A 45,807-nucleotide genomic window follows, 5' to 3' on the forward strand; every position below is an offset into this window, starting at 1 on the left:
CACCGGCTCGCCGTCACGGGTCACCTGACCCTGGATGGTGGTCTCACCGGGCTTGATCGTCGAGGCGTCGGGGCCGCCGGCCTTCGCTCCGCACATGTCGTACTCCTGAGGGGTTGGGAAAGGTCGGTCGGGTGGCTTACTTGGCGGGGCCGAGCTCGATCGGCACGCCGACGAGGGAGCCGTACTCGGTCCAGGAGCCGTCGTAGTTCTTGACGTTCTCCACGCCCAGCAGCTCGTGCAGCACGAACCAGGTCAGGGCGGAGCGCTCACCGATGCGGCAGTAGGCGATGGTGTCCTTGGACAGGTCGACCTGCTCGTCGGTGTAGAGCTGCTTCAGCTCCTCGTCCGACTTGAAGGTGCCGTCGTCGTTGGCGTTCTTCGACCACGGGATGTTGCGCGCGGACGGGACGTGGCCCGGACGCTGCGACTGCTCCTGCGGCAGGTGGGCCGGGGCGAGCAGCTTGCCGGAGAACTCGTCGGGCGAGCGGACGTCGACGAGGTTCTGCGCACCGATCGCGGCGACGACGTCGTCGCGGAAGGCACGGATCGAGGTGTCCTGCGGCTTGGCCTTGTACTGGGTCGCCGGGCGCTCGGGCACGTCGGTGCCGTCGACCAGCTCGCGGGCGTCCAGCTCCCACTTCTTGCGGCCGCCGTCGAGGAGCTTGACGTTGTCGTGGCCGTACAGCTTGAAGTACCAGTAGGCGTAGGACGCGAACCAGTTGTTGTTGCCGCCGTAGAGGACGACGGTGTGGTCGTTGGAGATGCCCTTCTCCGACAGGAGCTTCTCGAAGCCCTCCTGGTCGATGAAGTCGCGGCGGACCGGGTCCTGGAGGTCCTGCGTCCAGTCGATCCGGATCGCGTTCTTGATGTGGTTCTTGTCGTACGCGGACGTGTCCTCGTCCACCTCGACGATCGCGATGGTCGGGTCGTCCAGGTGGTCCTGCAGCCAGTCGGCGTCGACCAGGACGTCGCTGCGGCTCATGCTTTCTCCTCCGGGGCAGTTGCGGCGGGGCGTGCGGTGAGACGGTGTGCGCGCATGCCGGGGCGGCGCGCGGGTGCCCTGGGCAGCAGGGCGGTGAGGGGAAGGGAACGGCGGCGGCGCCGTCCGCTCAGAAGGTGCGACAGAGCATGGCGGCAACGCGGCAGAGGTCCACTGCCCGCCGCTTCGTGAGGTCCGCCTGTCGCTTCATAAGGCCCGATCGTAGGGACGGAAGGCGGGCCATGTCACCGGCATGTCGCATGATGAGACGGGATCGTCCGTCATTCGGGATAAGCGTGCTTCGCGGGGCTGCGCCGAGCGGTCCCCGGGCCGTCGCGCACCGCGTCCCATCTGCGGTACGGACGTCACCGTCTCGCCTGTCGGACTTTCGCGTCCTGTCCGGGTGATTCGGGGGTCGGCCCCCGTCTACCCGGCCAGCCTGACGTCCGAACCCTTCACCGAGATCTCGACGCCGTCCTTCGCCGCCTCCACCTTGTCCAGCTCGATGTCGCCGGGCAGCTTCTCGATGGTCTGCTGGAAGTCGGTTATGGCCCGCAGCCGGGACTCGGCGAACTGCCGCCCCGCTATCTTCGGCAGCCCGTCGGCGACGACCTCGACCTTGTCGTCCTTGACCGCGACCGAACTGAGGACGTCGACCGGCCGGGGCAGCTCGATGCCGAAGACCGTGGCCTGGAGCGCCACCTTGATCTTTCCGTTGCCGCCGTCGGAGAGGCCCACGACCTGCGCGGTGACGCCCGGCGCGATGTCCGTGGGCTCGGACTTGGCGGCCTTCATCAGTTCGTCGTAGCCGATCGTCGCGGTGCCGGTGGCCGTGGCCGCGGTGGCGGAGGAGAAGTCGCCGGAGAACTCGACACCCTTCAGGTGGGCCCGCAGGTCGGCGATGCGGACCTTCTCCGCGCCGTCGCCCGCCTCGTAGTCCTCCATGGCGACCTCGACGTCGTCCAGCTCGCCGGCGGCGGCCTGGGTCAGGAAGGGGAAGCCGTTGATGGACACGTCCGGCGTCGAGGACAGGTTCTCGGTGGTGCGCAGTCTGTCCGCCGCCTCGTTCTCCGCGAAGGCGACCGCGATCCGGTCCGCGATCACGAAGAGCCCGCCCAGGATCACGACGACGACCAACAGTATTCGCAGTGCGCGCATGCGAGGGTTCCCACCAGTAGGCGTCAACGACAGCGGTCCGCGACGACCGGCGGCCGTCCAGCGCGAGCGTAACGCGGGGGAGGACGGCCGCCGGGGTTTTGTCGATCACCTGTGACAGGCCGGGAACGCGGCGCGGGCGGGCCGCGCGGACCCCGGCGGCTCCTAGTCGAACACCCTGCCGAGCAGATACACCGCCGGGGCCGAGGCCGCGAGCGGCAGCGCCACGCCCGCCGTGAAGTGCACGAACCGGGACGGGTAGTCGTAGGCCGCGACCCGGTGCCCGATCAGCGCGCACACCGCCGCGCCCGCGCCGAGCAGCGCCCCCGACGAGCCGATGTCCGTCATCGCACCGGCCGCGAACCCGGCTCCGGCCGCCGCGATCAGCGCGACGGCCACGGAGGCGGGCGTCGGCAGCGGCAGCGCGCGGGCCACGACGGCGACCGCCACCGCGGCCGCGCCGACCGTCACGGCCTCGGCGCCGGCCACCAGGTAGCCGCCCGCGACGACGGCCAGGGCTGCCGCGACCACCGTCGCCATCAGGCCGTACATCCGCTCGTCCGGGTCGGCGTGCGACCTGAGCTGAAGGACGAGGGAGAGCAGCACCCACACGCCGAGCGTGCCGAGGAGCGCCGCCGGGGAGCGGTCCGACGCCAGCGCCGCCGCGTCCGCGGCCAGCGCGCCCGCGAAGCCCAGGGCGATGCCCTGCCGGGCGGGCCACATGCCGTTCAGCCGGAACCAGCCCGCCGCGGTGACGGCCTGGAGGGCGACCAGCGGGACGAGCAGCGCGTACGTGCCGACCGCGGCCGCGCCGGCGAGCAGCAGCCCGAGCAGCGCGGTGAGCAGGGCCGGCTGCATGCCCGGGTCGATGATCGGCGAACGCCCCTCGGCGCGGGCCCGCTGCGCGTCGGTGATCCGGGAGTTGCCGGCGAGGGTGGCCGGTCCGTACTCCGGTTCGTCCGTGGCGGCGGGGGTGGTGGGGGCCGCAGGGGCTGTGGTGGCCGCTCGGGCGACGGGGGCCGCGGGGGGCTCGTACTGCTGGGGCTGGCGCTGGGGCTGGTGGTGAGGCTGTGCGTACGGCTGGGGTTGGGAGGCGTACGTGTGCGGCTGCTGCCGGTACGCCGCTTGTGCCTCGTGGGGCTGCGGCTGCTGCCGGTACGCCGCCTGTGCCTCGTGGGGCTGCGGCTGCTGCGGGTACGCCGTCTGTGCCTGATGGGGCTGCGGCTGCTGGTGGTACTGCCCGGGCTGCTGGTGGTACTGCTGCTGCTGGGGCTGAGCCTGCTGCTGCTGCGACTCGGGCTGCGGCTGGTACTGCGGCTGCTGCCGCGCCTGCTGGGACTGCGGCTGGTACTGCTGCTGCGGCTGGGCGTACGCCTGCGCCCCCGGCCCGCCGCCGTACGCGTCGTCCCCCAGCGGGGGCAGGTACGCCGTCTCCTCCGCGGAGACCGGCGGCTGGAGCTGTGTCTCCCAGGTCTGGCCCTGCCACTGCTGCGTGTGCTGGCCGGCGTCCGGGTCGTCGTACCCCTGGCCGCCCTGCTGGTGCCCGCCGGGCCACACCTGGGCGTCGTACCCCTCGTGGCCCCCGTGGGGCCGATACGGCTGGTCGGTCATCGTCACCCTCCCGCGAAGGGCGGGAGCACCTCGACCGTGCCGCCGTCGGTCAGCGGGACCGTCTCGTGCGCGCGCTTGCCCACGGGGTCGCCGTCGACGAGGAACGAGCAGCGCAGCAGCACGCGCGTGAGTTCGCCGGGGTGGCTCTCGCGCACCGCGTGGAGCGCGTCGGCGAGCGTGTCCGCCTCGTACGACTCCTCGGCCACGCCTGCCGCGGCCTTCGCGGCGGCCCAGTAGCGCACCGTGACCTTTGCCATCTGGATCCTTCGTCGCCGGAGCCGATCGGCGTCGGTGCCGATCGGCAGTGAACACCGTCAGGCTAGCCCGCGCGCCGCACGGCCCAGTCGCCGATGCGGTGCAGCAGCTCCTCGCCGGAGGCGTGCTCGGCGTGGCCCATGCCGGGCTCCAGCCAGAGTTCGCCGTGGTCACCGGCCGCCTCGGCCAGCATCCGGGGGTGGTCGAGGGGGAAGTAACCGTCCCGGTCGCCGTGCACGACGAGCAGGGGCGTCGGCGCGATCCGCGGCACCGCCTCCACCGGCGACAGCGGCACCGGGTCCCAGTCCCGGTGGTGGATGCGGGTGCGCAGACCGTACCGGCCCACCAGGCGCCCGGTGGGGCGCATCACCAGCCAGTGCAGCCGGCGCATGGGGGCCGTGCCCCGGTAGTACCAGCGGGCGGGGGCGCTCACCGAGACCACGGCGTCCGTGCGGGCCGGGTCGTCCCGGCCGTGGAGCGCGGCGTGCCGCAGCACGACCGAGCCGCCCATGGAGAAACCGACGGTCACCACGCGCGCGTGCCCGAAGCCGCGCGCCCAGGCGACCGCCGCCGCCAGGTCGAGCACCTCGCGGTCGCCGACGGTCGAACGCCCGCCGGACGCGCCGTGCCCACGGAAGGAGAACGTGACGACGGCCCCGTGGCGCGCGAACGCCCTCGCGATCCGTCGCACGTGCGGGCGCCCGGCGTCGCCGGTGAACCCGTGCGCGACGACGAACACCAGGTCGGCGGCGTCCGCACCGGCCGCGCCGGGCTCGTACACGGCGTCGATCCGCACCCCGTCGGCGGTGCGCAGGAAGGTGCGCGCGGGTGTCCGGCGCGGGGTGCGTCCCGCCGTCCGCCGGGGTGCGTCGGGGCTCGGGCGAAGGGTGGCACGCGCCACATGACCTGCCGGACCGTTGCTCATGTCGGCTATTCTGCTGGGCAGAGGACTCGGGCGCCGTAGCCCCCGGGTCCTTTTGTGCTTTCGGGAGCGATCGCCGAGCGTTCACCTCCCGGACGCGCGGCGGGCCCCACGGGCACGGGATCCGCACCGTACGAAGCAGTGCCGTAAACGTCCTCGCAGGGACCGGGAGGAACCAGACGTTATGGGCGAGCGAACCGTGCAGGACCGTGAGACGACCCGGGCAGGTGGGCCGCGATGAGTTCTCTGCTGCTCCTGACCAACGCCCTCCAGCCCTCGACGGAGGTGCTTCCCGCCCTCGGCCTGCTGCTGCACAACGTCCGCGTGGCCCCCGCGGAGGGCGCCGCTCTCGTCGACACCCCCGGCGCCGACGCGGTCCTGGTCGACGGGCGCCGTGACCTCCCCCAGGTCCGCAGCCTGTGCCGGCTGCTGAAGTCCACGGGGCTGAGCTGTCCGCTGATCCTCGTCGTCACCGAGGGCGGCCTCGCCGCCGTCACCGCCGACTGGGGCATCGACGACGTGCTGCTCGACACCGCCGGCCCGGCCGAGGTCGAGGCCCGGCTGCGGCTGGCAGTGGGGCGCCGGCAGCTCGTCGGCGACGACTCCCCCATGGAGATCCGCAACGGCGACCTGTCGGTGGACGAGGCGACGTACTCCGCCAAGCTCAAGGGCCGGGTCCTGGACCTGACCTTCAAGGAGTTCGAGCTGCTGAAGTACCTCGCCCAGCACCCGGGCCGGGTCTTCACCCGCGCCCAGTTGCTCCAGGAGGTGTGGGGCTACGACTACTTCGGCGGCACCCGCACCGTCGACGTGCACGTACGACGGCTGCGCGCCAAGCTCGGCCCCGAGCACGAGTCGCTGATCGGCACCGTCCGCAACGTCGGCTACCGCTTCGTCACCCCGGAGAAGCCGGAGAAGCCGGAGCGGACCGCCGAGCAGGCCGGGGCGAACGCCGGGGCGCGGACGAAGGCGGACGCCGGGGCCTGAGCGCGGGCGTCCGGACCGAGGGCCGGTACTCCCTGCCCAGCGCGGGTCCATCCGCGTAGACTCCGCGCGTGGCGAAGGTGACTAGGGATGACGTGGCGCGGCTGGCGGGAACTTCGACCGCCGTCGTCAGCTACGTCATCAACAACGGACCCCGGCCGGTCGCACCGGCCACGCGCGAGCGTGTCCTCGCCGCGATCAAGGAGCTGGGGTACCGGCCCGACCGGGTCGCCCAGGCCATGGCCTCGCGGCGCACGGACCTCATAGGGCTGATCATCCCGGACGCCCGCCAGCCCTTCTTCGGGGAGATGGCCCACGCCGTCGAACAGGCCGCTTCCGAGCGCGGGAAGATGGTCCTCGTCGGCAACACCGACTACGTCGCCGAGCGCGAGGTCCACTATCTGCGGGCCTTCCTCGGGATGCGGGTCTCCGGTCTGATCCTGGTCAGCCACGCCCTGAACGACCTGGCCGCCGCCGAGATCGAGGCGTGGGACGCCCGGATCGTGCTGCTGCACGAGCGTCCCGAGGCCATCGACGACGTCGCCGTCGTCACCGACGACCTGGGCGGCGCCCAGCTCGCCGTGCGTCATCTGCTGGAGCACGGCTACCCGTACGTCGCCTGCATGGGCGGCACCGCCGAGACGCCGTCGGTCGGCGACCCGGTCTCCGACCACGTCGAGGGCTGGAAGCGGGCGATGCAGGAGGCCGGGCTCCCCACCGAGGGCCGGCTCTTCGAGGCGCCGTACAACCGCTACGACGCGTACAAGGTGGGCCTGGAGATCCTCGCGGGGCCACGCCGGCCGCCCGCGATCTTCTGCTCCACCGACGACCAGGCCATCGGCCTGCTGCGCGCGGCCCGCGAGCTGCGCATCGACGTCCCCGGCGAGCTGGCCGTGGCCGGCTTCGACGACATCAAGGAAGCCGACCTGGCCGACCCTCCGCTGACGACGGTCGCCTCCGACCGGTCGGCCATGGCACGCGCCGCCGTCGACCTGGTCCTCGACGACGGACTGCGGGTCGCCGGGTCGCGGCGCGAGCGGCTGAGGCAGTTCCCGTCCCGGCTGGTGGTCCGGCGGTCCTGCGGCTGCGAGTAGCCGCTCCGGGGCGCCCCGCGGGGGCGCCTTTATATCGGGCATACGAGGTTCTGCCGGGCTTCTCAGGCGGAACTCAGCAAGCTCTCATACGCGGGCGGGAAGCTCATGAACATGACCGAGAGCTTCCGCCGCAGCGGCGAGTACGAGAACGCGCATCCGTACGTGACCCTTCATGAGGGCGCCCGGCAGCACACCTCCTCGCCGGGCGGACCGACGGGTTCCGAGGGCCGGATGTCTCCGGCGGATCCGGTGAGCCCGGCGAGCCCGGTGGACCCCGAGTGGCCGCCTCCGCCGGCCCAGCCGCCGGCCGCCGCTGTGGCCGCGGGGCCCGGTGAGCCCGGCGGGCCCGGTGAGCCCTGGGGGTCCGACGAGGCCGGCGGGGCCGCCGGTGCGCCCCGGAAGCGGGCCCGGCGCAGGCCGGCCGCCCTGCTCGCGGCCGTGGCGATCGTCGCGGCGGCCGTCGGCGGCGGCACCGCGTACGGCGTACAGGAGCTGACCGGCGGCGACACCGTGGCGACCAGTGCCACGAGCACCACCGTGGTCCCCTCCAGCCAGAAGGGCACGGTCTCCGGAGTCGCCCAGGCGGTCAGCCCGAGCATCGTCGAGATCGGCGCCACCACGAACGCCGGTTCCTCCACCGGCTCCGGCGTGATCATCACCGGCGACGGCGAGATCATCACCAACAACCACGTGGTGTCCGGCGCCTCGTCGGTCAAGGTGACCACCAGCGACGGCCGGCAGTACACCGCGCGGGTCGTCGGGACGGACAGCAAGAAGGACCTCGCGCTGATCAAGCTGGAGAACGCCTCCGGCCTGAAGGCCGCCACCCTCGGCGACTCCGACGGGCTCCGGGTGGGCGACCAGGTCGTGGCGATCGGCTCCCCCGAGGGGCTGACCGGCACCGTGACCAGCGGCATCGTCTCGGCCCTGAACCGCGACGTGACCGTCTCGACGGACGAGGGCCGGCAGCAGCAACAGCAGCAGGGCGGTGGCTGGCCGTTCGAGTTCGGCGGACAGCAGTTCAACGGCGACACCGGGTCGTCCACGACGACGTACAAGGCGATCCAGACGGACGCCTCCCTCAACCCGGGCAACTCCGGCGGCGCGCTGATCGACATGAACGGCAACATCATCGGCATCAACTCGGCGATGTACGCGGCGGCCGGGTCCTCCTCGTCCGCCGACGCGGGCAGCGTGGGCCTCGGCTTCGCCATCCCGGTCAACACCGTCAAGGCGGACCTGGCCGCGCTGCGGGCGGGCGCCGACGGCTGAACGGGCCGCAGCCGAGGCGGACGCCAGAGCCGAGAGGAACGAGGAAAGCGCGGCAGAGCGCGGGAGTCCGCCGCCCCGCCGCACGGCCCCGGCCGGACGTGCGACGCTGAAGACACCGACGGCCCGTACCCCACCGCACCCCGAGGAACCCGAACCCATGAGCCCCGCAGAAGGCGACCGCGACCGTGACGTCCAGCGCATCCTGATCGTCGACGACGAGCCCGCCGTCCGTGAGGCCCTCCAGCGCAGCCTGGCCTTCGAGGGGTACGGCACCGAGGTCGCCGTCGACGGCGCCGACGCCCTGGAGAAGGCGGCGGCGTACCGGCCCGACCTGGTCGTCCTCGACATCCAGATGCCCCGCATGGACGGCCTGACCGCCGCCCGCCGGATCCGCGGCGCGGGCGACACCACGCCGATCCTGATGCTGACGGCCCGCGACACGGTCGGCGACCGGGTCACCGGCCTGGACGCCGGCGCCGACGACTACCTGGTCAAGCCCTTCGAGCTGGACGAGCTGTTCGCCCGCATCCGCGCACTGCTGCGCCGCAGCTCCTACGCGGCGGCGCTGGAGGCCACCGCCGGCGACGAGGACACCCTGACCTTCGCCGACCTGACCATGAACCTGGCGACCCGGGAGGTCACCCGGGGCGGGCGGCCGGTGGAGCTGACCCGCACGGAGTTCACCCTGCTGGAGATGTTCATGGCGCACCCGCGCCAGGTCCTCACCCGGGAGCAGATCCTGAAGGCGGTCTGGGGCTTCGACTTCGAGCCGTCGTCCAACTCCCTCGACGTGTACGTCATGTACCTGCGCCGCAAGACCGAGGCGGCCGGCGAGCCGCGGCTCGTGCACACGGTCCGGGGCGTGGGGTACGTACTGCGGCAGGGCGGCGCGGAGTGATCAGACGGTTCCGCAGCCTGCCGCTGCGCTCCCGGCTGGCGCTGCTGGTGGCGGCGGCGGTGGCGTTCGCGGTGACCGCGGCCGCGGTGGCGTGCTGGTTCGTGGTGAAGAACGTGCTGGTGAACTCGCTCGACGAGGCGTTGCGGGCGAACCGCATGAACCTCGCCCAGGTGACCCAGTACGTCAATCTGAACACCGGCCTGTGCGTCAACGACCCCAACGTGCACGAGACCAACCTCTTCAACTCGACCGTGCAGCTGCTGGACCGGCAGGGGCAGAGCTGTCTCATCATCGGCACCGAGAAGGTGGCCCTCACCAACGCCGACCACGCGGTGGCCGAGGGCCGGGCCGTCGACGCGCTGCACGACGCCACGGGGGCGGACGGCACCAAGTACCGCGTCTACACCTACACGGTGCGCGGCCTGCCGGGCGTCGCCGTCTCCGCGGCGCGGCCGCTCGGCGAGGTGAACAGCTCGCTCAACAACCTGGCCCTGGTGCTCGTCTTCGTCGCCGGGGCCGGCGTCGTCGGCGCGGGTGCCGCCGGGCTCTGGGTGGCCCGCGCCGGACTGCGCCCGGTGGACGAGCTGACGCGCGCCGTGGAGCACGTGGCCCGCACGGAGGACCTCACCGTCCGCATCCCCGTCGAGGACGACTCCGACGACGAAGTGGCCCGGCTCTCCCGCTCCTTCAACTCGATGACGTCCTCCCTCGCCAGCTCGCGCGACCTTCAGCAGCAGCTCATCGCCGACGCCGGGCACGAGCTGCGCACGCCCCTGACCTCCCTGCGGACCAACATCGAACTGCTGTCCCGCAGCGAGGAGACCGGCCGCCCGATCCCCGAGGCCGACCGCAAGGCGCTCCTCGCGTCGGTGAAGGCGCAGATGACGGAGCTGGCGGCGCTGATCGGCGACCTTCAGGAGCTGTCCCGCCCGGACACCGGCCAGCACGCCGGCAGGACCCGCATCCTCGCCCTCCAGGACGTCGTCGAGTCGGCCCTGCGCCGCGCCCGGCTGCGCGGACCGGAGCTGACGATCACCGCCGACATCCGGCCCTGGTACGTACGGGCGGAGCCGTCCGCGATGGAGCGCGCGGTGGTCAACATCCTGGACAACGCGGTGAAGTTCAGCCCGGAGGGCGGCACCGTCGACGTGCGGCTGGCCGACGGCGTCCTCACCGTCCGCGACCACGGGCCCGGCATCCCCACCGAGGAACTCCCGCACGTCTTCGACCGCTTCTGGCGCTCCCCCTCGGCCCGCGCCCTGCCCGGCTCGGGCCTCGGCCTGTCGATCGTGGCCCGCACGGTGCACCAGGCGGGCGGCGAGGTCACCCTGTCACCGGCCCCGGACCCGGCCGGCGGCACGGTGGCGACCGTACGCCTGCCGGGGGCACCGGTGCCGCCGCCGGACCTGGACACGACGGACGGGGACGCCTGACCCGGCGCCACCGTGACGCACGGCGGGCCCGCGACGGAGACGTTCCGCCACGGGCCCGCTGCGGGACGGACCGCGAAGCCCTACTTCACGACCGTGATCCGGTCCGCCGCCGGGGGCGCGATCGGGTCGGCCGGGGACGAGTTGGCCGTCAGGTACTGCTCGAGGGCCGTCAGGTCGTCAGCGCCGACCACCTCGCCGGTGCCCTGGCCCAGGGTGGTGAAGCCGTCGCCGCCGCCCGCCAGGAAGCTGTTCATCGCGACGCGGTAGGCGGCCGCCGGGTCGATCGGGGCGCCGTTGAGACGGATCGAGTCGGCGACGACCCGGTCCGCGCCCGTCTTCGTCAGGTCCAGGGTGTACGTCAGACCGGACGAGACCTGGAGGATCTTCGGCGCCTCCGCGTTGCCGCCGGTCACCTGCTCCTTGAGCGCCTGGATCAACTGGGCGCCCGTGTAGGTGCGCAGGTTCACCGTGTTGGCGAACGGCTGGACCGTGAAGCCCTCGGCGTACGTCACCACGCCGTCGCCCTCACCGGCCTTCGCGGCGTAGGTGAGCGGCGCCCGGATGCCGCCCGGGTTCATCAGGGCCAGGTCGGTCTCCGGGTCCAGCGACTTGCCGTAGGCCAGTTGCGCGTCGGCGATCAGGTCGCCGAGCGGGGACTCGGTGCCGTCGCGGTTGATGTCGCCGGAGATGTAGCCGATGGGCCGGTTGCCGATGGGGGCGGCCAGGGCGTTCCAGTCGCTGATCAGCCGGGTCATGTCCGGAGCCTTGGGGACGTCCCGCGTGACGACGTGGTTGGCCGACTTCACCGACGTACGGGCGATGTCGCCCGTCACGCGGTCGTACGTCAGCGTCGTGTCCGTGTAGAGGCGGCCGAAGGACGCGGCCGAGGTGACCATGCGGGGGTTGCCCGCCGGGTCCGGGATGGTGCACACGTACGCGTTGTGCGTGTGGCCGGTGACCAGCGCGTCGACCTGCGGCGAGATGTTCTTGGCGATGTCGACGATCGGGCCGGAGACGCCGTCGCCGGCGCCCGGGGAGTCGCAGTCGTAGTTGTAGGACGAGGAGGCCGGGAAGCCGCCCTCGTGGATCAGCGCCACGATCGACTTCACGCCCTGGCGCTGGAGCTCCTTGGCGTACTTGTTGATCGTCTCGACCTCGTCCTCGAACCGCAGGCCCTTCACGCCCTCGGCCGAGACGATGTTCGGGGTGCCCTCCAGCGTCACGCCGATGAAGCCGACCTTGACGTCGTTCCGCTTCCACACCCAGTAGGGCTTGAGGAGCGGCTTGCCGGTCTTCTCGTCGAGGACGTTCGCGGCGAGGTAGGGGAAGTCGGCGCCCTCGAACTCCTTGTCCGCGGCGCAGCCGTCGGTGGGGTGGCAGCCGCCGTTCTGGAGGCGGGCCAGCTCCTTGGCGCCCTCGTCGAACTCGTGGTTGCCGACGCTCGTCACGTCGAGGCCGAGCTTGTTCAGCGCCTCGACGGTCGGCTCGTCGTGGAACAGGCCCGACAGCAGCGGGGAGGCGCCGACCAGGTCGCCGCCGGCCGCGGTGACGGAGTACGGGTTGCCCTTGCGGGCCTCGCGCAGGTGGGTGGCGAGGTACTCGACGCCGCCCACCCCCTCGATCGTCTTCGTCGTGCCGTCCGGCTGGACTTCGGTGACACGGCCGGAGGAGCCCGCCGGGGGCTCCAGGTTGCCGTGCAGGTCGTTGAAGGACAGGAGCTGGACGTCCTGGTAGCGGCCCAGGTCGTAGCCCCGGTGGCTCTCGCCCGCGCTCGCCGCCCCCGGCAGGGCGGCGGCGGCGAGCGCCCCGACGGTCACGGCGCCGGCGGCGGCCGCGAGAAGGCGGTTCGTACGGCGTCTGCGGCGCGGTTGGTGCGACTGTGCTGAGGCTGGCATGCGCCCCCCTGTTGGGTCTGGCCTGCGGATCTGCGTGGTGCGAGCCGTCGAGGAGAGGGACGGCTCCGTCGGCGCAGCCTAGAGTCAACGCGCGTAGCGCGACAGGGGGTTCCGGGTTACATCCTGGTTGAGCTTCGTCGTCCCGTGCCGCCACTTTGCCCGGTCCGCCCCTTACCCTCGTACGCATGACCAGCGACGACACCGTGCGGCCCGGCCGCTCCCGCTCGATCGAGACCCTCGCCGCCCTCACCCCGGAGCAGATCGAAGCCGTCCTCGCCCTGCTCTCCGAGGCCGCCCGCAACGACGGGCAGCAGGCCGTGTCCGAACAGGGCCGGCTGCAACTGCGCGGTGAGGCCCGCGAGGGCATCTCGCACCTGCTGCTCACCCTGGACGGCGGTGAACTCGTCGGCTACGCCCAGCTCGAGGACACCGACCCGGTGGAGCCGCCGGCCGCCGAACTGGTCGTCCACCCCTCGTACCGGGGCCAGGGCCACGGGCGCGCCCTCGGCTCCGCGCTGCTCGCGGCCTCCGGCAAGCGGCTGCGGATCTGGGCCCACGGCGGCCACTCCGCCGCCCGGCACCTCGCCCAGGTTCTCGGGCTGACCCTCTTCCGCGAACTGCGTCAGATGCGCCGCCCGTTGGCCGGCCTGGACCTGCCGGACCCGCGCCTGCCCGAGGGCGTGAGCGTGCGCGCCTTCGTGCCCGGGCAGGACGACGCGGCCTGGCTCTCCGTCAACGCCGCCGCGTTCGCCCACCACCCCGAGCAGGGCTCCCTCACCCAGCGGGACCTGGACGACCGCAAGGCCGAGGCGTGGTTCGACCCGGCGGGGTTCTTCCTCGCCGAGCGCGGGGGCGAGCTGATCGGCTTCCACTGGACCAAGGTGCATGCCGAGGAAGGGCTCGGCGAGGTGTACGTCCTCGGCATCCGCCCCGACGCCCAGGGCGGCGGGCTGGGCAAGGCCCTGACCACCATCGGCCTGCGGCACCTGGCGGAGCGGGGCCTGCCCACGGCGATGCTCTACGTCGACGCGGACAACAAGGCGGCCGTGTCCGTCTACGAGCGCCTGGGCTTCGTCACCCACGAGACGGACCTGATGTACCGCACGGAGACGTGAGCCGCCCCCGGCGTACTACGCCCGCCCGCCGGAACCACCGGACGCACCGGGCGGGCCGGGGGCACGGGGAGCGTGGCGCGTACGGGGTGCGCCGGGCGCACTGACGGCGCGCGTCCGCCCCCGCCGCCCCCGACCGCGCCCGCGTCGGACCAGCGGCTCGGGCCCGCACGCCGCCCCCACCACGGCGGTCGCCGCCAGCAGCACCGCCCACCGGTCGTGGGCCGCCGCCCACCGCGGGTCGTCCGGCACCGCGAACAGCGCCCAGTCCTCGGGGAACAGCAGCGGCGCGAGGACGGCCCCGATCAGCAGGGCCGCCGCGACGGCCGGGCCGGGGCGCGGTTCGTCCGTCAGGCGTATCACCGCCGCGGCACCGGCGAGCGCCAGTGCGCAGAGCACCGCCGCCTCCACGGTGACGCCCCACACCGGCACCCGGACGCCGGAGGGGGCCAGCAGCAGCACCGCCGTCCACCACAGCGCGAGGAACGGCACGACGAGGGCCGCGCGCAGCGCCTGCCGGAGGAGACGCCTCGTCGGGACGGGCGTGGTGAGGTGGCGGGCCCGGTCGTCCAGCACGAAGGCCATACCGAGCGCGCCGACCAGGGCGACGCCGCGCAGCAGGATGAGCGTCTGCCAGGGCGTCGGCTCGGCGTCCGTCAGCCTCGGTGTCCCGGCGAGCAGCAGGCCGAGCACCCCGGCGGCCCCCAGAGCCCGCCACGGCAGGGTGCGCCACGCGGGGCCGGCCAGGGCACGGGTCACTCGCACGAGTCCGCCGTCCTCGGTGCCGTCACGCCCAGCAGTCCGGCGGCCTCGGCCGTCGTGACGCCCGGGGCGGTCAGCTCGGCCCAGTGCGCCTTCACCCGCTCCGCGACGTCGGGGCGCGGCTTCTCCAGCAGCTCCCGGACGACGTCGGTCTGACCCCCCGTCATGGTCAGAGGGTCGGTGGGCGACAGGACCACCGCGGAGCCCTCGACGCTGTCGTCGAGACGGACCCGGCGCAGGGCGTTCACCGGTTCGTCCTGCCAGCTCAGGGAGAGCCACATGATGGTGACCATCCGTCCGTCGCACACCTCGCTCCCCGCCTGCTCGCTGCCCGTGACCAGCACGGCGGCGACGGCGGTGGAGAACTCCGGGACCCGGTTGCCGCCCCAGGCGGTGCCCACGGTCACCTGGTGGGGCGCCGTCAGCGCGGGGATCGCGGTGTCGTCCCCCAGCCCGTACCGCGCGTCTATCCGCTGCCGTACGACGAGCCGCCGCTCGTGCGCTGCGCCGCCGGCGAGGGACTGCACGTGGTCCACCACCGCGGCCCAGGTGCCGGCGCGGGGTTCCCACTCGGGGAACGCGCAGTACGTCGACCGGCCCCGCTCCACGCAGGTCTGCTCCTTCTCCGGGGCGACCGAGACCCGTTCGCGGGCCGCGGTCAGCTCCGGCGACGGCTCCACGCCCCCGGCCTGCAGTATCCCGCCGGCCACCGCGACGGCGAGGGCCAGGGCGACCCCCGCCCGGACGGTCGGCCTGCGTCCGCCGGCGATCAGCACCGCGAGGAAGGCCACGCACAGGGCCGCGCCCGCCAGGTAGACGGCGTGCCAGGCGGCGGGCCGGCCCAGCAGGTCGGACGGCAGGGTGGTGGCGCTGCCCTCGCTGACGACCGGGGCCAGCCACGACAGGCCGTCCACGCTGCCCGTGCCCGTCCCGAGGACGAGCGTGAAGAGCAGGCACACCACCAGCAGCGGCGCGGCGAGCGGCGACCGCACGACCCGTGCCAGCAGCACCCCGAGCGTGCCGAACAGCAGCACCGTCAGCGGCCCGACGAGCAACTCGGCGGGCGAACCGCCCCCGACCGCTCCCGGCTTGGCCGCCTCCCAGAGGAACTGCCCGGCCACGCACACCGCGGTCAGCAGCGCCACCGGCACGACGGACAGCACGTGCGCCACCGTACGCCGCCAGGGCTCCACGACCTGGATCGCGAAGTAGTCCTCCGTGCCGTGCCGCAAGGAGCGCAGGACGGCGGAGCCGGCGCACACCAGGACGGCGAGGCCGACGAGCAGGGGGCCCTGCTGGGTGGCGCGGTCGACGTCCTGGAGGGCCGGATACCCGTCCCAGGAGGTGCGGGTGCGCCACACCACCCAGGCGACGTAGCCGACGAAGGCGACGACGACCGGAATGCTCAGCAGCAGCCGGCGCGCCTCGAACCGGGCCAGGGCCAGCACGGCCCGCACGCCACCGCGCGGCCCGCTGTCCACGCCGGCCGGGGCCGCCGTCAGCACGGTGCTCATGCCGCCACCTCCGCGCCGGCGCCGTCGAGGGTCAGCAGGTAGCCGTCCTCCAGGGTCGGTTCGGCGAGCCGGGCACCGTCGGGCGGGTCGCCCACGTTGCGGAAGGATCCCGTGCCGGTGCGCCAGCCGGCCTTCGCCCCCGGATCGCGCTCCGCGCTGCTCCACACGCGCCCGGCGGCCCGCGCGGTCAGCTCGGCCGGGGTGCCGTCGAAGAGGACGGTCCCTGCGGCCATGACGAGCACCCGGTGGCAGAGCATCGCCACGTCCTCGGTCTGGTGGGTGGACAGCAGCACCGTCCGCCCCTCCCCCGCACCGGCGATCAGCTCGCGGAATCTCATCCGCTGTTCGGGGTCGAGCCCGACGGTCGGTTCGTCCAGCACCAGGAACCCGGGGTCGCCGATCAGCGCGGCCGCCAGCGCGACCCGCTGCCGCATGCCCCCGGACAGCTTCTTGATCCGCCTGCCGCGCACGGTGCCCAGGTCCACCTCGTCCAGCACCCGCCGCACCTCGCGGTGCCGGGCGGCACGGTCGGTCAGCTCCTTCAGGATCGCCACGTAGTCGACGAACTCGAAGGCGGTGAAGTCCGGGTGGAAGCCGGGCGTCTGCGGCAGGTACCCGAGGCGCCGCCGCACCTCCTGCCGTCCCCGCGCGGTGCCCGGATCGTGGCCGAGCACCGTGAAGGACCCACGGTCCGGGGGCACGGCCGTCGCCAGCACGCGCAGCAGCGTGGTCTTCCCGGCTCCGTTGGGCCCGAGCAGCCCGGTGACGCCCGGGGTCAGCCCGAGGGACACCTCGTCCAGGGCACGGACGCGCCCGTAGTGGAGGCTGAGCCCGGAGGCGGAAACGGTGGGGGTCATACGGCACTCCCGTGCACAGAAGGAACGATGGGCGAGCAACTCATGCGGCACCCCGGACCAGGAGGTCGAACCGGTCCCGGAACAGCACCAGCGCCCCGGCCCCCAGCGCGGCCACGGCCGCGGACACGCCCTGGCCGGCCGCGGTGAACGGCGCCAGCGGACCCTCCCCGGACGCCCGCGCCACGTCCGCGGCGAACAGCACCGCGCCCCACGCACCGGCGACCAGCGAAGGGGCGAGCACGGGGCCCAGCCGGGGCGTCAGCGCCAGACCGGACGCGGTGAGGGCGAGCGCGGGCAGCAGCCAGGCCAGCGCGCGCAGCCCGTACCCCGGCAGAGCGAGCGTCGCCAGGCCGTTGACCCCGAGTCCGGCGACGAGAACGGCGACCGTACGGATCATCAGCAGCCGGAAGCCGTGCGTCGGCGAGACGACCGCCATCTCGTACGTCGGGTCCAGCGCGGGCCCGTAGGCGATCGCCACCCCGGCCAGCGGCAGCAGCGGCGCGAAGGCGAGGAAGAGCGTCGGACGGTCGGTGACGCCGGAGGTGAGGGCGACGGCGAAGGTCATCACCAGCACGGCGGCGACCGCGCCCAGCCAGGACCGGCGCAGCACCGGGGTCGCCGCGAGCAGCCGCGCGGTGTGGTCGGCGACCCCGAGCCGCACCAGCAGCCCCTCGAGCCACCCCGGCCGGGGCGCGTCCAACTCGGCGTCGAGCCGCTCCCACCCGGCGTCCAGCGCGACCGGGTCGCTCACGTCGGCGAGGACGCCCCGGCACCGCGCACAGGCGGCCAGATGGGCATCGGCGGACCAGAGCACGGGCGCCGCGAGGTCACCGGCGGCGTACGCCCGCAGGTCGTCCTCGTCGACGTGCCAGGTGCCTTCGATTCTCATGCCAGCGCCTCCCGCAACTGCCTGCGGGCACGCATCGCCCGCGTCTTGACCGTGCCCGGCGGGATGCCGAGCAGGACGGCCGCCTCGCGGGTGGTCAGCCCGTCGATGACCGTGGCCTGGAGCACCGCCCGCAGCTCCGGCGAGAGCCGGACGAGCGCGCCGGCGAGGTCGCCGTGCTCGACACCGGCGAGCACCCGCTCCTCGGCCGAGGCCTCGTCCCGGTGCCGCAGCCGGGCCAGCGCCTGCCGCAGCCGGCCCCGCGCGCCGTCACCGCGCAACGCGTCGACCAGCCGCCGTGACCCGATCCGCCACAGCCAGCCGGCGACGTCCCCGTCCTCCCGGTAGCGCGCGCTGCCCCGCCACACCGCGAGGAACGTCTCCTGCACGACGTCGTCGACGACGCCCGCGTCGGCGCAGCGGCCGCGCAGGCGGGCGGTCAGCCAGGGGGCGTACCGCCGGTACAGCTCCTCGAAGGCGCGCCGGTCGGCGTCCGCCGCGACGGCGCGCAGCAGCTCGCCGTCGCTTCTCGTTTCGCTCACATCTCCTCATCGGACGAGACGGTCCGAACGGTTCACTCGGTCCCGATTTTTTCGACCCGGTCGGGGGGTGACGGACGTGGACTGGTGCGCGGCGTCGGGACGGGCTGGGTCGTTGCGCCGACCGGTGCTGCCAGGTGACCCGGCGTGGGCGCGGGCCGGGGCTGGGTCGCGCGCACCGGCGCTGGAGGGGTGCCTCCCCCACCGGCCACCCGTGCCGCCCCGGGGGTGCCTCCCAGGCCCTTCAGGCACTGGGGGAGGCACGACTGCCCGCAGCCGGGGCAGCGCGGCGGGACGGCGTGAGCCGGGGGCGGGAGACGACGGCCCGCAGCCGCGTACGGCGGGAAGGGGACGGGTCGGGGGGTGTCCGCCCGCAGCGGTTGGCGCGTCAACGCCGGCACATCTGTGGCCAACCGATTCCGCGCCGTTCCGAGGACGGACACCCCCCGACCCGGCCCCGACCCACAAGACCACCGAACGCGCTACGCGCACCCCCACCGGAGCCGCACAGGCCGCCGCAGGCATCGCGCACCCCCACCGAACCCGCACAGCCCGCCGCAGGCCCCCCGCCCAAGCGCCGCAGGCACCCCGCACCACCGCCGGAAGCCCCCCGCTATCCCACACGTCATGTCCCCGTAACCATCGATTCAGACAGCCTTGCAACCCTCGCCGAATGAACCCGACCGTGCCCCCACGAGCAGAACATCCCGCGCCTTCCGACGCGCCTGTCCTGCGCACGGCGCGGAAGAATAGGTCCATGAGGCAGCCGAACACCCAGGCAGAGGTCCAGCACCCGCAGCCCTCCGTGGGCTCCATCGCCGCGCACCGCCCGCGCGCTGTCACCGCGGCGGTCTCCGACCTGGAGCCCGACATCGACGCGGACCTGGACGCGTACGAGGAGTCGCCGGAGCACGGACCCGACGGCGCCGGCACGGGCACCGCCCTCCCCCAGGGCCGCTTCCTGGACCGCGAACGGAGCTGGCTCGCGTTCAACGAGCGCGTCCTCGAACTCGCCGAGGACCCGAACACCCCGCTCCTCGAACGCGCGAACTTCCTCGCGATCTTCGCCAGCAACCTGGACGAGTTCTTCATGGTCCGCGTGGCCGGCCTCAAGCGCCGCATCGCCACCGGCGTCGCCACCCGCTCCGCCTCCGGCCTCCAGCCCCGCGAGGTCCTGGAGATGATCTGGTCCCGCTCCCGCGAGCTCATGGCCCGGCACGCCGCCTGCTTCCACGAGGACGTCGCCCCCGCCCTCGCCGAGGAGGGCATCCACCTGGTGCGCTGGAACGAGCTGGCGGAGAAGGAGCAGGCCCGCCTCTTCACCCTGTTCCGGCACCAGATCTTCCCGGTCCTCACCCCCCTCGCGGTCGACCCGGCCCACCCCTTCCCGTACATCTCGGGCCTCTCCCTCAACCTCGCGGTCGTCGTCCGCAACCCGGTCACGGGCCACCGCCACTTCGCCCGCGTCAAGGTCCCCCCGCTGCTCTCCCGCTTCCTCGAGGCCTCCCCGGGCCGCTACGTCCCGATCGAGGACGTCATCGCCGCCCACCTCGAGGAACTGTTCCCGGGCATGGAGGTCCTGGAGCACCACGCGTTCCGCCTCACCCGCAACGAGGACCTGGAAGTGGAGGAGGACGACGCGGAGAACCTGCTCCAGGCCCTGGAGAAGGAACTGATGCGGCGCCGCTTCGGCCCGCCCGTGCGCCTGGAGGTCGAGGAGTCCGTGGACCGCGAGGTCCTGGACCTGCTCGTCCGCGAACTGAAGATCGGCGAGGCGGAGGTCTATCCCCTCCCCGGCCCCCTCGACCTCACCGGCCTCTTCCGCATCCACAGCCTCGACCGGCCCGAGCTGAAGTACCCGAAGTTCGTCGCCGGCACCCACCGGGACCTCGCCGAGGTGGAGTCGGCGTCCGCGCCGGACATCTTCGCCGCGCTGCGCAGCCGCGACGTCCTGCTCCACCACCCGTACGACTCCTTCTCCACCTCCGTGCAGGCCTTCCTGGAGCAGGCCGCGGCCGACCCGGACGTCCTGGCGATCAAGCAGACGCTGTACCGGACCTCCGGCGACTCCCCGATAGTCGACGCGCTCATCGACGCGGCCGAGTCCGGCAAGCAGGTCCTCGTGCTGGTCGAGATCAAGGCCCGCTTCGACGAGCACGCCAACATCAAGTGGGCCCGCAAGCTGGAGGAGGCGGGCTGCCACGTCGTCTACGGCCTCGTCGGCCTGAAGACGCACTGCAAGCTGTCGCTGGTCGTACGGCAGGAGGGCGAGACGCTCCGCCGCTACAGCCACGTCGGCACCGGCAACTACCACCCGAAGACGGCCCGGCTCTACGAGGACCTCGGCCTGCTCACCGCCGACCCGCAGGTCGGCGCGGACCTCTCCGACCTCTTCAACCGCCTCTCCGGCTACTCGCGCCGCGAGACCTACCGCCGGCTGCTCGTCGCCCCCAAGTCCCTGCGCGACGGCCTCGTCTCCCGTATCCACAAGGAGATCCAGCACCACCGCGCCGGACGCCCCGCCTACATCCGCATCAAGGTCAACTCGATGGTCGACGAGGCCGTCGTGGACGCGTGCTACCGCGCGTCGCAGGCCGGTGTGCCCGTCGACGTGTGGGTGCGCGGCATCTGCGCGCTGCGCCCGGGCGTGGAGGGGCTGTCGGAGCACATCCGGGTCCGTTCGGTCCTCGGCCGCTTCCTGGAGCACTCGCGCGTCTTCGCCTTCGGCAACGGCGGTGAGCCCGAGGTGTGGATCGGCAGCGCCGACATGATGCACCGCAACCTCGACCGCCGTATCGAGGCACTGGTCCGGGTCACGGACCCGGCCCACCGGGCGGCCCTGAACCGGCTCCTCGAGACCGGCATGTCCGACGGCACCGCCTCCTGGCACCTCGGCCCGGACGGCGAGTGGACCCGGCACGCGACCGACGCGGACGGCCAGCCCCTGCGCAATGTCCAGGAGATGCTCATTGACGCCCGGAGGCGCCGGCGTGGCACAGCAACACCTTGAACCGACGAACCGCACCACACCGACCCGCACGGACCGCACCGCCCCCACCCCCACGGTCCGCACTGACCGCAACCCCGTGGACCGCACAGGCCACTCAGCCCGCACCGGCCCCGCGGACCCCACGGACCGCCCCACCACAACCACCCGCACAGGCCACTCAGACCGCACAGGCCGATCAGCCCGCCCGGACCGCACGGACCGCACTGACCGCACGGACCACCCTCCGGCACCCACCAGCCCCCCGGTGAAGGCCACAACCGGCCCCTCGACCCCGATCCCCGCGGAAGCCCTGGCCTCCTACCTCCGCGCCCAGGCAACGGAGTTCCTCCGCGCCCTGCGCCTGCACCGCGAGTCGGGCGGCGCGGGCGCGGGTGCCGCGAACGGGACCGACACCGACGCGGGCCCCGTGGACGCGCCCCGCGCCCTGCGCCGGGCGGCGCGCCGCCTCAGCGGCACCCTGCACACGTACCAGCCGCTGCTGGACGCCGACTGGGCGGAGTCCATGCGCCCCGAACTGGCCTGGCTGTCCGGCACGCTGGCGATGGAGCACGCCTACGCGGCCCGCCTGGAACGCCTGCTCCAGGCCCTGCACCGCCTGTCCGGCCCGCCGCCGCTCCCGCCCCGCCGGCAGGCGGCCGCGGCCGTCGCCCCCCTGACCCTCCCGGCCCCCTCCCCGGCCCCGTCCACTGCCTCCGCACCCCCCACGCTCTCCCCGAGATCCGCGCGCCCCGCGTCCTCCCCGGCCCCCGCGCCCCCGGACGGCGGCACCCTCACCGTGGGCGCGGCGAAGGCGGGCGCCCTGCTCGACCGGCAGCTCACGCTGGCGCGTACGAGGGCGCACTCCACCGCGCTCCAGGCGCTCGGCAGCAGCCGTTTCCACGCGGTCGCCGACAAGGTCGCCTTACTGGCCAGCGACGTCCCGCTGCGGCCCACCGCGGCCGACGCCGACCTGCGTCCCCTCGCCGCGGCGGCGGAGGAACGCCTCGCCGATGCCGTGGCCGCCCTGCCGCTGGTCACCGCGGGGCACCCGTACAACGCGGAGGCCCTGGTCCACGGCCTGTCCCCGGACCCCGCCCCGCACCCGCAGGACGCGCCGTGGCACCAGGTGCGCCTGCTGCTGCGCCTGCACCGCTACGCCCGCGAGGTCATCGCCGAAGACGCCGCGGCCGGGCCCGCTCCCGCCGCGGAGGCCCGGCTGCGCGCCGCCGGGCAGGCGCTCGACCGCCACCGCGACGCCTCCGAGGCGGCCGCCGCGGCGGCGCAGGCGGCGCGCACGCCCCGGATCGCGCCGGCGACGGCGTACGCCCTCGGTGTACTCCACGCCGATCAGCGGCATGAGGTGGAGGCCGCGAGGTACGCGTTCCGGCACAGCTGGCAGAAGGACGCGGTCGCCGCCCCCCGGTGACCGCCCGGCCCCCGACGAGGCGGTGACCGACGGTGCGTTCCCCCACGGATCCTCCCGAGCCCGCGCAGGACCAGGAGCTGTCCCCCGTCCGCGCGGCCGGGTGCGTGCTGTGGCGCAGCGCACCGCTCCGGGGCGGCACCACCGGGCCGGGCGCCGGCCTGGAGGTGTGCCTGGTCCACCGGCCGAAGTACGACGACTGGTCGCACCCGAAGGGCAAGCTCGTGCCCGGCGAGGCCCCGCTCGCCGGTGCCCTGCGCGAGGTCGCCGAGGAGACGGGGTACGCCGCCGTACCGGAGGCCGAGCTGCCCACCGTGCGCTACACGGTGAACGGCCGTCCCAAGGAGGTCCGCTACTGGGCGGCCCGCGCCGGCACGGGCGCGTTCACGCCGTCCACCGAGGTCGACCGCATCGTGTGGCTGCCGCCCGCCGAGGCGCGGGCCCGGCTCACCCGGCCCCACGACCGCCCCCTCGTCGACGCCCTCCTGTCGGCGCTCGGCGTGACCGGCCCGACCGCCTGACCGGACCCGGCGGCAGAACCCAGCGCCCCGGCCCCCGGCCTCTCCCCGCGCCGGAACCTCTCCGTGTCCTCGACGTAAGCGTTCCGTGACCTCACCGCACCGACCACAGGGGTTCACCGCGCGTTCATTCACGCCCTTCGGCGGCTTCACCTGATCTGCCTAATTTCGGCCTTACCCGATACGGGGGCGCATCCCGACCGCGCACCCGCGTCACCCCCTCGCACGCCGCCGGATTCAGGACGGCGGCTCCCGGAAGGAACTCCCTCAAGTGAAGCTTCAGCGCGTGAACCGGCGGGCCCTTGCTCTCGGTGCTCTCGCCGTCTCCGGCGCCCTGGCCCTCACGGCGTGCGGCTCCGACGACACCGGTGGCACGAGCAACGGCGGGGGCTCCAGCGCCGCCACCTCCAACAGCAACATCAAGTGTGACGACGCCAAGGGCCAGCTCCAGGCCTCCGGCTCCTCGGCGCAGAAGAACGCGATCGACGCCTGGGTCAAGCAGTACGTCGCGGCCTGCAACGGCGTGCAGATCAACTACAACCCCACCGGCTCCGGCGCGGGCATCACCGCGTTCACGCAGGGCCAGACCGCGTTCGCCGGTTCGGACTCCGCGCTGAAGCCCGACGAGATCGAGGCGTCGAAGAAGGTCTGCAAGGACGGCCAGGGCATCGACCTGCCGATGGTCGGCGGCCCGATCGCCGTCGGCTTCAACGTCCCCGGCGTCGACACGCTGGTCCTGGACGCCTCCACGCTCGCCAAGATCTTCGACAGCCAGATCACCAACTGGAACGACCCGGCGATCGCCAAGCTGAACCCCGAGGCGAAGCTCCCGGACCTGAAGATCCAGGCGTTCCACCGCTCCGACGAGTCCGGCACCACGGACAACTTCACCAAGTACCTGAAGGCCGCCGCGCCGAAGGACTGGAAGTACGAGCCGGGCAAGTCCTGGGAGGCCAAGGGCGGCCAGTCCGCGCAGGGCTCCTCCGGCCTCGCCCAGCAGGTGAAGCAGACCTCCGGCGCCATCTCGTACTTCGAGCTGTCGTACGCGAAGGACGGCGTCAAGACCGTCGACATCAAGACCGAGGCCGCCGAGCCGGTCAAGGCCACCGTCGAGAACGCCACCGCGGCCATCGGCGCCGCCAAGGTCGTCGGCACCGGCAAGGACCTCGCCCTGGAGCTGGACTACACGCCGTCGGCCGACGGCGCCTACCCGATCGTCCTCGTCACCTACGAGATCGTCTGCGACAAGGGCAACAAGGCCGAGACCCTGCCCGCCACCAAGTCGTTCCTGAACTACATCGCGTCGGAGGACGGCCAGGGCCTGCTGAAGGACGCCGGCTACGCCCCGATGCCCACGGAGATCATCACCAAGGTCCGCGAGACCATCTCGGGCCTGAGCTGACCCGAGTGCGGCCCGGTCCCCGCACAGGGCCGGGCCGCACCGTCCGGTGCACCGCCGCCAGGAGCCCCCGGAACAGGAGCGGCTCCGACCGAGCCGCCCCGTACGGCGGCTCCGCAGACCGGAGAACCCGATGGACACAACCACTGACCCACACAAGCCAGCAGCAGCCCCCGCACCCCACCAGCCCCCCGCCGACGGCTCCGGGCGCCCCGCACGCGGCGCCACCCGCCTCGGCGACCGGATCTTCGTCGGGCTCTCCCGCGGCTCCGGCATCCTGGTGCTGGTCATCATGGCCGCCATCGCGGCCTTCCTCACCTACCGCGCCTCCCTCGCCATCAGCAAGGACGAGGCGAACTTCTTCACCACCTTCGAGTGGAACCCGAGCGGCGTCCCGTCCGAGTTCGGCATCGCGGTCCTGGCCTTCGGCACCGTCGTCTCGTCGGTCATCGCCATGGCCATCGCGGTCCCGATCGCGGTCGGCATCGCCCTGTTCATCACGCACTACGCCCCGCGCAAGCTGGGCGGCACCATCGCGTACGTGATCGACCTGCTCGCCGCCGTGCCCTCCATCGTCTACGGCCTGTGGGGCGCCCTCGTCCTCGTGCCGCACCTCGAGGGCCTCTACGGCTGGCTGGACGACTACCTCGGCTGGACCGGGATCTTCGAGTGGAACGGCGGCGCCCCGCGCTCGCTGTTCACCGTCGGCATCCTGCTCGCCATCATGATCCTGCCGATCATCACCAACGTGAGCCGCGAGGTCTTCCGACAGGTTCCGCGGATGCACGAGGAAGCGGCCCTGGCCCTCGGCGCCACGCGCTGGGAGGTCATCCGCATGTCGGTGCTGCCCTTCGGCCGCTCCGGCGTCATCTCCGCCTCGATGCTCGGCCTCGGGCGCGCGCTCGGCGAGACGATGGCCGTGGCCATGGTGCTCTCCTCCAGCTTCGACATCAATCTCAGCCTGCTCGACACCGGCGGCGGCACCTTCGCCCAGAACATCGCGAGCAAGTTCAACGAGGCCACCGAGATGGGCCGGGACGCCCTGATCGCCTCCGGTCTCGTCCTGTTCGTCATCACGCTGCTGGTCAACGGCGCGGCCCGCCTGATCATCGCCCGCCGCAAGGAGTACTCGGGGGCCAACGCATGAGCCACGCAACTCTCACCCCGGACCGCCGCGGCTCGCTGCGCGGCGCCACGCTGCCCACGTGGTTCCCCTGGGCGGTCGCGGCCGGCTCGGTCGCCGCGGGCCTCGGCATCAGCGCCGCCGCCGGGCTGCACAGCAGCATCCAGTGGGCCCTGATCGCCGCGGTCCTCTTCGTCGCCGGCACGTACGGCATCTCGGCACGGGTCGAGGGCCGCAGGCAGGCCAAGGACCGCGTGGCGACCAGCCTGGTGTGGGTCGCGTTCATCGTGGCGGTGATCCCGCTCGTCTCCCTGATCTGGGAGACGGTCAAGCGCGGCGTGAAGGTCCTCGACGTCTACTTCCTCACCCACTCGATGGGCGTGGTCGCCGACACCGAGCCGGGCGGCGGCATCTACCACGCCATCCTCGGCACCCTCCAGCAGGTCGGCCTCGCCACCCTCATCTCCGTGCCGGTCGGTGTGCTGACCGCGATCTACCTGGTGGAGTACGGGCGCGGCAAGCTCGCCAAGGCCGTCACCTTCTTCGTCGACGTCATGACGGGCATCCCGTCGATCGTCGCCGGCCTGTTCGTCCTCAGCATCTGGGTGCTGATGCTGGGCATGGGCCCCTCCGGCTTCGCCGGCTCGATGGCCCTGTGCATCCTGATGATCCCGGTGGTCGTCCGCTCCACCGAGGAGATGCTCAAGCTCGTCCCGAACGAGCTGCGCGAGGCGTCCCTGGCGCTGGGCGTGCCGAAGTGGCGGACCATCCTGAAGGTCGTCCTGCCGACGTCGATCGGCGGCATCACCACGGGCGTGATGCTGGCGATCGCCCGCATCACCGGTGAGACGGCCCCCGTCCTGCTGCTGGTCTGGGTCACGAACTTCATCAACGCCAACCCGTTCCAGGACCCGCAGGCGTCGCTGCCGATGTACATCTACCTCCAGTACGCCAACAGCGGCGGCTCGGGCGCGGCGTACGACCGTGCCTGGGCGGCGGCCCTGACGCTCATCGCGTTCATCATGATCCTCAACCTGGTGGCCCGCGGCATCGCCCGCTGGAAGGCCCCGAAGACCGGTCGCTGACGCGGCCACAGCGAGCACAGTCAGCGACCCGAAAGAAGCAGTGATTCACATGGCCAAGCGCATCGACGTCAGCGGCCTCAACGCCTACTACGGTTCCTTCCTGGCCATCGAGGACATCTCGATGACCGTCGAGCCCCGCTCCGTGACGGCCTTCATCGGCCCGTCCGGCTGCGGCAAGTCCACGTTCCTGCGCACGCTCAACCGCATGCACGAGGTCACCCCGGGCGGCCGGGTCGACGGCAAGGTCATGCTGGACGACGAGAACCTCTACGGCGCCGGCATCGACCCGGTGGCCGTGCGGCGCGAGGTCGGCATGGTCTTCCAGCGCCCGAACCCGTTCCCGACCATGTCGGTCTACGACAACGTGGCCGCGGGCCTGCGCCTGAACGGCAAGTACAAGAAGTCCGAGCTGGACGGCATCGTCGAGAAGTCCCTGCGGGGCGCCAACCTCTGGAACGAGGTGAAGGACCGCCTGAACAAGCCGGGCTCCGGCCTGTCCGGCGGTCAGCAGCAGCGCCTGTGCATCGCCCGCGCGATCGCGGTCGAGCCGAACGTCCTGCTGATGGACGAGCCCTGCTCCGCCCTCGACCCGATCTCCACCCTCGCCATCGAGGACCTGATCGGCGAGCTGAAGGAGCGCTTCACGATCGTCATCGTGACGCACAACATGCAGCAGGCGGCGCGCGTCTCCGACCGCACGGCCTTCTTCAACCTGGCCGCGGTCGGCCAGCCCGGCAAGCTGATCGAGATCGACGAGACGGAGCGGATCTTCTCCAACCCGTCGGTCCAGGCGACGGAGGACTACATCTCCGGCCGCTTCGGCTGACCCGATCCCCTCGCGGTGCTGCATGGCGGTGCCACCGCGAGGCGCACAAAGGGCCCGCCCCCTCCCGGGGGCGGGCCCTTCCGCATCACTGCCGTCCCGGCCATCGTGCCTCCCCCCGTGCCTGAACGGCCTGGGAGGTGCCCCCAGGGCGGCACGGGTGGGCGGTGGGGCCCCGCTCGAGCGAAGCCGGGAGTGGGGGAGGCACGACGCCGGCGCCGGGCCGGCGCACCCGACCCCGCGCGGCCGTACGCGCCGGGCGCCCGGCGGACACCGAGCCCCCGGCCCGGCCCCTCGCTAGAGGAACGCCAGATTCACGACCCAGAACGAACACGCGGCCACCAACGCGGCCGCGGGCATCGTGATGAACCACCCCAGGATGATGTTCTTCGCGACGCCCCACCGCACCGCGTTCACCCTCTTCGTGGCCCCCACACCCATGATCGCCGAAGTGATCACGTGCGTCGTGGAGATCGGCGCGTGGAACAGGAACGCCGACCCGAACATGATCGAGGCCCCCGTCGTCTCCGCGGCGAACCCCTGCGGCGGATCCAGCTCGATGATCTTCCGCCCCAGCGTCCGCATGATCCGCCAGCCACCCGCGTACGTGCCCGCCGACAGCATCAGCGCACAGGCGATCTTCACCCACACCGGGATCGGGTCGCCGTAGTCCTCGACGTCGGCGATGACCAGCGCCATCACCACGATGCCCATGGTCTTCTGCGCGTCCTGGAGGCCGTGACCGAGGGCCATCCCCGCCGCGGACACCGTCTGCGCGATGCGGAAGCCCCGCTTCGCCTTGTGCGGGTTGGCCCGCCGGAACATCCACATGATCGCCGTCATGACGAGATAGCCGACGACCAGACCGATCACCGGCGACACGAACATCGGGATGACGATCTTGTCGACGACCCCGTGCCAGTACACGGTCGTGCTGCCCGCCAGAGCCGCGCCGACCATGCCGCCGAACAACGCGTGCGAGGACGACGAGGGCAGGCCGAAGTACCAGGTGATGAGGTTCCACACGATGGCGCCGATCAGCGCCGCGAAGAGGATGCCCATCCCCTTCGACCCCTCGGGTGTCTCGATCAGCCCCTCGCTGACGGTCTTGGCGACCCCGGACCCGAGAAACGCGCCGGCGAGGTTCATCACGGCCGCCATGGCGAGGGCCGCCCGAGGCGTCAGCGCCCGCGTCGACACGGACGTCGCGATCGCGTTCGCCGAGTCGTGGAAACCGTTGGTGTACGTGAAGAAGAGCGCAACCCCGATGGTCACGATCAGAGCGAAGGTGTCCATGGAGGGGTCAGGACTCCTTGACGGCGATGGTCTCCACCGTGTTCGCCACGTGCTCGAACGCGTCGGCCGCCTCTTCCAGGACGTCCACGATCTGCTTCAGCTTGAGCACCTCGATGGCGTCGTACTTGCCGTTGAAGAGGTGGGCCAGCAGCTTGCGGTGGATCTGGTCGGCCTGGTTCTCCAGCCGGTTGACCTCGATCCAGTACTCGGTGAGGTTGTCCATGGTCCGCAGGTTCGGCATGGCCTCGGCGGTCAGCTCGGCGGCCCGCGCCAGAACCTCGATCTGCTGCTCGACGCCCTTGGGCAGTTCCTCGACGTTGTAGAGGACGACCAGGTCGACGGCCTCCTCCATGAAGTCCATGATGTCGTCGAGGGACGAGGCCAGGGAGTAGATGTCCTCGCGGTCGAACGGCGTGATGAACGAGGAGTTCAGTTGGTGGAAGATCGCGTGCGTCGCGTCGTCACCCGCGTGTTCGGCGGCCCGCATACGCTCTGCGATCTCGGCCCGGGCGGAAGAGTCCGCCCCGAGCAGTTCCATCAGGAGCTTGGAGCCCGTGACAATGTTGTCCGCGGACGCGGCGAACATGTCGTAGAAGCTCGTCTCCCTGGGGGTCAGACGAAAGCGCACGTGGGGTCCTCGGGGTGCATCGGTTTCGGTCAGGCTGATGCTAGGTGCATCATCCGGCCACGGCTAACGGGCCGTCCCCCAGTGTCGCCCATGAGGCACAGTGATGAGCAGGGGGGCGACCCGGACTCGGCGCTCCGCGCTGTGACCAGGGGACTTTTCCCCACGGAATTGGTTACAATATACCCACTAGGGGTATATGTCCGCTATTTGCCCAACAGGAGGACGCGATGACGACCACCGAGGCCGGCGCAGGCGCGCCCTCCGTGGACACGGTCGAGACGGACGGGACGGACGTGGTGACGGAGCACGCCGGCGCCCACCTGACGGACCACGACCGCGGTGTGCACGGGTACCACAAGCAGAAGGACGAGCACCTCAAGCGGCTGCGCCGCATCGAGGGCCAGATCCGCGGTCTCCAGCGGATGGTCGACGAGGACGTCTACTGCATCGACATACTCACCCAGGTCTCCGCCTCCACGAAGGCCCTGCAGTCCTTCGCCCTGCAACTCCTCGAGGAGCACCTGCGCCACTGCGTCGCGGACGCGGCCGTCAAGGGCGGCTCCGAGATCGACGCGAAGGTGGAGGAGGCCACGAAGGCGATCGGGCGCCTGCTGCGCACCTGATCCGATGTTCCGGCCGGCCGGTGCCGCGGCTCACTGCCCGGCGCCGGCCCCGCGCTCCTCGGCCACTCTCAGCACCTCGTCGATGCTCTCCAGGCTGAGCCGCTCCCGGGCCGCCGAGGCGGCGATGATCAGCTCACCGCACAGCTCTATCTCGGCCAGCGCCACGTGGTCCTGAACTGCCGTACCGCCGAGCGGAGCCACGCGCGTCACCTCGTCCCTGCCGTCACCGACTTCCTAGAGTAGGGAGCGGCCCACGCACCGCGCATGGCACGGAAGGGCTAGTCCTTACCGCCCGCCCCCGCGCCCCGCGCCTCGCCCGGCTCCTGGGCGATCTTCCCGGCGTAGATGTCCTCGTCCTCGGGCAGCCGTACGCGGACGGCGGCGCCGAAGTCGTAGAGCAGCGTCGTGGAGGAGACCGCCACCGTGCCCGCGTCCCGCCCGTTGACGAAGCTGAAGTGGTGCCGGAGCTTGCGGATGCGGCCCGCGTCGTCGAGGTAGGCGTCGAAGGGCACCTCGGCCGTGGCGAACCCCTCGGCCGCCGCGGCCAGCGCCTCCTTGTTGCCGTCGGAGGCGTCCCGCGCGGCGCGGGCGAGATCGGCGGTTCCCCGGTAGTGCCGCACCGCCGTGCCGGCGACCTCGGTGCGGCCCACGTACGTCGCCGTCCGCGTCCCCCGCAGCACCTCGGCGGCGGCGAACGGGTCCGTCGCCCCGCCGGTCACCAGATTGCCGTCGGACAGGGAGGCGGTCGCCACCCTCACCCACTTGTCGTCGGGCACGCCGGCGCCCCGGTTCTTCATGAACAGGGCACCCGGTGCGAGCAGTTCGGTGATCGGCCGGTGCTCGCTGGTGCCGGCCGGGTCCTGAGGGAGCCTCACCTTCAGCCTGCCGAGCCGTTCGCGGAAGTCGTACACGCCCTCGCCGCGGATGGTGACCCGGGTCCCGCCGCTGGCCATCTCCACGGCGGTGCGGGCCTTGGAACTGCCCGCGGCCACCAGGCGGTCGGCGGCCTGCTCCAGCTCGCGGACCGGATCGCCGGCGCGGGCCTCCTGAACCGACGCGTCCTCACCGGAGCACCCGGTTCCGGCCAGGCCCCCGCAGACCACGACGCCGACGACGACGGATACCGTCCGTGCCTTCGCGCGCTGCCGCTCCCTCTCCCGCCCGACCATCGCCACCTACCCCAGCCGCCACGGCCCGTCCCGGACCCCCTGCCGCCCCGGTTAACGACGGGTGGGCGACCCCGGTAACGTGGTGGCGTGGCTCAGCAGGACGCGTGTGAAGCTCCCGGGGACGCCCCGGAGCACCGCACCACGACGGTGGAACAGGGCTCCTTCTGTCTGGCCCGCTGCACCTGCGGCTGGCGCGGCCCGGCCCGAAGAGCCAGAAGCCAGGCCAGAACAGACGCCCAGACCCACGCCCCGGGATAACCGCGGCGCCGCGCGACCGCGGAGCCGCAGAGCCGCAGAGCCGCAGAGCCGCAGAGCCGCAGAGCCGCGGGCAATCGTGCCTCCCCCCGTTGAGCGAGGCCGAGAGTGGGGGAGGCACCCGCCAACGCCGGGCAGCGCCCCGCTCCCGGCCACCTGAACGCCGGGGACACGCGCCCCCCGGAGGGCTACGCCGCGAGATCCCGCTCCTCGGAGCCGGCGCTCTCCCGCCGGGCCCCCGGAATCACGGAACGCCCCGCCGCGCCCCGGCCCCGCGCACTGACCAGCCACCCCGCACGGGGCGACCGCTCCACCGCCCGCACCACCGGCGTCAGCAGCGCCATGGCCACCGGCGACAGCAGCAGCGCGACAGCCGTCCCCAGCGCGAACCCGCCGATGACGTCCGTCGGATAGTGCACACCCATGTAGACCCGGATGAACCCGCCGAACACCGCCAGCACGATCGCGCCGATCCCGAACTTCCGGTTGGCCACGAACAGCGCGACCGCCAGCGCCATGCACAGCGTGGCGTGATCGCTCACGAACGAGAAGTCGTCCTTGCCGGCGACGAGGACCTCGAGCCCCTCATGGTCGTTGAACGGCCGGGGTCTCTCGACGAACCCCCGTATCGGCACGTTGACCAGCACCGCGACCCCGGCCGCGAGCGGCGCCCACACCAGCGCGGCCACGGACGACGCGGCGTCCTCACCGCCCCGCCGGCGCACGCCCCACCAGCACCACAGCACCAGCAGCGCGATCGCGAACAGCAGCCCGTACTCACCCACGAACTCCATGACCCGGTCGAACCAGTGCGGCGCGTCCTTGGCCAGGCCGTTGATGTCGTACAGCAGCTCGACGTCGGGGTTCGACCCGGATTCGGCGAGTCCAGCCATGTTGCAGCGGCCCCTTCGTCATGTCCTCCGGCGCGCCCTGCGCACGCCTGCCCTGCCACCCCCGTGGTTGTAGATCCGCCGGTCCGCACACCTACACGACAACAGGAACGCACGGCCCCCATCGGTCCGTTCCACACTCCACCGAATGATCACGCAGACGTTATCGAAGAGAGACACGTCGTCGCAGCTCAGGGGAGGGGTTCACGCTCGGTTCACACCGTCGTGGGCAGCGCTTTCGCGCCATCCTCGGTCACCCGGGTCGCCCCGAAGTAATCGGGCGTGTCGATCGGGTCGAAGCGGATGACGGCCCCCGTCCGCGGCGCGTCGATCATGTACCCGCCGCCGACGTAGATCCCCACGTGCCGGATGGCCCGCGAGTTGGTGAGGTCGTCGGAGAAGAACACCAGGTCACCCGGCAGCAACTCGTCCCGCGAGGGGTGCGGCCCCGCGTTGTACTGGTCGTTGGCGACCCGGGGCAGTTCGATCCCGACACTGTCGTACGCGGCCTTGGTCAGCCCGGAGCAGTCGAACCGGCCGCCCTGATCGGCCGTACCGTTCCCGCCCCACAGATAGGGCGTCCCCAACTTCTTCTGCGCGTAGGCGATGGCCCCGGCGGCCTGCTCGGAGGGATCGACCCGCGTCACGGGCGCGGCGAAACTCTTCTCCAGGGCACGGATGTTGCGCACGTAGTTCCGCGTCTCGGTCAGCGCCGGGATGCCACCGGCGTCGATCACCCGGTACGGCCCGGAGTTGTAGGCGGCCAGCATGTTGTTCGTGACGTCACCGGGCACGTCCTTCACGTATTTGGCGAGGGCGCAGTCGTAGGACGCCGCCGAAGGGATCGCGTCCTGGGGGTCCCACACGTCCCGGTCGCCGTCGCCGTCCCCGTCGATGCCGTAGGCCGCCCACGTGCCCGGGATGAACTGGGCGATGCCACGGGCGTCGGCGTGACTGAGCGCGTCCGTCCGCCACTTGCTCTCCTGGTAGATCTGCGCGGCCAGGAGCGCCGGGTTGATGGCGGGACACAGGTTGCCCCACGTCTGGATGAGTTGCTGGTACGCGGCCGGCACCGTGCCCTTGGCCAGGGTCTTGCCGCCCGACCCCACACCGCCCGCCAGGTTCCCGGCGACGATGTAGACGCCCACGACCAGCAGCATGACGAAGCTCAGCGCCGCGGCGACCGCGGCGCCGGCGACGAGCCAGACTTTGCGCATGCCCCAACTCTCCCCCACGAGAGGGCCGTCCAACGGCTGCTTCCAGCCATGTCGGGCCCATCCGCCTACTCCACCAGGAAGCCGTCACAGGTGATGGACGCGAATTCGCTCGGTTCCTTGACGTGGAGGAACAGCACGGTCCAGTCCCCCGGCGCCGTGGCGGTGGGGAACGCGTCCTGGTACTTCTCCCCCTGCACGTAGTCCACGAAGTCGTCCGGGTACGTCAGCGTCGTGGTGCCGTTGCTGTCCGGGGTCCGGTAGACCTCGTACATGTCGATGGGGCGGCTCGTGAACCCGAGGGACATGTTGCCCGCCGCCGCGTTGTGCAGGGGCTCGCCGGTCTCCGGGTCGACGAAGTAGGGCGGCTTCACCGCCACCGACACGAAGTACGACTCGCCCGGCTTCGGATCCGCGTACTTCAGGCGCACGGTGATCTTCAGCGGGCCCGACCCGTACGATTCACCGCCGTCCACGGGCACGACGGAGTACTGGAGGTACTCGTTGCGTTCCTCGGCCGGCAGGTTGCACTGCCGGGTGTCGCTGAACCACATGTCACGGATCAGCCTGTCGGTCTCCACGTAGGCGGGCGCGTCTGCCGTGGGCGCCTCGCCCGCCTGCGACGGCTCCGACGAGGTGGTGGCCCGCGCCGACCCGCCGGGACCGGCGGACGCGGTGGTGTCCCCGCCTCCCTTGGCGCCGCCGTCCTCCTTGCCGTCGGGCAGCGCCAGCATCGCCGTGGCCGCTCCCACGCCGAGGATAAGTCCGGCGGCCACCGCGATCAGCCAGGGCTTCTTCCGGCGCCGGACCGCCGTCCCCGCGACCACCTGGGTCGGCGTGTAGCCCGGGTGAGCCGCGGGGTGCGGCGCACCGGTCGGCATGTCGTGGAGCCCCGGGGACCCCGGGGACCCCGCCGGGGCCGGCGGCGTGGCTCCGCCGGGGCCGCCCACGGGCCCGCGCGGCACCGCCTCGGCCAGGCTCTGCAGGCCCGCGTAGTGGGCGTCCTCGACCAGCGCCGACCGGACGCCGCAGCGCTCGATGACCTCCGCCAGCGTGGGCCGCTCGGCCGGGTCCTTGGCCATGCACCGCTCGATGAGGTCCGCCAGCTCCGGCTCGACGCCGTCCAGGTCGGCGGGCTCGTGCACGGCGCGGTAGTGCACACCGGCCGGATCACCCGTGCCGAACGGCGGGCGGCCGGTCGCGGCGTACGCCAGGGTCGCCCCCAGGGCGAAGACGTCCGCGGCCGGGCCGGTGTCGTTGCGCACCAGCACCTCGGGCGCGGTGAACCCCGCCGTACCGGGCGCGTATCCCGTGTCCGTGAGGGCGGCCTGACCGGCACCCCGGGCGATGCCGAAGTCGATGAGCTGGGGCCCCTGCCCGGCGAGGATCACGTTCTGCGGCTTGAGGTCCCGGTGCGTCACGCCCTGGGCGTGCACGGCGGCGAGCCCTTCGGCCAGTGCGGCGAGCACCCCGCGGCACGTCTCCGCGGGCAGCGGCCCCCGCTCCTCCACGCCTCGGCTCAGCGTCGGCCCCGCCACGTACTCCGTCGCCAGCCAGTGCGGCGCCTCGTCCAGCGACGCGTCGATCAGGTTGGCCGTGTACGCGCTGCGCACCGCGCGGACGGTCTCGACCTCGCGCCGGAACCGTGCCAGCGCGTCCGGCCGGTCCACGATCTCGTCCCGGATCACCTTGAGCGCGACCAGCCGACCGCCGGGCGAGCGCCCGAGATAGACCTGCCCCATGCCGCCGGCCCCGAGCCTGGCGAGCAACGTGTAGGCGCCTATCCGCGCCGGATCCTGAGCCCTGAGTGCCTCCACGCGACCGACCTTGCCACACGGACCAGCCGGACCGCATGGGCTCGTGCGCCAATCAAGGCCATGTCCGGCAGCTCCATATGACTTTCCCTCAGGTTCTCCTGAGCGCAGATCAGGGCCTAACGAGCCAACCGTGCGACAGGTTTCGGTCGGCCTTCGTTGCCCGCTGTGACCTGCCGTGATACACAGAGTGACGATACGGTGTTTTCCGCACCGCTCCACGCCTGTGCGAGCGTCAGATGTGAGGCGGTGGCAAGCTGTTCGTACGAAACCCGCCAATCAATGACGCCAAGTCGACATACGACGGCGCCGTTGTCGGCGACAATGAGGCCTGACCTCTGCACCAACGCAGGGGGCGCGGAACTACCCAACAGGGGCGGTGACTTACATGCTCTTTGCGGCCGACGAGGGAGACATCAACACCATCATCGGGGGGATCGCTCCGGACTGGGGCCCCTTCGGCAGCCTGGGCAACGAGGCGAAGGTGATGATCGAGGTGGTGATGGCCGTCGCCATCCTGCTGTGCCTCGGCATCGCCATCTGGGGCGCCGCCAAGCAGCGCATCGGCGCCACGGCCCTCCGGGACACCTTCAGCGCCGAACAGGGCAAGGGCCTCATCATCGCGGGGCTGACGGGCGTGTTCATCATCGGCTCGCTCGGCACGCTCTTCACCATCGTGTACGGCATGGCCGTGTAGGCGGGCCCCGCAGTCCATCGGCCCGCCGGGCGCGCCCGGTCCCCCTCCATCCCACCCGCCCGTCGTGCCCACCGGCTGAGGTTGCGTTTCCCTGATGTCCAGTCACCACACCGCGCCCGAACGGGAGCCGGCACCGCTACCGTCATACTTCTACGGCATGGGGTACGAGGTGTTCCCGCACGACGTCGAGGGGGCGTACGCGGCATGAGTCTCGGAGACGACCACCAGTCCTCCGGCGGTTACGGCGGCACGGGTCAGACACGGACGCGGCTGCCCGAGGGCGGCGGCGGTGACGCGTACGGGGGCACCCGGCGCAGCGGCCGCTCGTCCTCGCGGAGCCTGGTCACCGTGGTGGGCGTAGTCGTCCTCCTCATCGCCGCGATCGCCTTCGCGAACCGTGGAGGAGACGATTCCGCAGGTTCCGGCAAGGCGTCCGGCGACAAGCCGAAGACCTCGGCGACGGCACCGTCCGGCACACAGCCGGTGGACACCGAGTCCTCCGGCATCCCCTCGGGCTACGCCCACGACGAACAGGGCGCCCAGAGCGCGGCGGCGAACTACTCCGTCGCCCTCGGCTCGGCCGACATGTTCGACAAGGCCAAGCGCGACACCATCCTGCGGGCCATCATCGTCCCTGCGAGAGTGGCAGACTTCGAAGCCTCCTTGGACAAGGCATACAGCCCGGCCTTCAACAAGAACGTCGGCCTGAACGAGGACGGCTCGACACCCAAGGGCTACACCTTCGTGTCCCGTACCAGCCCGATCGGCACGAAAATCACGGAGAAGACGGCTGACAGCGCAACCGTCGAGGTCTGGTGCAGCGGCCTCCTCGGGCTCGCGGGACAGGACTCCACGGCCCCGGTCACGAGCAGTTGGTTCACCATCACCATCAAGCTGCATTGGACCGATGGTGACTGGAAGATCGTGACGCACTCCCAGAAGGACGGTCCTGCGCCGATTCCTGGCGACGACAAGGCATCCAACGCCGACGAGATGGCGAAGGCCGTCCAGGAGTACGGAGGGTTCACATATGCCCGCTAACCGCCGCGTACTCAAACTGACCGGTGCCACCGCGGCCGTACAGGCGGCAGCGATCCTCTTCACCACCCGCGCCTTTGCCGCGCCCACACCCACGCCTACGCCCACGGACAGCAGCGATCCCTGCGACCTGATCCACGGCCCCGCCAAGGACTACTGCGAACGCGGCGGATCCGGCGGCGGCTCCACCGGAGGTACCGGCGGGGACGCCCCCCGCCTCACCTCCACCCTCGACCCGCTCTCCTCCCTCGCCAAGGGCTGCGCCGACGCCGCCTCCTGGACCATCGACAAGCTCAGCGCTGCCGTCCAGGACACCGCGAACGTCGACTTCACGAACCCGAAGTTCCTCCAGCAGTACGCCGTGGTCTTCGCCGCGTCGACGATCCTCACGCTGCTCCTGTGGCTGCTGGCGGTGGCCAAGCGGGCCGTGCGCGGCGTGCCCCTGTCCACCGCGCTCTCCGAGGCCATCGGCTTCCTCTGGCTCACCGTCCTCGCCTCGGCCTTCACGCCCCTGATCCTCTACACGGTCGTCTCCGCCACCGACGGCGTCACCGACGTCCTCGCCAAGGCCACCGGCGACCAGACCGACACCTTCTTCGGCACCTTCTCCGGCGCCCTCAAGAAGGGCGAGGACATCGGCGGCGGCCCGATCATGCTGATCGTCGTCTCACTGGTCTCGATCCTCGCCGCCGGCGTCCTCTGGCTGGAGCTGGTCATCCGCGCCGCCCTGCTCTACGTCGGCGCCCTGCTCGGCACCGTCGTCTACGCCGGACTGGTCGACAAGAACCTGTGGGGCCACGTCCGCCGCTGGGCGGGCATCATGATCGCCGTCATCCTGGTCAAGCCGGTCATCGTCATCGTGCTGGGCCTCGCCGGGGCCCTGTCCGCCGACGACGGGCCCGACGCCTTCTCCGCCGTGGTCTCCGGCCTGGCGATCATCCTGCTCGCGATCTTCGCCTCCGCGATGATCTACCGCTTCGTCCCCGGCTTCGGCGACGAGATCGCCGGCTCCCGCAACAACCGCATCATGCAGGGCGCCGAGGGCAAGGCCGCGGCCGTCATCAGCTCCCCGGCCAACCTCGTCGCGCAAGGCATCAGAACCCACAGCACCCGCAACAACGGCGACAGCGGCGGCCGGTCCGGCTCGTCCTCCGGACCGCGGCCCTCCAACCCCGCCTCCGGCGGCGTCGCCGCGCACAGCTCGCGCCCCTCGAACAGCGGCGGAAGCGTCCCCTCCGCCGCACCCGCACCGCGCTCAGGCAGCCCGGTGAACACCCCCCATGCCAGCAGCACCCGCAACAGCAGCAACAACAGCTCAGGAGGTGACGGGCGTTGACGACCGAGTCCCACGTGTCCCATCCGGTCACGCCCCGCCGGACGTATCTCATCGGCCGCGCCCGGCCGAACGCGATCGTCGGACGCAACCGCGAGACCGGCGAGATCGCGCTGATCATCGCGGGCGCGTTCCTCGGCATGATGTGCGGACTCCTCGTCCCCGTCCTGACCCTGCGCATCGTGCTGCTCATGGGCTTCCCGATGCTCGCCCTGGCGGCCGTCTACGTGCCGTACAAGCACCGCACGTTCTACAAGTGGTTCGAGATCAACCGCAGCTACAAGCGGACCCTCCGCAGCGGCACCACCTACCGGTCCGGCGCCGTCGAGGCCGGCACCCGGCTCGACGGCCGCGAGGTCGAGATCGGCCCGCCGCCCGGCATCGGCCGCATCACCTGGCTGGCCGCACCCTTCGGACCGGACGAGATCGCCGTACTGCTGCACGCCGACCGCAAGACCGTGACGGCAGCCATCGAGATCGAGGGGCCCGGCGTCGGCCTGCGCGACTCCGAGGACCAGGAAGCCCTCGTCGACCGCTTCGGCACCCTGCTCAAGCACGTGGCCAACGGCGACGGCTTCGTCACCCGCATCCAGATGCTCGCCCGCACCCTCCCGGCCGACCCCGACGCGCACGCCAAGGACGTCGCCCTGCGCGGCGACGACAAGGCGCTGCCGTGGCTGCGGCAGTCGTACGACCAGTTGCAGTCGATGGTGTCCACCAGCAGCGAGCAGCACCGCGCCTACCTCATCGCCTGCATGCACTACACCCGCGAACTGGCCGCCGAGGCCCACACGATGGCCCGCGCGGCCCGTCCCCAGAACGGGCGCAAGGTCGACCGGGACGCGGGCCTCGCGATCGTCATGGCACGCGAGCTGACCGACATCTGCTCACGCCTCCAGGAGGCCGACATCCGCGTCCGGCAGCCCCTCGGCCAGGGCCGGCTCGCCTCGCTGATCCACTCCATGTACGACCCGGACCACCCGATCGACCACATCCAGGCGATGACCAAGCGCAACGCCTGGCCGGCCGAGCTCGACGCCATGGAGCCCACCTACCTCCAGGCCAAGACCCGCGAGTCCTCCACCCGCGCGCCCTGGTGCCACGCCACCGCGTGGGTCAAGGAGTGGCCGATGACCCCGGTCGGCGTGAACTTCCTCGCACCGCTGCTCGTGCACACCCCGGACGTCATCCGCACGGTCGCCGTGACGATGGACCTCGAACCCACCGAGGTGGCCATCGAACGGATGCTCACCGAGAAGACGAACGACGAGGCCGAGGCCTCCCGTGCCGCCAAGATGAACCGGACCGTCGACCCCCGCGACATCGCCGCGCACAGCCGTCTGGACCAGCGTGGCGAGGACCTCGCGAGCGGCGCGGCCGGCGTCAACCTGGTCGGCTACATCACCGTCTCCTCCCGCTCCCCCGAGGCGCTCGCCCGCGACAAGCGGACGATCAGGGCCTCGGCCGGGAAGTCGTACCTGAAACTGGAGTGGTGCGACCGCGAGCACCACCGCGCCTTCGTGAACACACTTCCGTTCGCCACCGGCATCCGAAGGTAGGGGCTGAGCCTGATGCGGGACCCGCTGTCCGTCCTCACCGACGCCTTCACGTCCTTCCTGTTCGGGAAGGTCGAGACGACCCGCCTCCCGGTCCGCACCTCCACGGGCCAGGCGCAGGCCGTCTACCTGCCCACCGCCGCACCCGGCCTCGGCGACTCCGGCGTGATCATCGGCCGCGAGGTCTACTCCGGCAAGGGCTACATCTACGACCCCTTCCAGCTCTACGGCCAGCAGCTCCCCGCCCCCCACTGGCTGGTCCTCGGCGAGTCCGGCAACGGCAAGTCGGCGCTGGAGAAGACGTACGTGCTGCGCCAGCTCCGCTTCCGCGACCGCCAGGTCGTCGTCCTGGACGCCCAGGGCGAGGACGGCGTCGGCGAGTGGAACCTGATCGCGCAGGAGCTGGGGATAACGCCCATCCGGCTGGACCCGATGGCCGCCCTGGACCACGGCATCCGGCTCAACCCCCTCGACCCCTCGATCACCACGACGGGCCAGCTCGCCCTGCTCCGCACGATCATCGAGGTCGCCATGGGCCACGGCCTGGACGAGCGCTCCGGCTTCGCGCTCAAGGTCGCGCACGCCTACGTCAACGAGACCATCGTCGAGCGCCAGCCCGTCCTCACCGACATCGTCGAGCAGCTCCGCCACCCCGAGCCGGAGTCGGCCGAGGCGATGAACGTCGACATAGACGACGTACGGGCCTGGGGACTGGACGTCGCCCTGGTGCTGGACCGGCTCGTCGACGGTGACCTGCGCGGCATGTTCGACGGCCCGACGACCGTCGGCATCGACCTCGACGCGCCGCTGATCGTCTTCGACCTGTCCCACATCGACCGCAACTCCATCGCCATGCCCATCCTCATGGCCATCGTCGGCGTGTGGCTGGAGCACACCTGGATCCGCCCCGACCGCAAGAAGCGCATCTTCCTCGTGGAGGAGGCGTGGCACATCATCAACAGCCCGTTCGTGGCGCAGCTCTTCCAGCGGCTCCTGAAGTTCGGGCGCCGGCTGGGCCTGTCGTTCGTGGCGGTGGTGCACCACCTGTCGGACGTCGTGGACGGGGCGGCGGCGAAGGAGGCCGCGGCGATCCTGAAGATGGCGTCGACCAGGACGATCTACGCCCAGAAGGCCGACGAGGCGAGGGCGACGGGCCGCGTGCTGGGCCTGCCGCGCTGGGCGGTGGAGATCATCCCCTCGCTCACCCCCGGCATCGCGGTGTGGGACGTCAACGGCAACGTCCAGGTGGTCAAGCACCTGGTCACCGAGACCGAACGCCCCCTGGTCTTCACCGACCGCGCGATGACCGAGTCCTCCAGCGACCTCACGGACGACGCCCTGCGCGCCGCCGAACTGGAGGCGGAGGAGCGGGCCGCGGCCTTCATGGAGCAGCACATCGGCGACTCCTCCGAATCGACGGTGGCGTAGGCGCAGGGGGAGGGACGGAACGGATGAGGCCGGACGAGCAGCGGCGGGACGGGCAGGGCGGAATCCCCGACGGCCTGCTGATCGGCATACTCGCCTTCCTCCTCGGCATGACCCTGCTGGTGTGGACGGCGACCGGTCTCGCCGCCCTGTTCGCCCACGGCTCCTGGCCCGCCGGCGTCACCTTCGCCGGCACGCCGCTCGCCATGCGCCACCTGATCGCCGAGCCCCACGACGTCCCCGGTGCCTGGCCGGACGCCCCCGCGGCGGAACTCTCCGGGTACGGGCTGTTCTGGGGGCTGTTCATCGGCCAGCTCATGGTGCTGGTCGTCCTGACGGTGTTCGTGATGGGCACACTGGCCCGCTGGAAAGCGGTACGGCAGCGACGGCGGGCCCCGCAGACACCCCCGGCCGTGACACCTCCGACGCCCGCGGTCCAGGCCCCGCCCGTGGCCCAGGCACCGGCCGCCGCGCAGTCCCCGCAGGCCCAGACACCACCCCCGGCCGCGCAGGCCCCGCGGACCCAGCCCCCGCCGGACCCGGCACCGGCCGCCCCACGGCACGACGTACCGACCCCGAGGACCGCCCCGGACCCCGCACCGGCAGCCGAGCAGCAGCCCCGGACGCCGACCGAGCAGACGTACCCCGCCTCCCCCCTCCACGGCGGCGGATGGGAGAAGATCCTCCTCGGCACGCGGGAGAGCCGCCGCACCACCGCGACGCAGGCCGTGAACGACGCCGAGGGCCCCACCCTCGTCGTCACCTCCAACCCGGCGCTGTGGCAGGACACCAAGGACGCCCGCGCCAAGCTGGGGCCCGTCCTCCTCTACGACCCCGCCCACCTCTGCGACACCCCGGCCCGCCTCCACTGGTCCCCTCTCGCGGGCTGCGAGGACAAGCAGACGGCCGTCGCCCGGGCCACCGCGCTGCTCACCCCGGTCCGGCCCACCGCCCGCCTCGACCAGGCCGTCGCCGACACCGCGGTCACGCTGCTGCGCAGCTACCTGCACGCCGCCGCCGTCGACGGCCGCACCGTCCGCCACGTGCACCGCTGGTCCCAGGGCGGCCAGGTCCAGGACGCGGTCCGCATCCTCCGTACGAACCCGAAGGCGGCGCCCGGCTCCGCGGGCGAACTGGAAGCGGCGCTGACCGCGCACCCCGAACGCCGGGACATGGCGCAGCAGCTCACCACCCGTGCGCTGGCGGCCCTTTCCACGGTCAACATCCGGGAGGCGTGCACTCCCAACCGAACTGATGCCGTCGCCTTGGATTCCTTCGTCCACGAACAGGGAACCCTTTACGTGGTGGGGGAATCCATCGAGGATCCCCGTACGAGCCCGGGCGCGATGCCGCTGCTGACGGCGCTCGTCTCCAGCGTGGTCGAGCGCGGCCGGCGCATGGCCGAACGGTCATCCTCCGGTCGGCTCGACCCACCACTCACCCTCGTCCTCGACGACGTCGCCGCCGTGGCCCCGCTACCCCAGCTCCCGGACCTGCTGGCCACCGGCGCGGACAGCGGTATGCCGACCCTCGCCCTGCTCCGCTCCCGCGAACAGGGCCGCGCCCGCTGGCCGCATGACGAGCTGCCGGTGTGACCCCGGTGCGGGGGGCTCAGCGCTCGACGACGAACTCCAGCTCCCTCTCCTCCGGCCTGCCCGCCGTCGGCACGGTCCGACCGCTCGGCGCGAATCCCGCCTTGCGATAGAAACCCTGGGCGCGTCCGTTGTCCTCGTGCACGATCAGCCGCACGCGCTCCGCCCCGGCGCCCCACGCCCACTCCAGCCCGGCGTCGAACAGCGCCTTGGCCAGCCCGCTCCCCCGCCACTCCGGCCGCACGAACACGCCGACGACGTGTCCCTGCCTCCGTTCCACGGGGAACCCGGCCCAGTCCGCCGTCCCGGCCTCCTCCACCAGCACCGTCAGCGTGCCGAGCCACTGCCCGCCCGGCCCCTCCGCGACGATCTGCCGCGCCCCGGACGCGCCCTCGGCGGCCCCGGCCGCCCTCTCCTGCCAGTAGGCGTCCGACCGGCACACGGCGGCGTCGTAGGTCTCCAGATAGGCCAGGTGCGCGAGCGGGTCCCGCAGCGCGCGCAGCCTCAACTCCTTCACGGCGGGCCACTCTTCGGCGCGTATCGGCCGGATCACGTAGTCACCGGGGACCAGGGCACTCATGACGGCCACCGTAGTACCCCGGTACTACGCCGCTCATCTCATATCCGCCCCCCGAGGCGGACGCCCGCGCCGCCCACGGGGCCGATCATGGTCGGATGGAGTCCGGGACGGAAGAACGTGCGGCAGAGCCTCTCACCGAGTACGTGCAGCGCGTCAACCGGCGCGTGCGCTCCTTCGACCGGCGCCGGCCGCTCGTGTGGGACCTTCACGTCACCGGCTTCTGGGTGACGGCCGCGCTGATCGACTGGGCCGGCGGCGGCTGGCGCAGCGTCGCCCACGACCCCGGCCTCCCCGACGGTCTCGTCCTCGCGCTGAGCCTCGGCCTCAGCGTCCCCCTTCTCCGGCGCCGCCGCCACCCCCTCGCCGCCCTTGCCGTGATGGCGCCGTTCGCCGTGGCCAACGCATGGACGGGCGCCGCCCTCCAGGTGGCCCTGCTCCAGCTCCTCCTGCTCTTCCACATCACCCTGCGCCTGCCACTGCGCACCCTGTGGTGGGCGGCGGCGCTGATGACGGTCCCGCTGTGCGTCACGCTGGTCCGCCACGGGGACGACGCGGGCCCGTGGAACCAGCAGCTCGGCTCCCACCTGATGGCCATGGGTGTGGCGGCCCTCATCGCCGTGACGGTGCGCACGCGGCGCAACTACACCGAGGTCCTCGAGGACCGCGCCCGCCGGCTGGAGATCGAACGCGACCAGCAGGCCCGGCTCGCGGCCGCCGCCGAACGCGCCCGCATAGCCCGCGAGATGCACGACATCATCGGCCACAACCTCTCCGTCATCACCGGCCTGGCCGACGGCGGCCGCTATGCCGCCGCGAAGTCCCCGCAGCGCGCCGCCCAGGCCCTCGACGCCATCGGCACCACCAGCCGTCAGGCCCTCGGCGAACTGCGGCGCCTGCTGGACGTCCTGCGCGACGAGGCGAAGGACGCGCCGGAACTGGCGCCGCAGCCGGCCCTCGCCGACCTGGACCGGCTCGTCGAGGGCGTCCGCAGCGCCGGCCTACCCGTGCGGACGACCGTCAGGGGCGACGCCGATCTGGCACCGGGCCGCCAACTCGCCCTGTACCGCGTCGTCCAGGAGGCCCTCACCAACACCCTGAAGCACGCCGGCCCCGACGCCACCGCCGAGATCGACCTCTCCTACGGTCCCGGGGGCGCCGTCACCCTCACCGTCACCGACACCGGCCGCGGCGGCCCCGCCCCGGCCCTCTCCGACGGCCGTGGTCTGCCGGGCATGCGGGAGCGAACGTCCTTGTACGGCGGCACACTTGAGGCCGGCCCACGCCCACGCCCCGACCGGGGCTGGCGCGTCCACCTGCACCTACCGGAGGAACCCCCGCAGTGACCACCGTCCTCATCGCCGACGACCAGCCGCTTCAGCGCTTCGGCTTCCGGATGCTCCTGGAGAGCCAGGACGACATGACCGTCGTGGGCGAGGCGACGGGCGGGACGGAAGCCGCCCGTATGACGGCCGAGCTCCGTCCCGACGTCGTCCTCATGGACGTCCGCATGCCCGGCCTGGACGGCATCGAGGCGACCCGGCGCATCGTCGCGGCCGGGCACCGCACCCGTGTCCTCATCCTCACGACCTTCGACCTCGACGAGTACGCCTACGCGGGTCTGCGCGCCGGTGCCTCCGGTTTCCTGGTCAAGGACGCCCAGCCCGAGGAGCTGCTGTCCGGCATCCGCGCCGTGGCCACGGGCGACGCGGTGGTGGCCCCGAGCCTGACCCGCCGTCTGCTGGACGCCTACGTCCACCATCTGCCGGCCGCCGGGGCAGCGACGGCCGACGGGTCCTCCGCCGACCCGCGGCTGGCCTCTCTCACGGACCGGGAACGCGAGATCCTGACGGTGATGGGCCAGGGCTGGACCAACACGGAGATAGCCGAGCGCCTCCACCTGGCCGAGTCGACGGTGAAGACCCACGTAGGCCGCATCCTCGCCAAGACGGGCTCCAGGGACCGCGTCCAGGCGGTGATCCTCGCGTACGACACGAAGCTGGTGAAGCCGTCCTGAATATGTCCCTGAACGCAGAAAACCCCCGCATCTTCCGATGCGGGGGTTTTCCCTCAATATTTGTTCGGCGGCGTCCTACTCTCCCACAGGGTCCCCCCTGCAGTACCATCGGCGCTGTAAGGCTTAGCTTCCGGGTTCGGAATGTAACCGGGCGT

42 protein-coding genes and 1 rRNA gene (1 of these 43 running past the window's edge) are annotated in these 45,807 nt (G+C 72.2%); 22 read left to right on the forward strand and 21 right to left on the reverse strand.

Annotation, left to right across the window (positions count from 1 at the left end; genetic code table 11):
• The 6 genes from ACH499_RS19500 to ACH499_RS19525 all read right to left on the reverse strand — a co-directional run.
• Positions 1–96 carry the 5' portion of a DUF1416 domain-containing protein gene (locus tag ACH499_RS19500; protein ID WP_004986406.1) on the reverse strand. The gene continues 192 nt to the left of window position 1, outside the view, so 96 of the gene's 288 nt are visible here — the first part of the coding sequence; it begins with the start codon at positions 94–96; its stop codon lies off the left edge, out of view.
• A 40-nt stretch (positions 97–136) separates the two neighbouring features.
• A complete protein-coding gene (locus tag ACH499_RS19505) occupies positions 137–982 on the reverse strand; it encodes a sulfurtransferase (protein WP_399017144.1) in 846 nt (281 codons plus the stop codon).
• A gap of 423 nt (positions 983–1,405) precedes the next feature.
• Positions 1,406–2,137: a DUF2993 domain-containing protein gene (locus ACH499_RS19510; protein WP_399017146.1), complete on the reverse strand. Its 732-nt coding sequence runs from the start codon at positions 2,135–2,137 to the stop codon at positions 1,406–1,408.
• Between the two features lie 162 nt (positions 2,138–2,299).
• Positions 2,300–3,745 (reverse strand): hypothetical protein, encoded by a 1,446-nt coding sequence (locus tag ACH499_RS19515; protein ID WP_399017148.1) that lies wholly within the window; start codon positions 3,743–3,745, stop codon positions 2,300–2,302.
• A gap of 2 nt (positions 3,746–3,747) precedes the next feature.
• Entirely contained in the window at positions 3,748–4,002 is a 255-nt protein-coding gene (locus ACH499_RS19520) for a MoaD/ThiS family protein (RefSeq protein ID WP_365596559.1), read from the reverse strand.
• Between the two features lie 62 nt (positions 4,003–4,064).
• Positions 4,065–4,925: an alpha/beta hydrolase gene (locus ACH499_RS19525; protein WP_399017150.1), complete on the reverse strand. Its 861-nt coding sequence runs from the start codon at positions 4,923–4,925 to the stop codon at positions 4,065–4,067.
• Positions 4,926–5,159: 234 nt separating this feature from the next.
• Between ACH499_RS19525 and ACH499_RS19530 the strand changes: the two genes are divergently transcribed.
• The 5 genes from ACH499_RS19530 to ACH499_RS19550 all read left to right on the forward strand — a co-directional run bounded on the left by ACH499_RS19530 (position 5,160) and on the right by ACH499_RS19550 (position 10,603).
• Positions 5,160–5,909, forward strand: coding sequence for a response regulator transcription factor (locus tag ACH499_RS19530; RefSeq protein ID WP_399017152.1), 750 nt, complete (start codon positions 5,160–5,162; stop codon positions 5,907–5,909).
• A gap of 68 nt (positions 5,910–5,977) precedes the next feature.
• Positions 5,978–7,000, forward strand: coding sequence for a LacI family DNA-binding transcriptional regulator (locus ACH499_RS19535; RefSeq protein ID WP_356204331.1), 1,023 nt, complete (start codon positions 5,978–5,980; stop codon positions 6,998–7,000).
• Positions 7,001–7,111: 111 nt separating this feature from the next.
• Positions 7,112–8,272 (forward strand): S1C family serine protease, encoded by a 1,161-nt coding sequence (locus ACH499_RS19540; protein WP_399017155.1) that lies wholly within the window; start codon positions 7,112–7,114, stop codon positions 8,270–8,272.
• Positions 8,273–8,429: 157 nt separating this feature from the next.
• Positions 8,430–9,170 carry a response regulator transcription factor gene (locus tag ACH499_RS19545; protein WP_356204328.1) on the forward strand — a complete coding sequence of 247 codons (741 nt, stop codon included), beginning with the start codon at positions 8,430–8,432 and terminating at the stop codon, positions 9,168–9,170.
• The gene (locus tag ACH499_RS19550) at positions 9,167–10,603 is read left to right on the forward strand and encodes a sensor histidine kinase (protein ID WP_399017157.1); all 1,437 of its coding nucleotides are present in this window, start codon (positions 9,167–9,169) and stop codon (positions 10,601–10,603) included. The genes ACH499_RS19545 and ACH499_RS19550 overlap by 4 nt, the downstream gene beginning before the upstream one ends.
• 80 nt (positions 10,604–10,683) lie before the next feature.
• Here the strand turns inward: ACH499_RS19550 and ACH499_RS19555 are convergent, their stop codons facing one another.
• Positions 10,684–12,498 carry a bifunctional metallophosphatase/5'-nucleotidase gene (locus tag ACH499_RS19555; protein WP_399017159.1) on the reverse strand — a complete coding sequence of 605 codons (1,815 nt, stop codon included), beginning with the start codon at positions 12,496–12,498 and terminating at the stop codon, positions 10,684–10,686.
• A 185-nt stretch (positions 12,499–12,683) separates the two neighbouring features.
• On the opposite strand from ACH499_RS19555, the gene mshD reads away from it, so the two are divergent.
• Positions 12,684–13,613 (forward strand): mycothiol synthase, encoded by a 930-nt coding sequence (gene mshD / locus ACH499_RS19560; RefSeq protein ID WP_399017161.1) that lies wholly within the window; start codon positions 12,684–12,686, stop codon positions 13,611–13,613.
• A 15-nt stretch (positions 13,614–13,628) separates the two neighbouring features.
• Here the strand turns inward: mshD and ACH499_RS19565 are convergent, their stop codons facing one another.
• The 5 genes from ACH499_RS19565 to ACH499_RS19585 are packed head-to-tail and all read right to left on the reverse strand — an operon-like array spanning position 13,629 to position 18,171.
• Positions 13,629–14,375 (reverse strand): ABC transporter, encoded by a 747-nt coding sequence (locus ACH499_RS19565; protein ID WP_399017163.1) that lies wholly within the window; start codon positions 14,373–14,375, stop codon positions 13,629–13,631.
• Positions 14,366–15,886: an ABC transporter permease gene (locus ACH499_RS19570; RefSeq protein ID WP_399017165.1), complete on the reverse strand. Its 1,521-nt coding sequence runs from the start codon at positions 15,884–15,886 to the stop codon at positions 14,366–14,368. Before ACH499_RS19570 ends, ACH499_RS19565 begins: the two co-directional genes overlap by 10 nt.
• On the reverse strand, positions 15,883–16,743 hold the full coding sequence (locus ACH499_RS19575; protein WP_399017167.1) for an ABC transporter ATP-binding protein: 861 nt from the start codon (positions 16,741–16,743) through the stop codon (positions 15,883–15,885). Before ACH499_RS19575 ends, ACH499_RS19570 begins: the two co-directional genes overlap by 4 nt.
• Positions 16,744–16,783: 40 nt before the next feature.
• The gene (locus ACH499_RS19580; RefSeq protein WP_356204314.1) at positions 16,784–17,632 is read right to left on the reverse strand and encodes a zf-HC2 domain-containing protein; all 849 of its coding nucleotides are present in this window, start codon (positions 17,630–17,632) and stop codon (positions 16,784–16,786) included.
• Entirely contained in the window at positions 17,629–18,171 is a 543-nt protein-coding gene (locus ACH499_RS19585; protein ID WP_356204312.1) for an RNA polymerase sigma factor, read from the reverse strand. Before ACH499_RS19585 ends, ACH499_RS19580 begins: the two co-directional genes overlap by 4 nt.
• A 754-nt stretch (positions 18,172–18,925) precedes the next feature.
• On the opposite strand from ACH499_RS19585, the gene ACH499_RS19590 reads away from it, so the two are divergent.
• The 7 genes from ACH499_RS19590 to pstB all read left to right on the forward strand — a co-directional run bounded on the left by ACH499_RS19590 (position 18,926) and on the right by pstB (position 27,531).
• Positions 18,926–21,178 (forward strand): RNA degradosome polyphosphate kinase, encoded by a 2,253-nt coding sequence (locus ACH499_RS19590; protein WP_356206690.1) that lies wholly within the window; start codon positions 18,926–18,928, stop codon positions 21,176–21,178.
• A 244-nt stretch (positions 21,179–21,422) separates the two neighbouring features.
• On the forward strand, positions 21,423–22,583 hold the full coding sequence (locus ACH499_RS19595; RefSeq protein ID WP_399017170.1) for a CHAD domain-containing protein: 1,161 nt from the start codon (positions 21,423–21,425) through the stop codon (positions 22,581–22,583).
• A 32-nt stretch (positions 22,584–22,615) separates the two neighbouring features.
• Complete coding sequence (locus ACH499_RS19600; RefSeq protein ID WP_399017172.1) at positions 22,616–23,101, forward strand: NUDIX hydrolase; 486 nt, start codon at positions 22,616–22,618, stop codon at positions 23,099–23,101.
• Between the two features lie 268 nt (positions 23,102–23,369).
• Positions 23,370–24,500: a phosphate ABC transporter substrate-binding protein PstS gene (pstS, locus tag ACH499_RS19605; protein WP_365596523.1), complete on the forward strand. Its 1,131-nt coding sequence runs from the start codon at positions 23,370–23,372 to the stop codon at positions 24,498–24,500.
• Between the two features lie 130 nt (positions 24,501–24,630).
• Positions 24,631–25,644, forward strand: a complete 1,014-nt coding sequence (gene pstC / locus ACH499_RS19610) for a phosphate ABC transporter permease subunit PstC (RefSeq protein ID WP_356206682.1) — start codon at positions 24,631–24,633, stop codon at positions 25,642–25,644.
• A complete protein-coding gene (gene pstA, locus ACH499_RS19615; protein ID WP_399017175.1) occupies positions 25,641–26,705 on the forward strand; it encodes a phosphate ABC transporter permease PstA in 1,065 nt (354 codons plus the stop codon). The genes pstC and pstA overlap by 4 nt, the downstream gene beginning before the upstream one ends.
• A gap of 49 nt (positions 26,706–26,754) precedes the next feature.
• Positions 26,755–27,531, forward strand: a complete 777-nt coding sequence (gene pstB / locus ACH499_RS19620; protein WP_356206677.1) for a phosphate ABC transporter ATP-binding protein PstB — start codon at positions 26,755–26,757, stop codon at positions 27,529–27,531.
• 294 nt (positions 27,532–27,825) lie between these two features.
• On the opposite strand, the gene pitH is transcribed toward pstB, so the two are convergent.
• Both pitH and ACH499_RS19630 read right to left on the reverse strand, forming a co-directional pair.
• Complete coding sequence (pitH, locus tag ACH499_RS19625) at positions 27,826–28,824, reverse strand: low-affinity phosphate transporter PitH (RefSeq protein WP_356206674.1); 999 nt, start codon at positions 28,822–28,824, stop codon at positions 27,826–27,828.
• Between the two features lie 7 nt (positions 28,825–28,831).
• Positions 28,832–29,452, reverse strand: a complete 621-nt coding sequence (locus ACH499_RS19630; protein WP_189220869.1) for a DUF47 domain-containing protein — start codon at positions 29,450–29,452, stop codon at positions 28,832–28,834.
• A 227-nt stretch (positions 29,453–29,679) separates the two neighbouring features.
• On the opposite strand from ACH499_RS19630, the gene ACH499_RS19635 reads away from it, so the two are divergent.
• The gene (locus tag ACH499_RS19635; RefSeq protein WP_356206672.1) at positions 29,680–30,075 is read left to right on the forward strand and encodes a metal-sensitive transcriptional regulator; all 396 of its coding nucleotides are present in this window, start codon (positions 29,680–29,682) and stop codon (positions 30,073–30,075) included.
• A gap of 30 nt (positions 30,076–30,105) precedes the next feature.
• Here the strand turns inward: ACH499_RS19635 and ACH499_RS19640 are convergent, their stop codons facing one another.
• The 5 genes from ACH499_RS19640 to ACH499_RS19660 form a co-directional block, all read right to left on the reverse strand.
• On the reverse strand, positions 30,106–30,285 hold the full coding sequence (locus ACH499_RS19640) for a hypothetical protein (RefSeq protein ID WP_356206670.1): 180 nt from the start codon (positions 30,283–30,285) through the stop codon (positions 30,106–30,108).
• 68 nt (positions 30,286–30,353) lie between these two features.
• A complete protein-coding gene (locus tag ACH499_RS19645; RefSeq protein ID WP_399017204.1) occupies positions 30,354–31,244 on the reverse strand; it encodes a hypothetical protein in 891 nt (296 codons plus the stop codon).
• Between the two features lie 443 nt (positions 31,245–31,687).
• Positions 31,688–32,392: a phosphatase PAP2 family protein gene (locus tag ACH499_RS19650; protein WP_356206666.1), complete on the reverse strand. Its 705-nt coding sequence runs from the start codon at positions 32,390–32,392 to the stop codon at positions 31,688–31,690.
• Between the two features lie 212 nt (positions 32,393–32,604).
• The gene (locus ACH499_RS19655; RefSeq protein WP_356206664.1) at positions 32,605–33,606 is read right to left on the reverse strand and encodes a bifunctional lytic transglycosylase/C40 family peptidase; all 1,002 of its coding nucleotides are present in this window, start codon (positions 33,604–33,606) and stop codon (positions 32,605–32,607) included.
• Between the two features lie 65 nt (positions 33,607–33,671).
• Complete coding sequence (locus tag ACH499_RS19660) at positions 33,672–35,420, reverse strand: serine/threonine-protein kinase (protein WP_399017179.1); 1,749 nt, start codon at positions 35,418–35,420, stop codon at positions 33,672–33,674.
• Positions 35,421–35,805: 385 nt separating this feature from the next.
• On the opposite strand from ACH499_RS19660, the gene ACH499_RS19665 reads away from it, so the two are divergent.
• From ACH499_RS19665 to ACH499_RS19690, 6 genes are all read left to right on the forward strand, one after another.
• Positions 35,806–36,114 (forward strand): hypothetical protein, encoded by a 309-nt coding sequence (locus tag ACH499_RS19665; RefSeq protein ID WP_019526682.1) that lies wholly within the window; start codon positions 35,806–35,808, stop codon positions 36,112–36,114.
• A gap of 204 nt (positions 36,115–36,318) precedes the next feature.
• Positions 36,319–37,155 (forward strand): hypothetical protein, encoded by an 837-nt coding sequence (locus tag ACH499_RS19670; RefSeq protein ID WP_399017182.1) that lies wholly within the window; start codon positions 36,319–36,321, stop codon positions 37,153–37,155.
• On the forward strand, positions 37,145–38,488 hold the full coding sequence (locus ACH499_RS19675; protein ID WP_356206656.1) for a hypothetical protein: 1,344 nt from the start codon (positions 37,145–37,147) through the stop codon (positions 38,486–38,488). Before ACH499_RS19670 ends, ACH499_RS19675 begins: the two co-directional genes overlap by 11 nt.
• Positions 38,485–40,044 (forward strand): SCO6880 family protein, encoded by a 1,560-nt coding sequence (locus ACH499_RS19680; protein ID WP_356206653.1) that lies wholly within the window; start codon positions 38,485–38,487, stop codon positions 40,042–40,044. Before ACH499_RS19675 ends, ACH499_RS19680 begins: the two co-directional genes overlap by 4 nt.
• 12 nt (positions 40,045–40,056) lie before the next feature.
• Complete coding sequence (locus ACH499_RS19685; protein WP_356206651.1) at positions 40,057–41,469, forward strand: ATP-binding protein; 1,413 nt, start codon at positions 40,057–40,059, stop codon at positions 41,467–41,469.
• Between the two features lie 23 nt (positions 41,470–41,492).
• Positions 41,493–43,061: a TraM recognition domain-containing protein gene (locus ACH499_RS19690; protein ID WP_356206648.1), complete on the forward strand. Its 1,569-nt coding sequence runs from the start codon at positions 41,493–41,495 to the stop codon at positions 43,059–43,061.
• A gap of 16 nt (positions 43,062–43,077) precedes the next feature.
• On the opposite strand, the gene ACH499_RS19695 is transcribed toward ACH499_RS19690, so the two are convergent.
• Positions 43,078–43,638 (reverse strand): GNAT family N-acetyltransferase, encoded by a 561-nt coding sequence (locus ACH499_RS19695; RefSeq protein ID WP_356206646.1) that lies wholly within the window; start codon positions 43,636–43,638, stop codon positions 43,078–43,080.
• A 95-nt stretch (positions 43,639–43,733) separates the two neighbouring features.
• Here ACH499_RS19695 and ACH499_RS19700 point away from each other — a divergent pair, with 95 nt between their 5' ends.
• Positions 43,734–44,981, forward strand: coding sequence for a sensor histidine kinase (locus ACH499_RS19700; protein ID WP_399017185.1), 1,248 nt, complete (start codon positions 43,734–43,736; stop codon positions 44,979–44,981).
• Positions 44,978–45,652 carry a response regulator transcription factor gene (locus tag ACH499_RS19705; protein WP_356206640.1) on the forward strand — a complete coding sequence of 225 codons (675 nt, stop codon included), beginning with the start codon at positions 44,978–44,980 and terminating at the stop codon, positions 45,650–45,652. Before ACH499_RS19700 ends, ACH499_RS19705 begins: the two co-directional genes overlap by 4 nt.
• Positions 45,653–45,714: 62 nt before the next feature.
• Here ACH499_RS19705 and rrf read toward each other — a convergent pair.
• Positions 45,715–45,807 (reverse strand): 5S ribosomal RNA (rrf, locus tag ACH499_RS19710); the annotation flags it as partial.

Origin of the sequence: Streptomyces sp. NPDC018947, from assembly GCF_044390505.1 — a bacterium.
Lineage (GTDB): Bacteria > Actinomycetota > Actinomycetes > Streptomycetales > Streptomycetaceae > Streptomyces.

Bases quoted from the DNA above. Each gene is read 5' to 3' on its own strand.
- ACH499_RS19505 (WP_399017144.1), bottom strand. From the start codon at position 982: ATGAGCCGCAGCGACGTCCTGGTCGACGCCGACTGGCTGCAGGACCAC.
- ACH499_RS19510 (WP_399017146.1), bottom strand. From the start codon at position 2,137: ATGCGCGCACTGCGAATACTGTTGGTCGTCGTCGTGATCCTGGGCGGG.
- ACH499_RS19515 (WP_399017148.1), bottom strand. From the start codon at position 3,745: ATGACCGACCAGCCGTATCGGCCCCACGGGGGCCACGAGGGGTACGAC.
- ACH499_RS19520 (WP_365596559.1), bottom strand. From the start codon at position 4,002: ATGGCAAAGGTCACGGTGCGCTACTGGGCCGCCGCGAAGGCCGCGGCA.
- ACH499_RS19525 (WP_399017150.1), bottom strand. From the start codon at position 4,925: ATGAGCAACGGTCCGGCAGGTCATGTGGCGCGTGCCACCCTTCGCCCG.
- ACH499_RS19530 (WP_399017152.1), top strand. From the start codon at position 5,160: ATGAGTTCTCTGCTGCTCCTGACCAACGCCCTCCAGCCCTCGACGGAG.
- ACH499_RS19540 (WP_399017155.1), top strand. From the start codon at position 7,112: ATGACCGAGAGCTTCCGCCGCAGCGGCGAGTACGAGAACGCGCATCCG.
- ACH499_RS19545 (WP_356204328.1), top strand. From the start codon at position 8,430: ATGAGCCCCGCAGAAGGCGACCGCGACCGTGACGTCCAGCGCATCCTG.
- ACH499_RS19555 (WP_399017159.1), bottom strand. From the start codon at position 12,498: ATGCCAGCCTCAGCACAGTCGCACCAACCGCGCCGCAGACGCCGTACG.
- mshD (WP_399017161.1), top strand. From the start codon at position 12,684: ATGACCAGCGACGACACCGTGCGGCCCGGCCGCTCCCGCTCGATCGAG.
- ACH499_RS19570 (WP_399017165.1), bottom strand. From the start codon at position 15,886: ATGAGCACCGTGCTGACGGCGGCCCCGGCCGGCGTGGACAGCGGGCCG.
- ACH499_RS19575 (WP_399017167.1), bottom strand. From the start codon at position 16,743: ATGACCCCCACCGTTTCCGCCTCCGGGCTCAGCCTCCACTACGGGCGC.
- ACH499_RS19580 (WP_356204314.1), bottom strand. From the start codon at position 17,632: ATGAGAATCGAAGGCACCTGGCACGTCGACGAGGACGACCTGCGGGCG.
- ACH499_RS19590 (WP_356206690.1), top strand. From the start codon at position 18,926: ATGAGGCAGCCGAACACCCAGGCAGAGGTCCAGCACCCGCAGCCCTCC.
- pstC (WP_356206682.1), top strand. From the start codon at position 24,631: ATGGACACAACCACTGACCCACACAAGCCAGCAGCAGCCCCCGCACCC.
- pstA (WP_399017175.1), top strand. From the start codon at position 25,641: ATGAGCCACGCAACTCTCACCCCGGACCGCCGCGGCTCGCTGCGCGGC.
- pstB (WP_356206677.1), top strand. From the start codon at position 26,755: ATGGCCAAGCGCATCGACGTCAGCGGCCTCAACGCCTACTACGGTTCC.
- pitH (WP_356206674.1), bottom strand. From the start codon at position 28,824: ATGGACACCTTCGCTCTGATCGTGACCATCGGGGTTGCGCTCTTCTTC.
- ACH499_RS19635 (WP_356206672.1), top strand. From the start codon at position 29,680: ATGACGACCACCGAGGCCGGCGCAGGCGCGCCCTCCGTGGACACGGTC.
- ACH499_RS19645 (WP_399017204.1), bottom strand. From the start codon at position 31,244: ATGGTCGGGCGGGAGAGGGAGCGGCAGCGCGCGAAGGCACGGACGGTA.
- ACH499_RS19650 (WP_356206666.1), bottom strand. From the start codon at position 32,392: ATGGCTGGACTCGCCGAATCCGGGTCGAACCCCGACGTCGAGCTGCTG.
- ACH499_RS19655 (WP_356206664.1), bottom strand. From the start codon at position 33,606: ATGCGCAAAGTCTGGCTCGTCGCCGGCGCCGCGGTCGCCGCGGCGCTG.
- ACH499_RS19665 (WP_019526682.1), top strand. From the start codon at position 35,806: ATGCTCTTTGCGGCCGACGAGGGAGACATCAACACCATCATCGGGGGG.
- ACH499_RS19670 (WP_399017182.1), top strand. From the start codon at position 36,319: ATGAGTCTCGGAGACGACCACCAGTCCTCCGGCGGTTACGGCGGCACG.
- ACH499_RS19675 (WP_356206656.1), top strand. From the start codon at position 37,145: ATGCCCGCTAACCGCCGCGTACTCAAACTGACCGGTGCCACCGCGGCC.
- ACH499_RS19685 (WP_356206651.1), top strand. From the start codon at position 40,057: ATGCGGGACCCGCTGTCCGTCCTCACCGACGCCTTCACGTCCTTCCTG.
- ACH499_RS19690 (WP_356206648.1), top strand. From the start codon at position 41,493: ATGAGGCCGGACGAGCAGCGGCGGGACGGGCAGGGCGGAATCCCCGAC.
- ACH499_RS19695 (WP_356206646.1), bottom strand. From the start codon at position 43,638: ATGAGTGCCCTGGTCCCCGGTGACTACGTGATCCGGCCGATACGCGCC.
- ACH499_RS19700 (WP_399017185.1), top strand. From the start codon at position 43,734: ATGGAGTCCGGGACGGAAGAACGTGCGGCAGAGCCTCTCACCGAGTAC.